The 57,317-nt window shown below is 62.3% G+C and carries 50 protein-coding genes and 1 tRNA gene (1 of these 51 running past the window's edge); 21 read left to right on the plus strand and 30 right to left on the minus strand.

The features are described 5' to 3' along the window. Positions 1-167: 167 nt before the first annotated feature. The 4 genes from BWR02_RS06410 to ppa form a co-directional block, all read right to left on the minus strand. On the minus strand, positions 168-584 hold the full coding sequence (locus BWR02_RS06410) for a glycine zipper family protein (RefSeq protein ID WP_139556930.1): 417 nt from the start codon (positions 582-584) through the stop codon (positions 168-170). Positions 585-626: 42 nt separating this feature from the next. Further along, positions 627-974: a hypothetical protein gene (locus tag BWR02_RS06415; protein WP_139556931.1), complete on the minus strand. Its 348-nt coding sequence runs from the start codon at positions 972-974 to the stop codon at positions 627-629. Positions 975-1,271: 297 nt separating this feature from the next. Further along, the gene (locus BWR02_RS06420; RefSeq protein ID WP_139556932.1) at positions 1,272-3,704 is read right to left on the minus strand and encodes a cytochrome c3 family protein; all 2,433 of its coding nucleotides are present in this window, start codon (positions 3,702-3,704) and stop codon (positions 1,272-1,274) included. A gap of 311 nt (positions 3,705-4,015) precedes the next feature. Next, on the minus strand, positions 4,016-4,588 hold the full coding sequence (gene ppa, locus BWR02_RS06425) for an inorganic diphosphatase (protein ID WP_139556933.1): 573 nt from the start codon (positions 4,586-4,588) through the stop codon (positions 4,016-4,018). A 149-nt stretch (positions 4,589-4,737) separates the two neighbouring features. On the opposite strand from ppa, the gene BWR02_RS06430 reads away from it, so the two are divergent. From BWR02_RS06430 to BWR02_RS06455, 6 genes are all read left to right on the plus strand, one after another. Then, positions 4,738-5,790, plus strand: a complete 1,053-nt coding sequence (locus BWR02_RS06430; RefSeq protein WP_139556934.1) for a class I fructose-bisphosphate aldolase — start codon at positions 4,738-4,740, stop codon at positions 5,788-5,790. A 74-nt stretch (positions 5,791-5,864) separates the two neighbouring features. Then, the gene (locus BWR02_RS06435; RefSeq protein WP_139556935.1) at positions 5,865-6,248 is read left to right on the plus strand and encodes a DUF4156 domain-containing protein; all 384 of its coding nucleotides are present in this window, start codon (positions 5,865-5,867) and stop codon (positions 6,246-6,248) included. 1 nt (position 6,249) lies between these two features. Further along, positions 6,250-6,513 carry a hypothetical protein gene (locus BWR02_RS06440; protein ID WP_139556936.1) on the plus strand — a complete coding sequence of 88 codons (264 nt, stop codon included), beginning with the start codon at positions 6,250-6,252 and terminating at the stop codon, positions 6,511-6,513. 17 nt (positions 6,514-6,530) lie between these two features. Further along, positions 6,531-7,001, plus strand: a complete 471-nt coding sequence (locus tag BWR02_RS06445; protein ID WP_162560048.1) for a hypothetical protein — start codon at positions 6,531-6,533, stop codon at positions 6,999-7,001. Between the two features lie 76 nt (positions 7,002-7,077). Further along, a complete protein-coding gene (locus BWR02_RS06450; protein ID WP_139556938.1) occupies positions 7,078-7,689 on the plus strand; it encodes a phosphoribosyltransferase in 612 nt (203 codons plus the stop codon). A 307-nt stretch (positions 7,690-7,996) separates the two neighbouring features. After that, positions 7,997-8,497, plus strand: coding sequence for a nuclear transport factor 2 family protein (locus BWR02_RS06455; protein WP_139556939.1), 501 nt, complete (start codon positions 7,997-7,999; stop codon positions 8,495-8,497). 497 nt (positions 8,498-8,994) lie between these two features. On the opposite strand, the gene BWR02_RS06460 is transcribed toward BWR02_RS06455, so the two are convergent. Beyond that, a complete protein-coding gene (locus BWR02_RS06460; protein ID WP_139556940.1) occupies positions 8,995-9,816 on the minus strand; it encodes a cytochrome C assembly family protein in 822 nt (273 codons plus the stop codon). Positions 9,817-9,915: 99 nt separating this feature from the next. Between BWR02_RS06460 and ffh the strand changes: the two genes are divergently transcribed. Continuing rightward, a complete protein-coding gene (gene ffh, locus BWR02_RS06465; protein WP_139556941.1) occupies positions 9,916-11,277 on the plus strand; it encodes a signal recognition particle protein in 1,362 nt (453 codons plus the stop codon). Positions 11,278-11,280: 3 nt separating this feature from the next. Here the strand turns inward: ffh and BWR02_RS06470 are convergent, their stop codons facing one another. Beyond that, the gene (locus BWR02_RS06470; RefSeq protein ID WP_162560049.1) at positions 11,281-12,435 is read right to left on the minus strand and encodes a fatty acid desaturase; all 1,155 of its coding nucleotides are present in this window, start codon (positions 12,433-12,435) and stop codon (positions 11,281-11,283) included. 102 nt (positions 12,436-12,537) lie between these two features. Here BWR02_RS06470 and BWR02_RS06475 point away from each other — a divergent pair, with 102 nt between their 5' ends. Then, entirely contained in the window at positions 12,538-14,301 is a 1,764-nt protein-coding gene (locus tag BWR02_RS06475) for a carbamoyltransferase family protein (protein WP_139556943.1), read from the plus strand. A gap of 254 nt (positions 14,302-14,555) precedes the next feature. Here BWR02_RS06475 and BWR02_RS06480 read toward each other — a convergent pair whose 3' ends face one another. The 4 genes from BWR02_RS06480 to BWR02_RS06495 form a co-directional block, all read right to left on the minus strand. Next, positions 14,556-14,930 (minus strand): hypothetical protein, encoded by a 375-nt coding sequence (locus BWR02_RS06480; RefSeq protein ID WP_139556944.1) that lies wholly within the window; start codon positions 14,928-14,930, stop codon positions 14,556-14,558. Positions 14,931-15,273: 343 nt separating this feature from the next. Continuing rightward, positions 15,274-16,521: a ribonucleotide-diphosphate reductase subunit beta gene (locus BWR02_RS06485; protein WP_139556945.1), complete on the minus strand. Its 1,248-nt coding sequence runs from the start codon at positions 16,519-16,521 to the stop codon at positions 15,274-15,276. 84 nt (positions 16,522-16,605) lie between these two features. After that, the gene (locus BWR02_RS06490; protein WP_139556946.1) at positions 16,606-16,851 is read right to left on the minus strand and encodes a type II toxin-antitoxin system HicB family antitoxin; all 246 of its coding nucleotides are present in this window, start codon (positions 16,849-16,851) and stop codon (positions 16,606-16,608) included. A 919-nt stretch (positions 16,852-17,770) separates the two neighbouring features. After that, positions 17,771-20,662, minus strand: coding sequence for a ribonucleoside-diphosphate reductase subunit alpha (locus BWR02_RS06495; RefSeq protein ID WP_139556947.1), 2,892 nt, complete (start codon positions 20,660-20,662; stop codon positions 17,771-17,773). A gap of 295 nt (positions 20,663-20,957) precedes the next feature. On the opposite strand from BWR02_RS06495, the gene BWR02_RS06500 reads away from it, so the two are divergent. After that, the gene (locus tag BWR02_RS06500) at positions 20,958-22,097 is read left to right on the plus strand and encodes an AI-2E family transporter (RefSeq protein ID WP_139556948.1); all 1,140 of its coding nucleotides are present in this window, start codon (positions 20,958-20,960) and stop codon (positions 22,095-22,097) included. 28 nt (positions 22,098-22,125) lie between these two features. Here the strand turns inward: BWR02_RS06500 and BWR02_RS06505 are convergent, their stop codons facing one another. From BWR02_RS06505 to BWR02_RS06525, 5 genes are all read right to left on the minus strand, one after another. Continuing rightward, entirely contained in the window at positions 22,126-23,148 is a 1,023-nt protein-coding gene (locus BWR02_RS06505) for an NAD(P)/FAD-dependent oxidoreductase (RefSeq protein ID WP_139556949.1), read from the minus strand. 95 nt (positions 23,149-23,243) lie between these two features. Next, on the minus strand, positions 23,244-24,824 hold the full coding sequence (locus BWR02_RS06510) for a peptide chain release factor 3 (RefSeq protein WP_139556950.1): 1,581 nt from the start codon (positions 24,822-24,824) through the stop codon (positions 23,244-23,246). Between the two features lie 236 nt (positions 24,825-25,060). Then, positions 25,061-25,315, minus strand: coding sequence for a GlsB/YeaQ/YmgE family stress response membrane protein (locus tag BWR02_RS06515; RefSeq protein ID WP_139556951.1), 255 nt, complete (start codon positions 25,313-25,315; stop codon positions 25,061-25,063). Positions 25,316-25,764: 449 nt separating this feature from the next. Further along, the gene (locus tag BWR02_RS21625; protein WP_201276182.1) at positions 25,765-26,184 is read right to left on the minus strand and encodes a L,D-transpeptidase family protein; all 420 of its coding nucleotides are present in this window, start codon (positions 26,182-26,184) and stop codon (positions 25,765-25,767) included. Positions 26,185-26,371: 187 nt separating this feature from the next. After that, a tRNA-Lys gene (locus tag BWR02_RS06525) sits at positions 26,372-26,447 on the minus strand. A 124-nt stretch (positions 26,448-26,571) separates the two neighbouring features. Between BWR02_RS06525 and BWR02_RS06530 the strand changes: the two genes are divergently transcribed. Then, the gene (locus BWR02_RS06530) at positions 26,572-27,396 is read left to right on the plus strand and encodes a hypothetical protein (protein WP_139556952.1); all 825 of its coding nucleotides are present in this window, start codon (positions 26,572-26,574) and stop codon (positions 27,394-27,396) included. 76 nt (positions 27,397-27,472) lie between these two features. Here BWR02_RS06530 and galU read toward each other — a convergent pair whose 3' ends face one another. From galU to BWR02_RS06570, 8 genes are all read right to left on the minus strand, one after another. After that, positions 27,473-28,351 carry a UTP--glucose-1-phosphate uridylyltransferase GalU gene (galU, locus tag BWR02_RS06535; protein WP_139556953.1) on the minus strand — a complete coding sequence of 293 codons (879 nt, stop codon included), beginning with the start codon at positions 28,349-28,351 and terminating at the stop codon, positions 27,473-27,475. Positions 28,352-28,374: 23 nt separating this feature from the next. After that, on the minus strand, positions 28,375-28,974 hold the full coding sequence (cysC, locus tag BWR02_RS06540; RefSeq protein WP_139556954.1) for an adenylyl-sulfate kinase: 600 nt from the start codon (positions 28,972-28,974) through the stop codon (positions 28,375-28,377). Between the two features lie 159 nt (positions 28,975-29,133). Then, a complete protein-coding gene (locus tag BWR02_RS06545) occupies positions 29,134-30,054 on the minus strand; it encodes a carotenoid biosynthesis protein (protein WP_139556955.1) in 921 nt (306 codons plus the stop codon). 64 nt (positions 30,055-30,118) lie between these two features. Beyond that, complete coding sequence (gene sufT, locus BWR02_RS06550; protein WP_139556956.1) at positions 30,119-30,667, minus strand: putative Fe-S cluster assembly protein SufT; 549 nt, start codon at positions 30,665-30,667, stop codon at positions 30,119-30,121. Further along, positions 30,657-31,412, minus strand: a complete 756-nt coding sequence (locus BWR02_RS06555) for an SDR family NAD(P)-dependent oxidoreductase (RefSeq protein WP_139556957.1) — start codon at positions 31,410-31,412, stop codon at positions 30,657-30,659. The genes sufT and BWR02_RS06555 overlap by 11 nt, the downstream gene beginning before the upstream one ends. Then, on the minus strand, positions 31,409-32,101 hold the full coding sequence (locus BWR02_RS06560) for an HAD family hydrolase (RefSeq protein WP_139556958.1): 693 nt from the start codon (positions 32,099-32,101) through the stop codon (positions 31,409-31,411). Before BWR02_RS06560 ends, BWR02_RS06555 begins: the two co-directional genes overlap by 4 nt. Beyond that, positions 32,102-32,812 (minus strand): bifunctional 2-polyprenyl-6-hydroxyphenol methylase/3-demethylubiquinol 3-O-methyltransferase UbiG, encoded by a 711-nt coding sequence (ubiG, locus tag BWR02_RS06565; protein WP_139557102.1) that lies wholly within the window; start codon positions 32,810-32,812, stop codon positions 32,102-32,104. Further along, positions 32,812-34,143: a TRZ/ATZ family hydrolase gene (locus BWR02_RS06570; protein WP_139556959.1), complete on the minus strand. Its 1,332-nt coding sequence runs from the start codon at positions 34,141-34,143 to the stop codon at positions 32,812-32,814. Before BWR02_RS06570 ends, ubiG begins: the two co-directional genes overlap by 1 nt. 107 nt (positions 34,144-34,250) lie before the next feature. Here BWR02_RS06570 and BWR02_RS06575 point away from each other — a divergent pair, with 107 nt between their 5' ends. From BWR02_RS06575 to BWR02_RS06585, 3 genes are all read left to right on the plus strand, one after another. Next, complete coding sequence (locus BWR02_RS06575; protein WP_236101990.1) at positions 34,251-35,462, plus strand: pyridoxal phosphate-dependent aminotransferase; 1,212 nt, start codon at positions 34,251-34,253, stop codon at positions 35,460-35,462. A 196-nt stretch (positions 35,463-35,658) separates the two neighbouring features. After that, on the plus strand, positions 35,659-36,453 hold the full coding sequence (locus BWR02_RS06580) for a ParB/RepB/Spo0J family partition protein (protein ID WP_139556960.1): 795 nt from the start codon (positions 35,659-35,661) through the stop codon (positions 36,451-36,453). 215 nt (positions 36,454-36,668) lie between these two features. Further along, positions 36,669-36,992: a hypothetical protein gene (locus BWR02_RS06585; RefSeq protein ID WP_162560050.1), complete on the plus strand. Its 324-nt coding sequence runs from the start codon at positions 36,669-36,671 to the stop codon at positions 36,990-36,992. A 451-nt stretch (positions 36,993-37,443) separates the two neighbouring features. Here the strand turns inward: BWR02_RS06585 and BWR02_RS06590 are convergent, their stop codons facing one another. Then, entirely contained in the window at positions 37,444-39,615 is a 2,172-nt protein-coding gene (locus BWR02_RS06590) for a zeta toxin family protein (protein WP_139556962.1), read from the minus strand. Between the two features lie 412 nt (positions 39,616-40,027). Between BWR02_RS06590 and BWR02_RS06595 the strand changes: the two genes are divergently transcribed. After that, positions 40,028-42,541, plus strand: a complete 2,514-nt coding sequence (locus tag BWR02_RS06595) for a glycosyltransferase (RefSeq protein ID WP_139556963.1) — start codon at positions 40,028-40,030, stop codon at positions 42,539-42,541. Between the two features lie 85 nt (positions 42,542-42,626). Here the strand turns inward: BWR02_RS06595 and BWR02_RS06600 are convergent, their stop codons facing one another. The 5 genes from BWR02_RS06600 to BWR02_RS06620 form a co-directional block, all read right to left on the minus strand. Further along, the gene (locus BWR02_RS06600; protein WP_201276183.1) at positions 42,627-43,235 is read right to left on the minus strand and encodes a D-glycero-alpha-D-manno-heptose-1,7-bisphosphate 7-phosphatase; all 609 of its coding nucleotides are present in this window, start codon (positions 43,233-43,235) and stop codon (positions 42,627-42,629) included. Between the two features lie 86 nt (positions 43,236-43,321). After that, positions 43,322-43,906, minus strand: coding sequence for a D-sedoheptulose 7-phosphate isomerase (locus tag BWR02_RS06605; protein ID WP_139556965.1), 585 nt, complete (start codon positions 43,904-43,906; stop codon positions 43,322-43,324). Positions 43,907-44,449: 543 nt separating this feature from the next. Continuing rightward, complete coding sequence (asd, locus tag BWR02_RS06610) at positions 44,450-45,301, minus strand: archaetidylserine decarboxylase (protein ID WP_139556966.1); 852 nt, start codon at positions 45,299-45,301, stop codon at positions 44,450-44,452. A gap of 63 nt (positions 45,302-45,364) precedes the next feature. Further along, complete coding sequence (locus BWR02_RS06615) at positions 45,365-46,558, minus strand: pyridoxal-phosphate-dependent aminotransferase family protein (RefSeq protein WP_139556967.1); 1,194 nt, start codon at positions 46,556-46,558, stop codon at positions 45,365-45,367. A gap of 3 nt (positions 46,559-46,561) precedes the next feature. After that, the gene (locus BWR02_RS06620; protein WP_236101992.1) at positions 46,562-47,524 is read right to left on the minus strand and encodes a hypothetical protein; all 963 of its coding nucleotides are present in this window, start codon (positions 47,522-47,524) and stop codon (positions 46,562-46,564) included. A 358-nt stretch (positions 47,525-47,882) separates the two neighbouring features. Between BWR02_RS06620 and BWR02_RS06625 the strand changes: the two genes are divergently transcribed. The 7 genes from BWR02_RS06625 (at position 47,883) to BWR02_RS06655 (ending at position 56,464) form a co-directional block, all read left to right on the plus strand. After that, entirely contained in the window at positions 47,883-48,278 is a 396-nt protein-coding gene (locus tag BWR02_RS06625) for a hypothetical protein (protein ID WP_139556968.1), read from the plus strand. Positions 48,279-48,414: 136 nt separating this feature from the next. After that, positions 48,415-49,707: a glutamate-5-semialdehyde dehydrogenase gene (locus BWR02_RS06630; RefSeq protein WP_139556969.1), complete on the plus strand. Its 1,293-nt coding sequence runs from the start codon at positions 48,415-48,417 to the stop codon at positions 49,705-49,707. Positions 49,708-49,719: 12 nt separating this feature from the next. Next, on the plus strand, positions 49,720-50,349 hold the full coding sequence (nadD, locus tag BWR02_RS06635; protein WP_139556970.1) for a nicotinate-nucleotide adenylyltransferase: 630 nt from the start codon (positions 49,720-49,722) through the stop codon (positions 50,347-50,349). 602 nt (positions 50,350-50,951) lie between these two features. Next, positions 50,952-52,607 (plus strand): chaperonin GroEL, encoded by a 1,656-nt coding sequence (groL, locus tag BWR02_RS06640; protein ID WP_139556971.1) that lies wholly within the window; start codon positions 50,952-50,954, stop codon positions 52,605-52,607. Between the two features lie 241 nt (positions 52,608-52,848). Then, positions 52,849-55,050 carry a bifunctional 23S rRNA (guanine(2069)-N(7))-methyltransferase RlmK/23S rRNA (guanine(2445)-N(2))-methyltransferase RlmL gene (rlmKL, locus tag BWR02_RS06645; protein WP_139557105.1) on the plus strand — a complete coding sequence of 734 codons (2,202 nt, stop codon included), beginning with the start codon at positions 52,849-52,851 and terminating at the stop codon, positions 55,048-55,050. After that, positions 55,047-55,331, plus strand: a complete 285-nt coding sequence (locus BWR02_RS06650) for an acylphosphatase (protein WP_139556972.1) — start codon at positions 55,047-55,049, stop codon at positions 55,329-55,331. The genes rlmKL and BWR02_RS06650 overlap by 4 nt, the downstream gene beginning before the upstream one ends. Before the next feature lie 62 nt (positions 55,332-55,393). Further along, positions 55,394-56,464 (plus strand): potassium channel family protein, encoded by a 1,071-nt coding sequence (locus BWR02_RS06655; RefSeq protein WP_139556973.1) that lies wholly within the window; start codon positions 55,394-55,396, stop codon positions 56,462-56,464. On the opposite strand, the gene sdhA is transcribed toward BWR02_RS06655, so the two are convergent. Next, positions 56,444-57,317 carry the 3' portion of a succinate dehydrogenase flavoprotein subunit gene (gene sdhA / locus BWR02_RS06660; RefSeq protein WP_139556974.1) on the minus strand. The gene runs 917 nt beyond the window's last position, so only the last 874 of its 1,791 coding nucleotides appear in the window; its start codon lies beyond the right edge, outside the window — the gene reads right to left on this strand; it ends in the stop codon at positions 56,444-56,446. The two genes, BWR02_RS06655 and sdhA, sit on opposite strands and share 21 nt — an antisense overlap.

Here is a 57,317-nt window from a genome sequence, read left to right on the forward strand (position 1 = left end):
TCGTTCACTTGAACCCGGACCAGACCAACACGCCTGACCACCCTGACAAGGAGCTGACCCAACCGTCCCAAAAAGCCGCATGAAGCTTAAGCACCGAGGCGACAACTACCTTGAAAACTTCCGACGTCGGCGCAATCGGTCGAAGGGGTCGGTTGCGGGATTCGAGATCAGTCGGTATTGGCTTCCGGGGCGGGCAGCGGCGCTTCCGGGAGTAACGGCGGAGCCGGCAGTTCCTCTGGCATGGATCCCGGAACCCGGTGTCCCTTGTCATCCATGCACTGCGCGTAGGCGATGTCGTAAAGCTGCTGTTGCGGTCGCACACCGGCAGCCAAGGGCGTTTCGGCGAGCGCCGGCGGGCTCGCTGGTGGCGCGGCCGCGGTAGCGGCGATGAAGGCCTGGTCGGGGGCTGTACCCCTGGCTTCGAGCGCAGCGAAACGGCGACATACCGTGTCATCCAGAGCAAACTGCTGAAAGGTTTTTGTTCCGCCCTTCAGCACCAGCACGGTCGGACCTTCCGGTATGGAGGCGCAGGCGGAAATTAACAGCGCGGCGAGCAGTGTCGGAACAATGGACGGTCTTTTCATGCTGCGGTCTGTTCCACGGTGTCGATCGGCGAGCGGGTATGGTCAACCGGGGCGCTGCCAGCGGTTCTCGCGTGGCGGGGCGGACACCGTATCGCATTGATCTCCGCGTGGGGCTGCGGACGCCTCGGTGATCGCACTGTCTGGCGTTGCCGGTTCGGTCTCGCCAGGTTCCGGGGAAATGGACGCATGCGACTCCGTGGTGCCGATTCTCCGATTCAGGGACTTAAGCTGCTCTTCGATCCGCGCCAGCAGTTCGATCTCCTGATCCAAGCGGGCCTTGATGCCGAAGACCGAGAAGGGGAGAAGAAACCACAATAGGGCCGTGATGCCGAAGAACGCGCCGGCGAGCAGCATCATCGGAGCCCCCAGTCCGCCGAAAAAGTTATCCATAAATCCTTGCCAGAAAACCTGAAAACGTCGGGTCGCCGCGTGCCGCGCAGTGTACGCTCAGGCCTGCACGCCGTTGCCAGGGGCCCGGGTCAACGCTCATTATGCACCCAGAAGGGTGCCAGCACCTCCGACGCCCCAATATGCCCCCCAGTGTACACGCTGATGCGCGGCCCCGGCCCCGCCCGACGACGGTTCCGCTGCAGGTCGCTACCCCGTAATCCGAGTCGTGACGATGCGGGTGTTGCGCAGTTGCCGCTCAGTAGCCCACCGGCGCTCGGGCGCTCCGCCTGCCAGACGCTAGTGGGGCAGTGCTTCGATCAGTTGGCGTGCTCGTGCGTCCTCTTCCGCGAACTGTTCAAGTCTCGACCGATAGGGCGCCAGCGTCGCCTGACGCCCGCTCTCGATCGCCATCTGTGCCAGCAGGTAGAGCGCCTCACGGTCGTTCGGATGAGCGCGCAGGTGGGCTGCCAGAAAGTCGAAGGCGGGCTTTTTGTTGCGTGAGGAGTAAAGTCCGACCGCGTAGCCATAGGTATACCGGTCATCATCGGGGGCCAACTCCGCTGCGCGCTTGATTTCGGCGAGCCCAGCGGGTGTGCGCCCGACACGGACCAGGTGCAGTCCATGGGCGTAGTGAAGACCGGCGTCATTAGGAGCTGCACTGAGGCCTTGCGACAGCATTTCTCTCACCTTGTCTTCCTGACCGAGTGCCCGGTAGAGATCGGCCAGATTGGCATAGGCCGGCGCAAAACCCGGCTGTATGGCCAGCGCCGCTTGATACTGCTCAACCGCCTGTGTGCTGTGACCCAAGGCCGCCTCGACACCGCCTGCGATCATGCGCCACTCCGGTCGGCTGGCATAGATCCCGGCTGCCGTTCGGAGTTCCTGCAGGGCCGGCTCGAGTTGGCGGCTCTGTTCCGAGGTCAAGCCCGTTCCAGCCAGAAGGCGTGCCGCTTCGATGCGCAGCGCCCTTTGGCTGTCGGCCAGCAGATGATCCGCCAGATTCCAACGCTGCGAGAGGGGCATCACTTGCGTCGCGCGCAAGGCACCGAGGCGCTCAGGAACGAACTCCGAGTGCAGGCTCCGGCGCAGGGCGTCCGGAATGGCTGACAGCACGGCGCCGGCGTCCTCCAAGAGACTGCCCTTGGCGATGGGCGGCGTGGTCGGGTCGTTCAGCGCCGCGCGGAGCAGTGCCTCGGCCCCGGGCGCGGTGGTGCGGACTGCCTGCAGGGCTGTCCCGAAGTGCTGAAAGCCTGCGGCATCCCGTCCCAGCCAGCGCTTGACCTGATCTGCGGCCCAGAGCGCCGGCTTGTCGCGATGGCACTGCTGGCAGGTATTGGGAACGCCCAAGTGCTCTGTCAGGTCCGGTCGCGGGACGCGAAAGCTGTGGTCCCGCCGCGGGTCCACCACCATGTAGGTGCGCTGCGGCATGTGACAATCGACGCAGCCAACGGCGGACGGAACTTTGCCATTATGGTGATGGTGCGTCGAGGCTTCGTAGCGGGCGGCCTGATGGCACTGCAGGCAGACCGTATTGCGATCACCGCGAAGGCTGGTGGAGTGCGGGTCGTGACAATCGCTGCATACCACACCCCGAGCAAACATCTTGCTCTGCCGGAAAGAGTTGTACTCGTACACCTCGTCCTTGATCTGGCCATCGACGAAGTACAAGTCATCCGACAGGAGCGCGGCGAGGTAGTGCTGATCGTAACCCTCCTCCGGCAGGAACTCGTTCGTCAGCGCGGTGCGGCGAGAGTGGCATACTGCGCAGGCCCTGATCTGCGCGTCCTCCGAGAAACGTAACGTGCGACCGTTGATGATCGAAGCACGGCGACCGGGGTCGGCTGTGTGTTCAAAGCGGACGACCAGACCGCGGCCGGGATCCTCCGAACGCCACCGTTTCCAGAAACGTTGCCGCTTCTCTGCCCAGGCCAGATGGGCCGATCCGGGTCCGTGACAGGCCTCACAGGCCACGTTGACTTCGGACCACCGGGTGTCGAAGCGGTCGTGTTGCGCATCATAGTTGTGCCGGACATTCGTCGAATGGCAGTCCGCACACATGAAATTCCAGTTCTGGTAAGGCCCCGTCCAGTGCAAAGGGTCACGGGAGTCGATGTTTTCGCCTGGATACAGGTGAAACCAGCGCTGGCCACCCTCGGGCGCGTCGCGGCTGTCCCAGGCGATCGAGAACGCCTGCAGTCGCTCACCCGGGAGTTGCAACAGATACTGCTGCAGCGGCGCACGACCAAACACGTACCTGACCGGGAATTCGGCTGTGCGGCCATCCGGGCCATCGGTCCGGATCAGATACTGGCCGTTGTGCCGGAGAAAGTTGGTGCGGCGCCCGTACTGCGCGTACTCAGCGTCGCGGAAGTCGCCCAACACGTTTTGCGGGTCGGGTGGCAGCATCGCAGCGGCGTGGTGCGATTGCTGCCAGCGATCGTACTCCGGGCGATGGCACGCGGCACAGGAATCCGCACCCACATAGCCTGCGACGCTCAGCGCAGCGGGTTCGGTCGCCGTCTGCGTGCCGCGCTCCAGCCCGAACCAGTGGAATGCCAGCGCGGCAATCAGCAACAAGAGGCCCAGCGCCAAAAGGCTGGCCCAGGGTCCAAACCCGGGCTTGCTGACGGGGGGCAGCGTGTCGGCGGTGCTGCCCGCCCGCCCATCGCCGAGCGGGCCGGGAGCGCGGGGGATGTGGATGGGGCGGCTGCGCCGCCTGATTCTGCTCATCGCGGGAGTATCATCGTCCTACCCGTGATCCGATAGGCAGTGGCCTGTGAGGGCGGCGCGCCGGTCAGGGACGTGAGCCGAGGCGGGCAAGGGCGCGGATCCTATTCATTTTCAGGGTCACGGACGTGCCGCACGATCGGCGCAGAGGGTAGGGTATCCGGAGGTGATCAGGAGCGTACCACTGCGCCCGCGCCGGCGGAAGTCCGCAGGCGCCAAATGAACAGGCGAGAACGGGTTCGGCTTGTCCGCCGACTGGGTGCGGGCCGGAATGACGCCGCGTCCGTCCGGCCGAGCCTCGCTATGGTAAGCGCTCAGTCGGAACCCCGGCGACGCAGGCTCCGCGGCTCCTGGAGTGCGGCCTCGCGATCCCGCTCCATCGAACGGGTGATGATGGCTTCAGCTTCGTCGGCATCGCCCCAGCCTACCACGCTGACCCACTTGCCCGGCTCGAGATCCTTGTAGTGCTCGAAGAAATGCTGGATCTGACGGACCAGGTTGTCGGGCAGATCCGTGTAATTGTGGACGTATTCATAGCGCCTTGTCAGCCGCGGCACAGGCACGGCAATGATCTTTTCGTCTCCGCCGGCCTCGTCCTGCATCTTCAGCACCCCAACCGGCTTCACGGCAATGATGGCGCCGGGCAAGATCTCGCGCTGATTGGCGACGAGTACATCGCAGGGATCGCCGTCGTCGGACAGCGTGTGGGGAATGAAGCCGTAATTGCCCGGATACCGCATGGATGTGTATAGAAAACGGTCGACAAACAGTGTTCCGGCGGCCTTGTCCAACTCGTATTTGATCGGTTGTCCTCCGATGGGCACCTCGATCACGACGTTCACTTCCTTGGGCGGGTTCCGGCCGATGGAGACGGCATCGATGCGCATGGGCACTCCTCTAGTAAATAGCGCTATGATGGCACATCCGCTGTCGGCATTGAGTGTCAGCTGCGTTGCCATGTCGGGTGGCTGACTGGAAGGTCGGCGGGAGTGATCCCACCGTATGACAGCGGCAGCGACCGACCGGAGGATCTCCCATGAACGACATCGACTCTCTGTTGGGCGAAGAAGGGCCCACGCTGCTTGACCATGTCTGTACCGGCATCCCCAAGGACCGCCTGCACCTGCCGGGGCCGGATTTCATCGACCGCGTCGTCGCAGCTTCCGACCGGAAGCCGGGAGTCCTGCGCAATCTCGCGGCCTTATACGGCCAGGGCCGCCTCGCCGGAACCGGCTACCTGTCCATCCTGCCCGTCGACCAGGGCGTGGAACACTCCGGTGGCGCCTCTTTTGCACCCAACCCCGACTATTTCGATCCCGGGAAAATCGTGGAGTTGGCGCTCGAGGGCGGTTGCAACGCCGTCGCTTCGACGCTCGGTGTGCTGGGCAGCATCGCGCGCCGTTATGCCCACAAGATCCCGATGATCCTCAAGCTCAATCACAACGAGTTCCTATCGTATCCGAACAGCTATGATCAGACCCTCTTCGCCAGTGTCGAACAGGCCTTCGATATGGGCGCCGTGGCCGTGGGCGCCACCGTGTACTTCGGTTCGCCGGAGTCCCGTCGGCAGATCTGGGAGGTATCCCAAGCCTTTCAGCGGGCTCATGCGCTCGGGATGGTGACCATCCTCTGGGCCTACCTGCGCAACAGTGCGTTCAAGCAAGACGGAGTCGACTATCACGTGGCCGCAGATCTGACGGGCCAGGGTAATCATCTGGGCGTCACGATCGAGGCCGACATCATCAAACAGAAAATGGCGGAAAATAATGGTGGCTTCACCGCCCTGAAGTTCTCCAAGACGCACCCCAAGGTTTACAGCGACCTGACAAGCGAGCATCCGATCGACCGCGTGCGCTACCAGATTGCGAACTGCTACATGGGGCGTATCGGTATGATCAACTCGGGTGGAGAGTCGAAAGGAGCGGGCGATCTCGCGGCGGCGGTGCGCACGGCGGTGATCAACAAACGTGCCGGTGGCATGGGCCTGATCTCCGGACGGAAGGCCTTCCAGAAACCCATGCGAGAGGGGGTGGAACTGCTGAATGCGATTCAGGACGTCTACCTGTCGCCGGCAGTCACGATCGCGTGATGTTCGGTGGAAGCGGAAGCGCGGTTTCGCGCGAGTGAATCTTGGTGTCTCATCAGCTTGTCTGGAGTGGAAGTATGAGGAACCGCCTTGTCCTTGGTCTGAATTTGCTGCTCGCGCTGGATCTGGTCGCCTGCGCAGCCGTTCCTCTGGACCCGCGCGCGCAGCGCATTCGAATCGTCACCGCCGATCCGGCCGGATGCGAGTACCTGGGAGAAGTGACCGGGAATCAGGGCAATTCCTTCACCGGGGGGTTCACAAGCAACGCGAATCTGGAAACAGGAGCGCGCAACGATATGAAAAACCAGGCGTTGCAGATGGGTGCGAACACGATTCAACTGTTGACAACCCGATCGGGACAGACGGGAACCCTGGCCGTTTCGCAAGGCTCTGGTGGCGGTAGCTCGGAGCAGACCAATGTCACTTACGTCGGTGCAGCCTATCGTTGCGGGGAGAAGTAAGGTGAAGCCGGGGCGGTGGGTGCGGTGCTGGCAGCACCTGCGGGTGGCGGCCCTGGTCGGTGCGGGCCTGTGCTTGCTGGAGGGCTGCGCAACGACGACCTATGGTCACCCGTACTATGGCATGGGGCCAGGTGTCTACGGTGCCTCGTATTACGGGGTCTACGGCTACCGGAAGTACTACTACGGCGGGGCGTACCGGCCCTGGCGAGGTGGCGGCTGGTATCGGGGCGGTGGCGGGTGGTACCACGGCGGTTGGCGCCGTTAGCGTTGGATGGCAGGGGAATGACGATGAACGATCGGCGGCTGTGGAGCTGCATGCTGGTGTGCTGTTTCCGGGTGGTTTCGGCAACGGACGCTGCCGACCCCCAGGCGGCGACTCTGTGGCGAGAGCTGGAACCGGCTTGGGACGTCGTGGCCCAGAAGGTCGTCAAGCTGGTCGGTGAAGAGCGGCAACATCGCATGATCGATCTGGCCTATGCCTCCGTGGGAGCGAATGTCTGTGGTATCGCCCTGAAACGCAGCGCCTTCGAGCAGGCATTCGAGGTGTTTGAGGACGACGCTTACCGCACGCTGCCGGAGCCGCAGCGCAAGCAATACGAACAGCACCTGCTGGTTCATTACGGTAATTTCGTCGGCTTGCTGACGGCCGAAGCACTGTTGAGCCGCGAGACCTTCTGTCGCACGGCTGCGGAACTCAGGACCTCGCATGGCGGTGCAGCCGCGTACTGGGGTGATGAGCACTCCGGCCGTTGAATCCGTTGCTCGGCCGCCTGCGGAAGCGGGATCTCATGGCAACCGGGCAAAACCTGCTTTCCAGCTACCCTCGGTCATGCGCTGTGAGTTGATTTCGTGGGCGCGGGTTGCCCGTTTGGCGGGAAGCCTGGCAAGCCGCATTCGGGCTTCCGGCTTTCAACCCGATCGGATCGTGGCCATCGCGCGCGGGGGCTATGTGCCGGCACGTCTATTGTGCGATCGGTTGAACCTTTATGAACTGGACAGCATCCGCATCGCACACTATCGGGCCGGAGCGAGTAGATTGCCCAAGGTCCGTCTGGTAACCCCCTTGGTCGCGGACATCAGCGACCTCGATGTGTTGCTGGTCGATGATGTCGCCGACACCGGCGACACGCTTCGTCTGGCCGTGGCCTACCTGCAGGACTTGGGCGTGCGGTCAGTCAGGGTCGCGGTTTTGCAGCACAAGCGCCAGTCGCCCTTTATTCCTGATTTCTGCGCCGAAGAAGTCAAAACCTGGCGTTGGCTGATTTACCCCTGGGCCGTCATGGAAGATCTGGGCGGTTTTCTTGCAGCGATGACCCCGGCACCCCGGACGGCTGACGAGGCGGTGGAGCGCTTCCGGGTCGACCACGGATTGAAGCTGCCGGCGCGACTGGTTGAAGAGGTTCTGGCAATCGCTTTGGCCGGCGCTCCGTCACGGGCTTGAACAGGCGATGCACCTGACCTGATTCGGCCTGACCCCTGCTTGGCAAAGTACGGGTCGCTCAGCAGGCCTTTGCCGAGGCCAGCGACCCGCTCCAGTACTCGCTCGCGCGCGGCGACGTGCCCCTCCATCCGCATTCGCCGCTCATTCTCGATGTGGGGCCAACGCGGATCGCGCGATTGCGCGAATCGCCGGTATTCCGTAGTCTCAGCGATGCACAGAAATGTCGAGGACATCTGTGCCCATTCTCCCAGCGCCTGCCGGCGCTGATATAAGTCAATAATAAATAAGAGAATAAGAGGAGGAGGTTATGTCGAACCTAGCAACCGTGGAGAAGTTCTTTCGCAGTTACTTGAAGCGTGACTTCGTAGGCATGCAGTCCTGTCTGGATGATGATGTACATTTCAGCGACTACGCCTTTGACGACATTCATGGGGCGCAGGTCCGTGCGATGTGGCAATGGTTCTGCACGCGTACGCCGCCGATCACGATGCTGGGCTATAAGGTGCTCCGCGAAGATGGGGACCAGGTTATTGCGCGGTACCGGATCCGTTATCTCTTTCAGCTTGAAGACAAGGCCGAACCGAGGACGATGGATTACCTGATCGGCAGTACCTTCACGTTGACCGGGGGCCGGATCGTCGAGCAGAAGGACTGGTTCTACGAATTGTCCGAGTTCGAGTTTGCCAAGCGCCTAGTCGGGTTGCCGAAGGCGCTACTGGCCTATACGCCGTTCTTGCGAAGGGTGATTCGCAGGAAAATGGCCGATAAGCTGGCGGACTTCATGGCGGCATCTCCGGCGATGGCGTGAGCTGGCGGTAACACCATGCATGGGGACGGCGGGAGTCCCAGCCGAACAGATTGACCGCGAGTCCTAGCAGCGAAAACGAGACGCGTAGAGCCAGGGAAGGCTCGCGGCCGCTGGGCCGGAGCGCCGGGCCAAATGCTCTGCGTATCGCGCAGTACCGCGGTGATGGTCTTGCGAAGACAGGCTGTAACCTGTCCAAACGTGAGCTGGATTGACCACCTTGCGCGGTGCGTTCCGAGGTGCGCCGAGCAGACCAGTTGCCAGTGGGCCGTCCGCGTGGGCGCACCTCCGAACCGTAGCGTGGCCCCGCCGCGTCGGCGGTACCCGTCGGAATGCGATGAGGCTTTGCAAAAGGTGTGTGCCGGAGGTGCTGGAATCTCTTCCCGCGACAGAGATCAATTCCCCCCAATCGATCTCTGTGCCTTCGGCACACCCCATGATTGTACCCGATCCCTCCGCCTCAACTAAACGGGAGGTCTTCCCGTTTTTTTCAGGCGCAATCAGACACGATGCAGGATCAGTTCCAGGACCATCTTGCTCCCAAAGTAACCCAACATCAGCGACGCAAAGCCGCCTAATGTCCAGCGAATCGCGGTGCGTCCGCGCCAGCCGTGGATCAGGCGTCCCCACATCAGTATTGCGAAGACGATCCACGCCGCGATCGAGAGCACGGTCTTGTGAGCCAGATGCTGGGCGAACAGGTCGTCGAGGTACAGAAACCCTGACAGCAGCGACAGCGTCAGCAGCAGCAATCCAGCGCCAATCAGTTGGAACAACATCGCCTCCATGGTCTGCAGAGGAGGGAGCGACCGATGCAAACGGCTCAAGTGGCGCCGACGCAGCCCCCAGTCCTGAAGGGACAGCAGGATGGCCTGTATCGCGGCGATATTCAGGAAGCTGTAGGCAAAGATCGATACGACGATGTGGATGCGCATTGGCCAGGCATAGTCCTTCGGCGGGGGGCCCTCCTCGGGAAAGCTCAGTTGCAGGACCAGCACGGCCGCTGCCAACGGAAACACCACGATGCCGAGTTTGTCCACCGGTTTGGCCAGGGACGCCATCAGCAGTATCAGCACGATCAGCAGCGTGACCAGCGACAGGGCATTCAGGAAGCCGAGATTCAAGGGGCCGCCCGCGCTGAGGTCGCGGGCTGCGGCAAGGCTGTGCAAGACGGCGGCAACCCAACCCAGTGCGAGCGTTATGAGGCGCCCTTGATCGCTGCCGCCCAGCGCCGAGTAATCCTGTCGCATGGACCGGAAGATCAGGGCGCAGGCCCCGACATATGCCAGTATCGCCGCGACGCTGAACGCGTTTGAAGTCATCGAGTTCATGCCCCTCCTTTCGGCTAGTCTGGCATAATGCCCGATCGAGTTGAAGCCTGCAGCGACAGGCCGCGGAACGGATCATCGAGGAATACACCCGTGTTTGACACTTTAACCGAACGGCTCAGCGAGTCACTCCGAAAAATCAAGGGTCAGGGGCGCCTGACCGAGGCCAACGTCGAGGCAACCTTGCGCGAGGTGCGGACTGCACTGCTCGAGGCCGACGTGGCGCTGCCGGTCGTGCGGGAGTTCATTGAGCAGGTCAAGACGCGGGCGCTCGGCCAGGAAGTGCAGAAGGCGCTTTCGCCCGGACAGGTGATGATCAAGATCGTCAACGACGAACTCGTGGCGGTGATGGGCAAGGCCAATCAGAAGCTGAGCCTGGCAACTCAGCCACCGGCAACTATCCTGATGGCCGGCCTGCAGGGCGCGGGCAAGACGACCACGGTCGCGAAACTGGCGCGCTGGATCAAGGAAAACGAGCGGAAATCGGTGCTGGTGACCAGCGCCGACATCTACCGGCCGGCTGCCATCGAGCAGTTGCAGACGCTGGCCGCAGAGGTCGGGGCCGAGTTCTTTCCCAGCGACCCGAGCCAGGATCCGGTCGATATCGTCAATGCGGCGCTGGCGCACGGCCGCAAGAAATACTTCGATGTCGTCATCGTCGATACGGCCGGCCGGCTGCATATCGACGAAGACATGATGGACGAGATCAAGCGGCTGCATGCGGCCATCAAGCCGATCGAAACCCTCTTCGTCGTCGACAGCATGACCGGCCAGGACGCGGCGAACACGGCCAAGGCCTTCAACGACGCACTGCCACTCACCGGTGTGATCCTGACCAAAACGGATGGCGATGCACGCGGCGGTGCGGCGTTGTCGATTCGCCACATCACCGGCAAGCCGATCAAGTTCCTCGGTATCGGGGAAAAGACCGCAGCTCTGGAAGTGTTTCACCCCGATCGGCTGGCCTCGCGCATCCTTGGCATGGGTGACGTGCTGACCCTGATCGAAGAGGTCGAGCGCAAAATGGATCGCGAGAAGGCCGAGAAGCTCGCCAAGAAGATCCATAAAGGCAAGGGTTTCGATCTGAACGACTATCGTGACCAGTTGTTGCAGATCAAAAGCATGGGCGGCGTCGCCGCGATGCTGGACAAGCTCCCGGGAGTGGCTGGCATGCCAAAGGAAGCCAAGGACAAGGTCAACGACAAGGAGATGGTGCAGCAACTCGCCATCATCAATTCGATGACGCCCCAGGAAAGGCAGTCCCCGGATATCATCAACCCATCGCGGAAGCGCCGCATCTCGATGGGCTCCGGTACCGACGTGGCCGACCTGAATCGGCTGCTGAAGCAGCACGACCAGATGCAGAAGGTCATGAAGAAGTTCAAAAAGGGCAATATCGCTAATCTGTTGCGCGGCCTCAAGGGACAGATGGGCGGCCACCGTCCGCCCTTCTGACCCTCATGTCACCGGCGACGACGAGACCGCTTCCCTCATCGCGGTGTCCAGGTTGGGCTGCGAATAGCGGAGCAGTTCGGCCCGGGCCATGCGCTGGAATCGGGCGTTGAACGACTTCGCCAACAGCGCCATGCCGAAGTAGCCATAGGGTAGGCGCGGTCCGCGGCCGCAGAAGTCCAGCCGGTGATAGGCTTTCGCGCCATGTCGATGATGGTCCGAATGGCGGGCCAGGCCAACGAAGACATGCCGGGAAAACCACGACTCGGTTACCCAGGCGTCGAAGGGTTCAGGCAGACCGGCGCGGCGTTCCAGGCCCCAATGCTGAAAATAGTTCACTGCCTCGAGCAGGCGCACGGCGGCCAGGGCCTGCAGCAGGAAAATGATGGCTGCGGCCGGTCCAGCATGAGCCAGGATCAGGACGGTCAGGGCGATTTCCGCGGTGGCGCCGAGGAAAACCTCGTGGCGCAACAGTTTTCCCGAGACACGCAGACCCGGCTGCAAACCAAGGCGGGCGTTTTCCAGGGCCCATGCGCTGCGGAACTGTTCAAGCTTGGTGCGGCGCCAATAGGCGGCATAGGTCTCTCCAAATCGCGCTGTCGCCGGGTCCGCGGCGGTACCCACATGTCGATGGTGGCGGCGTAGATGTTCCACGGCGAAGTGCTCGTAGCACACCGTCAGCAGCAGGCACCGGCCGAGCAGCCGCGGGAAGGTTCCGCGCCGGTGGATCAGTTCATGAGCGACAGCGATGCATGAGCAGCACGAATTCGTGCCGACCAGAATACGTATTGCGAGCAGGTTGGCCACGCCGAGGATGACGTTCTCGGTGCCCGTCCAAGTCAGCTGCGATGCCGCTACGACCATGAGGACGATATTGGCGATCTGCAGGATCGCCAGCAGATACAACAGACCGTCGAAGGGCCAGGCGGGCAGGTCACGCGCCGGAGCCCGCCGGTCCGGCGGGCTCAGGAAATCGACTGCGATGAACAGCCACACCGGCAGCGTCCACAATAGGGCGTTACCCACCGTATGGGGGCCGGTCAAGAGGAACCACAGGGTGCACACGGGTAGTACCACTGCCAGGCCATGCTCGGCGACCGATCCGAAAAGCCGGAGTGAGACAGCAGATGAAGGTCCGGCGGTCGATGCGATCTTGGTCATAGTGCAAAAGGCGGTGGTCGCCGCCATTGTAACGTCTTATCGAGGCCGCTTCATGGCCGAAATAATCGCCCCGCCCGTCTCGCGTCCCGGTGCCGCGCAGCGATGAGCGGCGGTACGCTGTATATAGGTCTTTCGGTCACGTACCACGACCCGGCGCTGGCCTTGTTGGGGCCTGATGGCGACGTACTGTACGCCGAGGCGACCGAGCGCTGCCTGCAGTACAAGCGAGCGCTGAATGCCGAGCCGGACAATCTTTCCTACTTGCCGGAAGTCCTGAGTGGTCTTGCGATCGAACCGGAGCGCATCTGCCTGGCACTGAATTGGCGCCGCCGCCGGCCGCTGTACGAGCAGGCCGTCGCTGCGCTGGGAATACTCCGCGCCGACGGCCTGCTGCGCACCGGCATCAAGCCCCTTCGGTCCCCGCTGCCGAATTACAAGCTGCATCACATGATGGCCTGCCAGCGCAATGCGATCGCGAAGGCCGGATTGAATGCGGTCCGCCTGTTGCGGGAGCGCTGGCCGAAGTTGCCCGTTCGGATCGTCGATTTCGACCATCACCACACGCACGCCGCCAGTGCCTGTTTCGCGAGCCCCTTCGAGGAGGCTGCTTGTGCGGTGGTCGATTCCTATGGCGAGCGCGGCGCACTGGCCTTCTTCCGTTATTGCGGCGGGCAGTTGGAGCGCATCCACGAAGCGCGCGGGCTGGGCAGTCTGGGTTTGTTCTACATGAAGCTGACCGAGTGGTGCGGCTTCGACTGGCTGCACGGAGAAGAGTGGAAGGTCATGGGTCTGGCAGCCTATGGGCAACTCGATCCGGAATTCCATCGGCTGCTGGGCGACAGCATCCGCATCGAAGGGCTGAATGTGCGGCATGACTCGGCGGCTTTGGGTGCAGCGCTGGCGCGGTTGAACGGACGGTCCATGTCGGAGCTGCGGAGCAAAGCCGCGGATTTGGCCCACACGGGGCAGCAGGTGTTCGCCGAGCGAATGTCGGAACTGCTGACGAACCTGCATCGGCGGTTCCCGAGCGACAGTCTGGCGCTGGCTGGCGGTTGTGCCCTGAACTCGTCCTTCAACGGCCAGATCCTCGAACGCACGCCATTTCGCCGGCTGTACGTCCCGCCCGCGCCCGCCGACGATGGTACGGCCTTAGGTGCGGCCTACCTGGCCCGCGCTACGGATGGGCTGGTCGGCACACAGCGTGGAATGGCGCTGTCACCGTATCTGGGCGCGCGCATTTCTCGTGAAGCCCTCGAGCGCCTGGCGCGACATGCGGCAGGGCTGCGAGTACAACGCTTTCCGGACACGATCGCGTTCGAGACAGCGCGGCGTATCGCGGATGGTCGTTTGGTCGGATGGGTGCAGGGCCGGGCAGAGTTCGGGCCGCGTGCGCTGGGCAACCGGTCGATTCTTGCCGACCCTCGCGAGGCCGGCATGAAAGACTGGATCAATGGTCGCGTGAAGTTCCGCGAGGAATACCGGCCCTTCGCCCCTTCGATTCTCGATGAACACGGGCCCGAGTATTTTCTCGACTACCAGTCGTCTCCCTATATGGAACGTACCTTGCGATTTCGGCCGGAGGCGCGGGAACGCGTCCCGGCTGTCGTTCACGTGGACGGAACGGGTCGGTTGCAGAGCGTCACTCAGGACTCGAATCCACGGTTTCGTGCCCTGATCGAGGCTTTTCGAGCTTTGACCGGCATCCCGTTGCTGCTCAACACCAGTTTCAACGTGATGGGTAAGCCGATCGTCCATTCGGTCGAGGACGCCGTGTCGGTGTTCATGACGACCGGCCTGGATGTACTCGTGATTGAGGACTTTATGTTCGAAAAGCCGTTACGCGATGACGCGTGCAACGAGGGGTAGTTGGGCGGGACGGGTAAACTCGCGGCGGTAGTACGCCAGAGTGGTCTCGGCGGGGTCGCCGGCGAGTCATCAAGCGGTCAGGAGTTTTGACCCGGTCGGTGCGGGTCTCGGAAGGCGTCGGGCTGAGCGAACGGTTGGGTTCCCGAAGCGGGTGAAGGAGGGGAAGTGGACGTCGTCTGCGGGTGGGTCGAAAGTGGGGCTGAGCATCCCCGCCCACGCCCTTGCGGCGTGGGCGGAGCGTATCCGGTGGCCGATTACTTCGCGGCAGCCTGGATCTTTTCGAGGTCGGCGACGGCATCCTTCAATACGGCGGCACCTTCCGCAGGATCGCCAGCAGCGCATGCATCCTTGGCGGCCTTAATCTTCTTGATGGTGTCTTGCAGCGGCTTGCCGGCTGCATCGCCTGTGATTTCTTTGTAATGCTGGATGGCCTGCTTGATGCTGGTCACGCAACCCTCGCCATTACCGGCGCTGGCAGCCGCGAGCGCTTCCTGGGTCGTCTTGACGGTCAGCGCCATGTGCTCCTTGACGCCTTCGGCGTTCTCGGCAGCCGACGCTACACCAACGGTGAGACCGAAAAAGCCGGTCACAAGGGCGATACCCAACTTCTTGGTGATTTCGTTCTTCATGGATCTAAGATCTCCTCAACTTACTGGTTGTTAGCACCACATTGCCTGTGGTTTTATCTTGAGGCACCAAAGCACCCCGCGCCGACCCTGGCGGTGTCCGTCATTCAATGATGCAATGATGACGAACGCCTAGCCCATGTGCCGTCGCGACCGACCGGGATCGGATGATCCTCTTCGCGGTCGTCAAGCTGCGGTAATACTATTCGAATGTCGCGGCGCTTACCACGCTTTTGTTCAGGCCCGCAAGAAAGGGCCGCAGCCCTGAACGCGGGGCCCCGCTTCACCTTCCGTCAGGTACCCGGGTGCCCCGGAAGCGGCCCGCGGTCGTGGCCGCAGCGAGGCATTACTCCCAGGACAGCGCACCTCCGGTCTGGTACTCCGTGACCCGAGTTTCAAAGAAGTTCTTCTCCTTCTTCAGATCGAGCATCTCGCTCATCCAGGGGAACGGGTTGGAGGCACCCGGATATTGCTCCGGCAAACCGATCTGGCTGCAGCGCCGGTTGGCGATGAATTCCAGGTAATCCTTGAACATCGGGGCATTCAGCCCGAGCACGCCGCGCGGCATCGTGTCATGGGCATATTGCACCTCGATGTCGACCGCCTCGCGGATCATGTCGATGATCTGCTGCTTGAACGAGTCGGTCCACAGGTGCGGATTCTCGATCTTGATCTGGTTGATCACGTCGATGCCGAAGTTCATGTGCATGGACTCGTCGCGCAGAATGTACTGAAACTGTTCGGCCGTGCCGGTCATCTTGTTCCGCCGGCCCATCGACAGCACCTGCACGAAGCCCACGTAAAAGAAAATGCCCTCGAAGATCACGTAGAACGCGATCAAATCCCGCAGCAGACGTTGGTCGGCTTCCGGGGCGCCCGTCGAGAACGTAGGGTCGCCCAGGGATTGGGTGAAGGGCAGGGCCCACTCGGCCTTGCGCGCGACCGCCGGCAACTCGCGGTACATGTTGAAGACTTCGCCCTCGTCCATGCCCAGCGATTCGACGACGTACTGGTAGGCGTGGGTGTGCAGCGCTTCCTCGAAAGCCTGCCGCAGCAAGTACTGCCGGCATTCCGGATTCGTGATATGGCGATACAGGGCAAGTACGAGATTGTTCGCGACCAGCGAGTCGGCCGTCGAGAAAAAGCCCATATTGCGCTTGATGATCGTACGTTCGTCCTCGGTCAGGCCGTCCGCGCTCTTCCATAGCGCGATGTCCGCATTCATGTTGATCTCCTGCGGCATCCAATGGTTGGCGCAAGCATCGAGATACTTCTGCCAGGCCCACTTGTATTTGAACGGGACGAGTTGGTTCAGATCGGCGCGACAGTTGATGATTTGCTTGTCGTCGACCTGTATCCGCTTGGCCCCCATCTCGATCGCTTCGAGCCCGGTAGCGCCGGTTGCCCGTGAGACCATTGGCGGGCGGATCTCAGCAGCGGGATGAGGAACGGGCGCGACAGCGGCTGGCGCCGGGATCTCCTTGATCTGCGCCGGCGGTTCGACCGCCGTCTCGAAGTCCAGGCTCAGTGGCTTCTCGGGTCTTGTCTGGAGTCCCGGCAGGTTGGCCAGCGGATTGTCCCAGTTGAGTTCCATCGTCTTGCTACCTTGAAACAGCGGTGAAAAAAGGGTGTGGTGATTGTGGTCTATAGTCGGCGCCGAGCATGAGTAGGGGGCTCGTCAGGCTGCCTCGGCGCGCTTGGGATTACGTATGGTGATTATCGGGTCGTGATTGGCTGGCGGTGCGGTCAGGCCCTGTTGGAGGACTTGTTCGATATGTTCCCGCATACCCCAGCGCGCGCGGTAGATGCAGTCGTCGATCGAGAAGCCGACACCGGCGAAGCCGTCGAGGTCGGGGGAATGGAATCCATAGCGTTCGGGGTTTTCGGTGGTTTCGATGATCAGGGAGTAGGGTAGGTCGATCATGGCATGTCCTCCTTCGTGCTCTTTTTTCTTGTGGTGCTTCGCGCTTCCAGCGACATGACCGTCCCTAATGGGCGAATTGGCTGTCGGCGGCCGTCATTTTGCTGGAGAAATACCTTTTTTGGTGCGGGGTCTCGCCCCCGCGGGCGAGTGACTTTTCTTTGCGCGGCCAAAGAAAAGTCACCAAAAGAAAGGCCGCCCGGCGACTTGCCGCTACGCGGTTCCCTGCGCGTCTCGTCGCGGCCGGGCGCGGCAGACGGGCTGTCCTAGCCCGGCTGCCGCATGACCGCATCCCTGCGGTCACCCTTCGGGCTGTTTCCGTCCGTGCCTGCGATGCTCGGCTGCGTCGAACGGGAGAAGTCATCTGGGCTATTCGGCATCGCTTTGGGTCAGCGCTTCGAGAACAAAGCAATCAGAGATACAAGAAAACTAAGGAATGCCCAGATCCCTTGTTTGTCATTTAACCGTTCGAATTGCCGTTTGAGCCAAGTAGTATTTCCTTCTAGTAGGCCCTTCTCGGTAAGGTTGAAGAATGGACTGTCAGCACCATCCGTTCTGATAAGCCCTTCCTCCTTAAGCTGATCGAATACAATATTTGCCTTCGGACGGATTTCGCCATCAACGGAGGGAAATCGAGCGCTATTTCTAGGACACAAAATCGGTACCGCAGAATTGACGACTGCCCTATATACCCATTTTTGAGACACCGACCTACCAACCTTTTCAAGTATTTTCGACGGCTAGTTTCGAGCAACATTCAGTTGCTTCCCTCTGAACAGGCTAGGATGGAGGGGTCAAGACGCACAGGATTTCCGACAGCGACCGGAGAAGCGCTGGCGGCTGTGCGTCCCACCCGTTCTGATGACCGTCTGGCCTGTTTGTCGGGCTGAAGCCCGGCCTTGCGGCCCGACCGACATTCGGCTTACTGGCATGCCTCGCAGGTCGGGTCGTCGATCAGACAGGCCTTGCCCTCGGTCGCCGCCTGGCGGGGCAGGGCATCGTCGATCGGGTCAGTCTTGACGGCGTTGAGCTTCCCGTCGAAGGCGGTGCTCTTTTCGACGTGCGTGGCGCCCAGGGAGCGCAGGTAATAGGTCGTCTTGAGACCGCGGACCCACGCGAGCTTGTACAGCGTGTCGAGTTTCTTGCCGGAAGGCTCCGACATGTAGAGGTTCAGCGACTGCGCCTGATCGATCCATTTCTGGCGGCGGGCGCCGGCCTCGACCAGCCACCGGGCATCGATCTCGAAGGCGGTGGCGTACAACTGCTTCAGGTCCTCCGGGATGCGTTCGACATTCTGGACGCTGCCGTCGAAGTACTTGAGGTCATTGATCATGACCGAATCCCACAGATCGAGTCGCTTGAGATCCTGGACGAGGTAGGGATTGACGACGGTGAACTCGCCTGACAGGTTCGATTTGACGAACAGGTTCTGGTAGGTGGGTTCGATCGACTGGGATACGCCGCAGATGTTCGAGATCGTCGCGGTCGGTGCGATGGCCATGACGTTCGAGTTGCGCATGCCGACGGTCATTACGCGTTCGCGCAGGTCGTCCCAATCCAGCGTGAACGAGCGGTCGAGTTGGAGATAGCCGCCGCGCGCCTGCTCCAGCAGGGCGATCGCGTCATGCGGGAGAATTCCGCGGCTCCACAGCGAGCCCTGGAACGTGGAGTAGCGACCGCGTTCCTCGGCCAGATCGGTGGAAGCCTTGATCGCGTAGTAGCTGACCAGTTCCATGCTGCGATCGGCGAAGGCGATGGCTGCCTCGGACATGTACGGTATCCGCAACTGGTACAGCGCGTCCTGGAAGCCCATCACGCCCAGTCCTACCGGACGGTGCCGCAGGTTGGAGCGGCGCGCCTGCGGTACGCTGTAGTAGTTGATGTCGATGACGTTGTCGAGCATCCGCAATGCTGTGCCGACGGTGCGCTTGAGCTTGGGCACGTCGAGTTGCCCATCGGCGCCGATGTGTGCCGACAGGTTCAGCGAACCCAGGTTGCAGACGGCGATCTCGGAGTCGTTCGTATGCAGCGTGATCTCGGTGCACAGGTTCGAAGAGTGCACTGCACCCACATGCTGGTTCGTGTAACGGATATTGCAGGGATCCTTGAAGGCGATCCACGGGTGGCCGGTCTCGAACAGCATCGAGAGCATCTTGCGCCATAGCTGTAGCGCAGGCAGGCGCTTGAAGACCTGCAATTCGCCGCGATCGGCCTTTTCTTCATAGGCGCGATAGCGCTCTTCGAAGGCGGTGCCGGTCAGGTCATGCAGATCGGGCGTGTCATTCGGCGAAAACAGGGTCCAGTCGCCTTCCTCGGCGACCCGCTTCATGAACAGGTCGGGAACCCAGTTCGCGGTGTTCATATCGTGGGTCCGGCGGCGGTCGTCGCCGGTGTTTTTGCGCAGTTCCAGGAACTCCTCGATGTCGAGGTGCCAGGTTTCGAGATAGGCGCAGACTGCGCCCTTGCGTTTGCCGCCCTGGTTCACGGCCACGGCCGTGTCATTGGCGACCTTCAGAAAGGGCACCACGCCCTGGGATTTGCCGTTCGTACCCTTGATGTGGGCGCCCATCGCGCGGACCTGCGTCCAGTCGTTGCCGAGGCCGCCGGCGAACTTGGACAGCATCGCGTTGTCCTTGATGGCACCGTAGATGCCATCCAAGTCGTCGGGGACGGTCGTCAGATAACACGAGGACAACTGCGGGCGCAGGGTGCCCGAATTGAACAGGGTTGGGGTGCTCGACATGAAGTCGAACGAGGAGAGGAGGTCGTAGAACTCGATCGCGCGGGTTTCGCGGTCAACCTCGTTGATCGCCAGCCCCATCGCGACCCGCATGAAGAAGGCTTGCGGGAGCTCAATTCGCACGCCATTGCTGTGGATGAAGTAGCGGTCGTAAAGGGTCTGCAGACCCAGATAGCTGAACTGCAAATCCCGTTCCGGCTTCAGGGCCTGTGCCAGACGCGGCAGGTCGTACCGGGTCAGTTCGGACGACAGCAGTTCGAGTTCGGCGCCGTGCTTGATGTAGCGGGCGAAATAGTCGGGATAAAGTTCGGTGATTTCCTGCTGGGTGGCTTCGAGATGTCGACCTTCGATGAAGCTGAGCGCCTCACGACGAGCGATATCGAGCAGGAGGCGCGCCGCGACATAGGAGTAATCGGGTTCCTGTTCGATGCGGGCGCGGGCGCTCATGACCAGCGTGGGAACGACGTCGCTTTCCGGCACGCCATCGAACAGGTTACGGTGCGCGTCGGTGAGGATCCAGTCGGCGTCGACCCCGCTCAGGCCGCGGCAGGCTTCGCGCACCAGTCGCTCCATCCGCGCGCGGTCGAGCGGGCGGGTCGTGCCGTCCGGGAAGGTGACGCTCAGCGCGGTGTCCTCGTCCGGGCGGGTCTCCTCCTTCGCCGCTTCGGCCCGCAGCCGCGCGCGCTCTTCGCGGTAGAGGACATAGGCGCGCGCGACCTTGTGGTGGCCGCTGCGCATCAAGCCGAGTTCCACCTGATCCTGCACATCCTCGATGTGCAGCGTCCCGCCGGATGGCAGACGGCGCAGCAGCGCCTTGACGACCTGATCGGTCAATTCGTCCACTGCGTCGTGAATGCGCCGACTGGCCGCTGCGCTGCCGCCTTCGACCGCCAGGAAAGCCTTCGTGATCGCCACCGTGATCTTGCTGGCGTCGAAGGACGTGACCTTGCCGTTGCGCCGGATGACCTTCAATTCCCCCGGCGCGACGCTGCGCAGTTCCACCGGAACGGTTGTCGGCGGGGTGGGCGGAAGGGGGCGGGCGTTTTGGGTGGCGAGAGCGGATTCGGATTCCATGCAGCGCTCCTGTGCGGTATCGGGATGGTGATCGGATCGAACGGCTGACACTATACGATGTGGTTTTCGCTAGCGTCAAGCACAAGATACTGTGTTTTTTCTGTGCAGATGCTGTGGATAAGCTGTGTTCTGAAGCAGTACCTGCGCGCGCGTCGGCGCTATCGCAGGCCGGGCGGGACAGGGTTCTTCGGGGCTTGGGGCGCGGTGCTGCAGATCCGCGTCGTCGCGTTCGCCTTATCCTGGGCAGGGCTTTGTTGTAGACTCAGCCGCCTGATTAAGGAGGGCCCGGGAGAACATGCAATCCGTCCGCGAATGGCTGAGTGACTGGGTGCGGCGCGTACTGCCCAATTCGCAGGCGGTTTCGTTCGCGCTGTTGCTCACCCTGGGCTTCGTCGTGGTCGTCGGTCTGGCCGACATGTTGATGCCGGTCTTTGCGGCCGGTGTGATTGCCTATCTGCTGGAAGGGATCGTCGCGATCGGCGTGCGCGAACGGCTGCCGCGGCTGATTGCCGTCATCGTCGTCTATATCTTCTTTCTTGCTTTTGTCTTCTTCACCTTCTTCGCGCTGTTGCCGCTCCTATACCAGCAGACGGCACAGTTGATCGAACAGCTGCCGGCGTGGGTCGGTCGTGGACAGGTGCTCGTGTTGCAGCTGCCGGAACTGTATCCGGAGTTCATCACGACCGAGCAAACCTACGAGTTCATGAATACGATCCGGCGCGAGTTGCTCGCCTACGGCCAGTCGATGCTGACCTACTCGTACTCGTCCCTCGTCAGCGCACTGACCGTGCTGGTGTACGCGATTCTCGTGCCGATGCTGGTGTTCTTCTTCATGAAGGACAAAGACCGGATCATCGGCTGGTTCAATCAGTATCTGCCGCGCGAACGCAATCTGTCGATGCGGGTATGGCGCGAAGTCGATATGCAGATCGGCAATTACGTCCGGGGCAAGTTCATCGAGATCCTGATCCTGCTCTCGGCCAGTTACGTCACGTTCACGCTGATGGATCTGAATTACGCGCTGCTGTTGGCCGTGCTGATGGGGATCTCGGTGATCATCCCCTATGTGGGCGCGACGCTGGTGACGATTCCGGTGGTCATGGTGGCCTTCTTCGAGTGGGGGGTCACCGATGAGTTCTGGTATCTGCTGCTCGCCTACGCAATCATCCAGGCCGTCGACGGGGTCGTGCTGGTGCCGCTGCTGTTTTCCGAGGTCGTGAACCTGCATCCGGTGGCGATCATCGTCGCTATCTTGTTCTTTGGCGGGCTGTGGGGCTTCTGGGGCGTGTTCTTTGCGATTCCGCTGGCGACGCTGGTCAAGGCCGTGCTGACCGCGTGGCCGCGCTTGGGAGAAACCGGACAAGACCTCGTCGCGTTACCGCCCGATCCTCCCGAAGTCCCCGTGTTGTCGGCGCTGTCGCGGAACGACTCGTGAATTCGGGGCCGCCGCAGGACGGCGGGGTTTACCATCGGTAAGGGTGTATGGAGGTGAAGCCGTGCACCTTGGCTTTTGGATGGAAGGTGGGTGGTGTCCAGTGGCCATCGCCCAGTTCCGCCAGATGCTTCGCCAGCCACAGCGCCTGGCTGCGGATCGGCATGACATACGCGTAGATCCGGCCGTCGTCGAACTCGGCCACGTCGCCCAACGCGTAGATCGCCGGGTCTTCGGTGGCCAGATCGCTGCCGACGCAAATTCCCCGGTTCACCCGCAGTCCCGCGTCGCGCGCCAGATTTGTCCTGGGACTGAAGCCGCAGGCGACGATGATGCCGTCGTAGTCGGCAGGATCCGGCCCGGTTGCCCCCAGCACGCGTGCGCGGCCACGGTCGACCACGAAGCCCTGGACTGCGGTGTGGAGACGCAGCTCGACACCGGATGCCTGCAACACGGCCGCCAACCGGACCGAGTCCTCGTCCTCCAACTGGCGCTCCATCAGACGGGGCAGGGCATGGAACAAGGTCACCCGGTCGCCTGCCTTGGCGAGATCTGAAGATAACTCGCAGCCGATCAGGCCACCGCCGATGATGGCCCAGTTCGGGGTTCGTGCGTCATCGAGTACGGTCGTGCGGAGTCGCCGTAGGGCCAACAAGTCATCCAGGCTGTTCAGGACCCGAAACAGCGGGCGATGCGGGCGGAATGGACCCGGAACCAGCGGATCAGAGCCCACGGCCAGTACCAGCCGGTCGTAAGCCTGCGCCGATTCGGTGCCGTCCAGCTGATATCGGACCTGCCGCAGTGTGCGCTCGATCGCGACGGCCTCGGCGCCCGCGATAACCGCGATTCCGGAGTCGACGAGCGCGTCGAAGCTGCGCAGCACGATCTTCTCCTCGATGTCTGCCCGGGAAAATCCGTGCGACAGCAACGGGCGGGAATAGTAGCCATGGGTTTCGTGGGTTAGAACCGTGACGGTCGCGCTCGGGCAGGTCTTGCGCACCTCCTCCGCCAGTGTGACGCCAGCGATGCCCGAGCCGATGATGACGATGTTCACGTGTCCGCTCCTGTCGAGTGTCGCCGCCCTGAGGCCTCGGGCCGGGTTTTGGTGGTCATGGGCACGTTGCGACGCGGGAGTCCCCGCATCCGGCTTCAGAGCTCACGGGTGGCGCGGAACTCGACCTCCGGCCAGCGTTCCTTCGTCAGTTCGAGGTTGACCCGGCTGGTCGCCAGATAGACGAGGTGGCCGCTGCCGTCTTCAGCGAGATTATCGTGTGCCTTGCGTTTGAAGTCCTCGAGCTTTTTCGCATCGGCGCATTCGATCCACCGTGCGGTCGTGACCTGCACGTTGTCGTAGATGCAGTCGACGCCGTATTCGCTCTTGAGCCGGTAGGCGGTCACATCGAACTGCAGCACGCCGACGGCGCCCAGGATCAGGTCGTTGTTGCGCAGCGGCTTGAAGAGCTGCGTCGCGCCTTCTTCCGACAATTGCTGCAGGCCTTTCTGCAGCGCTTTGGACTTCAACGGATCCTTGAGTACGACGCGCCGGAACAGCTCTGGCGCGAAGTAGGGGACGCCTTCGAACTTCAACTCCTCGCCCTGGGTGAAGGTGTCGCCCACCTGCACTGTCCCGTGGTTGTGCAGGCCGATGATGTCGCCGGCGTAGGCTTCCTCGACGTTCTTTCTCGAATCGGCCTGGAAGGTGATGGCATTGGCCACCTGGATCGAGCGCTTCAACCGGACATGATGCATCTTCATGCCTTTCTGGTAACGACCCGAGCAGATGCGCAGAAAGGCGATCCTATCCCGGTGCGCCGGGTCCATGTTCGCCTGAATCTTGAACACGAAGCCCGAGAAGGGCTCTTCCGAGGCCTCCACCTTACGCTCGCGCGCCTGACGGCCCTGCGGTTCCGGCGCATAGTCGGCAAAGGTATCGAGCAATTCGAGGATGCCGAAGTTGTTGATCGCCGAGCCGAAAAAGACGGGTGTCTGCCGACCGGCCAGATAGGCGTCGAGGTCGAACCGGTGGCTAGCTCCCTGCAGGAGTTCGATTTCCTCGCGGACCTCGTCGATCTGGTCGCCCAGCACTTCGTCCAGGCGCGGGTTGTCGAGTCCCTGGATGACCTCGCCCTCGACGATGCGGTCGCCATGCGACGGGCTGAAAAGGTGAATCGTGTCGCGGTACAGATGGAACACCCCCTTGAACCGCTTGCCCATGCCGATGGGCCAGGTCATCGGCGCGCACTGGATTTTCAACACCTGCTCAACTTCGTCCAGCAACTCGATCGGTTCGCGCCCTTCGCGGTCGAGCTTGTTGATGAAGGTCAGAATCGGCGTATCGCGGAGCCGGCAAACCTCCATCAGCTTGATCGTGCGGTCCTCGACGCCCTTCGCGCTGTCGATGACCATCAGCGCCGAGTCGACGGCGGTCAGCGTGCGGTACGTGTCCTCGGAGAAATCCTCGTGTCCCGGTGTGTCGAGCAGGTTGAAAATTTTGTCGCGGTGCTCGAACTGCATGACCGAGGTGGTCACCGAGATGCCGCGCTGCTTTTCCATCTCCATCCAGTCGGACGTAGCATGGCGCGACGCCTTGCGGCCCTTTACGGTGCCGGCCAACTGGATCGCACCGCCGAACAGCAGCAGTTTTTCGGTCAGCGTGGTTTTACCGGCGTCGGGATGCGAGATGATCGCGAAGGTGCGGCGTCGGGCGGTTTCTGAGGGTAGTTGGGACATCGGGTTTTCGCGGCAGGTTCTGCGCGTATCGCCATCGCGACGATCGTTCGGGCCGCGCACGGCCAGAAAATTGGGCGTCGGAAATAAAGAAGCCCGGCGGTGCCGGGCGGTCTGGCCCCGTCTGGGGTCGACTCGGATACGCTGCAATCGAGTGCGGAAAGATACGACACCGACTGTTCGCCTGTCCAGCCGCTGCGGCCGCCGAGTCAGGCAGCTGGCTGCACCCGGCCGTATGCTCAAACGCGCTTGATCAACCCGATCAAGAACAGCAGCGCGATCGCTCCGAGCGTGGCCGTCGTGATCGATCCGGCCAGCCCGCTCCCCGCCGCGATGCCGAAAAAGCCCAAGAGCTGGCCGCCGATGACGGATCCGGCGATCCCGATCACAATGTTGCTCAACAGGCCGTAGCCGTGTCCCTTGACGATCTGGCCGGCGAGCCAGCCGGCCACGGCGCCGATGGCGAGGAAGATGAACAGGTGGGTGTAGTTCATGGCGGGTTCTCGACTGGGAATGGGCAAGGAATGGCCAAATCAGCGAAGCTCCAGGTAGGCAAGGCTTCCCGCGCTGCACGGTTGGATAGCGGTGAACGAAGCCAGGACGGTTTTTTTCAGCGTTTCATTCAGGGGCAACCCCCCTCGGCGAGATAGCGCCCGGCAACCCGCCCGTTTATACCGCGGTATTCGATACGGCACCAGCGCGGGGTCTGTTTCAGGCGCCGAGCTTGCTGTTCGGGACTCAAGGACTGGGATTCCTGAAAACCCGGTCCGCCCCGATGACCGAGGTTACGGCTGCAACGGCCGCCGGCTGGAATCGCTCCGAGCTTGCTTGCTCCCGTTCCGGGCGCTGAGCGGATATTGAGCACAGCCCCGTTTGGTATGCCGGTCGCCCCTAAGCAATCCGGCCCGTCTGCAGCGATCGGCGAAACCCGGCACCGAGACGGTCAACAGCAGTGTCCGCACGAGGCGGATTGGGCGGGTTTTGCGGGTGCTGACAGTCGCCGGCACGGCCGTGATGAGATCAGGTCGCGTCGCGGGCATCTGCGAGGATCCGAAAGCCCGGTTGGGTTCGGGTCTCGAGCGCTGCCGGCCGATCCGTGATGACGATCCGTGATGACCAGTGATGCGCCGGGTTCGAGCAGATCGTAGACGCGTTGCGCGAACTGGGCCGGTACTCGGATGCGGCCTGCGAGGTAAGGCATAGGCGCGGCCGCAGCAGTGCTCGACACAGGGTGCGTGTCCTTTCCAAGCACGCTGAAGACGCCCGTCGGCGTCTCATGGACCGGTTTGCCGGTGCTGACCGTGGAGGCGCCGATACACACGCCGTTGCGATACACGTAGGCTCGCGGCTCCGGTATGCTCACGATAATTACGAGAGCGGTCCGCTAGGCGAGCGCTCGGGATGCCAGGTTGGCATCGTCGAGGTTACCGGTGTGGTGCGGAGTGTGGACTGCCGCGCGTTGGGAGCAAAGGGACCCGGCCAGGGTGTGATCGGGCTTTGCACCGTCGCCATTCGCCGGCGGCGAGCGAACGCGAGTGTTACGTTGATGATGGTGGGCCGTGCTGGATTCGAACCAGCGACCACTGCATTAAAAGTGCAATGCTCTACCGACTGAGCTAACGGCCCCAAAGCACGCTATGGTAGCGTTGCAGCGTTGTCGAATCAAGTTTCGGGCCAGCGGGACCGGCCATTCCGATGCGCGTTCCCAATCCCGAACTCAGCAGCAATAGGGTCTTTATTCGGCTTTTTCATGACGCGATTCACCAAGCCCGGGATACTCGCAAAGGGCGATCTTCGGGGAGCATTGTTCCGGCTGCCTCGGACCCTTTACGCGAGGGCACTACCGTTGGGCGTCCTGTTGCTCTGTCTGAGCGGGTGCGTGTGGCTGCGTCTGCTCGAGGTGAAAGGGCAGGTCAGCGATTTCGACCAGAATTTCCGGGTCGAGATCACTGACCGGCTCGCGCTCCGGTTCCGTCACCCGGTGATGTATGCGGAGGATTTCCGCTATCTGACGGAACTGGAGCCGACCCGCATCGAGCCGAACCCGCCGGGGATGCGCTGGACCGTCGATTTCCACAAGCTGGATACGCACGGGAAGGTCGAACTGCCCAGGAAGACCTTGAGCTTCTGGATGGACTTCAACGCCGAACAGAAGCTTTCCGGTTTTGCGTTTTCGCCGCTCTTTCTGGCCATGGCTCCGCCGGAGTTTCTCGAAGCGTCGATCCGTTCGTTGGGGAAGGGCAGCGTGGATACCGGCCATCGGCAACTCCGCGTGGACCCGCGCGATCTGCCGACGATTCATGCCCGTCTCCCAACGCGGAGCGTCATCCAGGGCATCTTCGGGAAACCTTACTCGAAGACAAAGGATGGGGAGGGTACGCGGGTCGTCTACCGCTTCCTGGCCGATGTGCGGCCGCTGACCCCCAAGGCGGAAGCAAGGCGACTGGCCGAGGTCCACCTGTTGTTTCAGGGTGCGGACGAGAGCCTGGCCCAGATGCAGGGTCGATTCGTCGGGCTCAAGCTGCGTATCGACTACCGTAAATTGCAGGGTAGTCAGAGGGTCGCTGCGGATTAGGGCCGCCGCGCCGCGGTGGAACCGTCGTCGGTCCCGCTCGCGGCGCAGCGTCGCCCGATTCTCTGTCGAGGATGACTCAGTCCAGCGACAGACCTTTCAGGTAGTCGCGAAACTGTTCAGATACTTCGTGGTGCTTCAGACCCTGCTCGACGGAAGCGATCAGGTAGCCGAGCTTCGAGCCGCAATCATAGCGTCGACCATGAAATTCGTGGGCCAGCACCGGCTCGTCGTGCAGCAGCATCGCGATGGCATCGGTCAGCTGGATCTCGCCGCCGGCGCCCCGTGGCACATAGGCCAGCTTGTCGAAGATGGCCGGGGTCAGGATGTAACGCCCGACGACCGCCAGATTCGACGGCGCTTCGGCCGGCTTGGGCTTTTCGACGATCTGATCGACTTTGCCGAGATTCGTCTCGACGGAGTGGGCCTTGACGATGCCGTAGCTTCCGGTCTCGGACGGATCGACCTGTTCGACGCCCAGGATCGAGCACTGCCACTCGTCGAAGACATGAACCATCTGGGACAGGCAGCCATTGTGGTTGTCGTCGATCATGTCGTCGGCCAGGATGACCGCAAACGGTTCGTCACCGACCACCGCCTTGGCGCAGTTGACCGCATGACCCAGGCCCAGGGCCTCTGCCTGCCGAATGTACACGCAGGTCACGTGCGGCGGCACGATCTCCTGCACGATCTTCAGCGTTTCGGTCTTGCCGCGCGCCGCCAGTTCCGTCTCGAGTTCGTAGGCTTTGTCGAAATGATCCGTGATCGAGCCCTTGCTGCGGCCGGTCACGAAGATCATGACGTCGATACCGGCCGCCACGGCCTCCTCGACCGCATACTGGATCAGCGGCTTGTCGACGATCGGAAGCATCTCCTTGGGGCTGGCCTTGGTTGCCGGCAGGAAGCGTGTGCCCATGCCCGCAACCGGAAAGACCGCTTTTCTAATCGCCTTTTTCATTGTTCAGCTCCGGAACGGTTGATTTAGGATGGCAGCTTGCCCTGGTCGCGCAGGTACTGGATGACCGCCGCCGCGCAGTTTTCGAGGCTATCGGTTCCGGTATTGACGCTGATCTCAGGATTCTCGGGGGCTTCGTAAGGTGAGGTGATCCCGGTGAAATCGGCGATCTGTCCGTCGCGAGCCTTCTTGTACAAGCCCTTGACGTCGCGATCTTCGCAGACCGTGATCGGCGCGTTGCAGTAGATCTCGATGAAATCACCGGGCGCGACCAGCGAGCGCACCAGCGCGCGGTCGCTGCGGAACGGCGAAATGAAGGCGGTCAAGGCGATCATGCCGGCTTCGACGAACAATTTGCTCAGCTCGCCGACGCGGCGGATATTCTCCTGCCGGTGTTCGGAACCGAAGCCGAGGTCGGAGCAAAGTCCGTGGCGGATATTGTCGCCGTCGAACACGAAGGTGCGGCAGCCGAGTTCGAAGAGCATTTCCTCGACGCGGTGCGCCAGGGTCGACTTTCCCGCGCCCGAGAGACCGGTAAACCAAAGAATGAAGCTCTTGTGCCCGTTGAGTTTCTCGCGATCCTCCCGTTTGACGACCGCGTTATGCCAGACGATGTTCTTGTCCATTTGCCTCCCGTTGAATGATGGATGGTCGGCCGGAAGCGGCCACGCCACTGGCTACCGGACCACATCTTATCCGAAATTGGTATCTAACGGACGCGCCGCCGTGTGCCTTGCACCACGCGACGGCAGGGCGCCCCAGGTCACGGTGCCGGGATGCAGTCGCTATGTCTCCGCTTCAGGGACGGCGTCGGCGAGTGCTGCGGCGTCGCGCCGTGCCTCTTGCTGCCACTGCGCAATCTCTGCCGCGGAGGCGCGACGCGAGGGCGAGAAAATCTGCGTGCAAGCGAGCGTCAGGATTGGCAACACGATGAAGCTGCCGGTGAATGCCTGCAATAGCAACCGGTCGCGGTCTACCTCGGGATTGCCGCTGAGCGCCACGTCCACGGTCACCTTGAGCTGAAACACAACGATTCCGGTCCAGAACAGCGGCGCGAAGAGTCCCTGGCCGGGCAGATTTCGTGTCTTGCGTTCCGAACGATGCGGCGGCGTGCCCTGGCGAAACAGATAGGCATCGACACGCTGGTTGACCCAGAGTGTCACGAGGGCAACGGCAAACCAGCCCGCATAGTTGACCAGAGGCACGCCGAAATGAATACCTGGTTCAGGATAATGGTAGATCTCGCCGAGAGCCCAGAAGCGTCCCTGCAAGGCGATCGGATCGATGACCAAATCCGTGACGACCATCAGCACCGCGCCCAGCACCAGGGTTGCCGGCCCGTTCCGAGTCTCCCGCGAAGTGATGCGCTGCACGTCCCAGCCCTGCTTCCAGAGCGGCGACAGCAAGAACTGGGCGAACGAGAAGCTCACGTAACTCAGAAAGGAAAAGGACAAACTGTCGAAGAACGGTACGCCGCAGATGAGGAGATCCCGCGTGAGTGCGGGGGCGTGATAGCTGTACCAGCCGAAGGGTATCCCATGGTTGATACTGCTCCATTCGGCGAGGAAAGCCACGAGATAACCCGAGACCATCCAGAGGAACGTGCGCTTCCAGCCCTGTTCGAGGTAGGAAAGCGCCAGGAAAGCCAGCATGAAGACGGTCACATAGGGCCGAAAGCTCAGCGACCACAGCAGGTTTTCGAACATCCTACAGATCCGTTTCCCTGGCGGCGGCCGGCGGGTAACGCGGCGTTTTGAGGCTGGCGCGGTCTCAGAACATGCCAAGCTGGAGTTTGGCGACTTCGGACATCATCTCACGCGACCAGGGTGGGTCGAACACCACTTCGACGCCCACCTCGGCCACGCCCGGGAGGCTCTTGACGCCGGCCTCGATGTCCTGTTGCAGGATGGGACCCATCCCGCAGCCCGGTGCGGTCAATGTCATGATGATCTCGACGCGGTGTTGCCCCTCAGCAATCGGGATTACCCGGCAGCTGTAGATCAGTCCCAGGTCGGCCACATTGACCGGGATCTCGGGGTCGTAGATCGTCTTGAGCACTTCCCAGACATTCTGCTCGACCGTCTCGGCATCGAGCCCGTGTGCGATCTGACCGGCGATGGCGGGTTCCTTGCCCAGCGCATCGGCATCGACCGCAGCGATACGCACCATATAACCGCGCTCGGTCGTCACCGTGAAATTGCCCCCGAGCTGCTGATACAGCGTCACGATATGCCCTTTCGGCAGGACGCCGGGCGTCCCGTCGGGTATCTGAACCATATTGACGTCCCGCTGCAGAACGATGCTTTCGTTACCGTACATGCACTTGACCTGTGGTATCAACGTTTGGAATCGGTCGGCCGGACGCGAGACTGGTTCCCGCAGCCGCCAACAATTCGATCAGTTTTGGGCAGAGCTGGCCGGCCTCCGGCAGGTCCGTACGGCCGCTACCGGGGAAAGCCCGCAGGTACACCGGCGACCGGTACGGGCCAGGCAGAAAGGTGTGGATGCGAACCTTTCCCGCGGCGGCGGTTTCCTCCGCAAGAATGGTCGCGAGACCTTCCATCGCCATCTTGCTGATGCCGTAGGCACCCCAGTAGGCCTTGCCGGCCCGCGCTGCGGTGTCCGACACGAAGACGATCGAGGCATCGCCGGTACGGTTCAACAGCGGCAGCACGGCGCGGGTCAGTTGCAGCGGAGCGGAACAGTTCACCTTGAGGGCACGCTCGACTTCGCGCGCACCGAGATCGACGATGGGGCCCAGCACCCCGGCATCGTTCGCCGCGTGCAGAATCCCGTGCAGTCCCCCGAGTTCAGCTTCGACGCGCTCGGCGAGTTCGGCAAAGTCGGCTTCGCTCGCGCCCTCCAGATCCAGCGGGTAGAGTAGGACGGTGGCACTGGCATCGGCGGCCATGATCTCGTCGTACAAACGTTCCAGACCCCGGAGATTCTTGTCGACCAGAACGACGGTGGCCCCCGCGGCGACACAGGCAGATGCGGCCGCGCGCCCCAGGGTGCCGGCGGCACCGGAAATCAGGAGAGTGCGTTCTTCCAGCAAGCGGTTCATGAAAGTTGGGCGATGAGCCGCGGCCGCAGCCAGCCGAGAAGCTCAGTTGGGGTGGATAGGGTTCCATCGGCACCCCATGCGTCGGGGCGGTCATCCGCGGTCAAATAGCCGTAGGTAGCGGCGAGGGTCATCATCTCGGCGCGTTGTCCGGCCTCGATGTCGGAGCGGGCGTCACCGACGTAGACACAGGCCGCAGCCGGCTGACCGATACGCCGGCAGGCTTCGTTCAACGGCAGCGGGTCGGGTTTGCGCCGTGCCGTGGTGTCGCCGCTGATCACGGCGCGAGCCCGTTCGTTGAGTCCGAAGGCAGCGACCAGGGGATCTGTAAACCTCGTGAGTTTGTTCGTCACGATACCCCAGGGGATGCCGCGACGATCGAGTTCATCGAGCACTGCAGGAATACCCTCGAACGGATGCGTCTGCCGGGCGAGATTGTTTCCATAGAAGGCGAGGGCCGAGGCGAGCGCCGCATCAAGGATTGCTGATTCTTCGATGGGAATCACCGTCCGCAGCATCGCTGCGACGCCATGCGAAATCAGGGGTTGCAGGCGCTTGCTTGGCTGTTCCGGCAGTCCGACTCCGGCCAGTGCCTGGTTGACTGCAACGATCAGGTCGGGCGCGGTGTCGAGCAACGTGCCGTCGAGGTCGAACAACACGCCTTGCACCGGCGAGGTCGGGCGGCTCGCCATTCAGTCCAGAGGCCTCTCGAACGCTGCGAGATAGTTCACATCCAGGTCGTCGCTCAATTCGAACCTGTCCCACAGCGGGTGATAACTGATGCCGCGCAGGTCGAGCAGCGACAGGCCGGCCGCACGGGCGTAGCCGCAGAGTTCCGACGGACGTATAAAGGTGTCGAACTGATGCGTACCGCGAGGAATCATCCGCAGTAAGTACTCGGCCGCGACGATTGCCAGCAGATAGGACTTGAGCTTCTTGTTCAGCGTCGAAAAAAAGACCTTGCCGCCGGGCCGCACGAGTTGCGTACAGCTGCGCACGATCGAGTCAGGGTCGGGCACATGCTCCAGCATCTCCATGCAGGTGACGACATCGAAGGCTCCGGGTTGCTCGCGTGCCAGTGCTTCGACGCTGATGCAGCGGTAATTCACGGCAAGCGCTCTGGCCTGCGCGTGCTGACGAGCGGCGTCCAGCACTTGTTCGCTGAGGTCGATACCGAGCGCTGCGGCGCCGGCATCGGCGAGTCCCTCGGTCAGGATGCCGCCGCCGCAACCGACGTCCACCGCAACGCTGCCCGCCAGCTTGGCGTGCTCCCGTATGAAGTTCACACGGAGCGGATTGACCGCATGCAGTGTTTTCAGTTCACCGCGCGGATTCCACCAGTCATGCGCCTTGCCGCCGAACTTGGCGATCTCGGCTTCGTGCACATTGATTCCTGCCGTCATCATGTTTCGATCTCCTTGTCTGCGGCCCGAAGCTTGTGGCGCCAACCTTCGCTTCTGTCACAAATCTCCGCGGTGTCGAGTGTCGTCAACTCCCGGTCGTTCAATAAGTGCCGGCCGGCAACCCAGACGTCGCTGATGTGGTGCCGGCTGGCCGCGTAGATCAGATCCGACACCGGGTCGAACAGGGGCAGCGTTTCGATTTCACCGAGTTTGACCGCAGCGCAGTCAGCATATTTGCCGACGCTCAGCGAGCCGATCTGATCACCCAGGCCCAGTGCTTGGGCGCCATTCAGTGTGGCCATGCGCAGTGCGGTGTGGGCCGGTAACGCGGCAGCGTCGCCCGCGACGGCCTTGGCCAGCAAGGCAGCGGTACGGGTCTCGCCGAGCACGTCCAGGTCGTTGTTGCTGGCGGCCCCATCCGTGCCGATGGCGACATTGACCCCCGCCTGTAGCAAGCGATGAACGGGGCAGAAGCCGCTGGCCAGTTTGAGGTTCGATTCGGGACAATGCACGACGCTGGCGCCGCTTTCGGCCAGTGCGGCGATCTCCTCGTCGGTCAGTTGGGTCATATGCACCGCCACAAGCTGGGGACCCAGGACATCCAGTTGCTGCAGTCGCTTGAACGGCCGCATGCCGTAGGCGCGTCGCCCCTCGCTGACTTCGTCGGCCGTTTCGTGCAGATGGACGGTCACGGGACAGTCCAGTTCGGCGGCCAGGGTCTGCATGCGCCGGAACACCGGATCCGAAACCGAGTAGGGCGCATGCGGTGCGAAGCCGGTCGTCACCAGAGGCTGGTGACGCATCTCGTCATGTAGCGCAAGACCCTTGGCGAAATACTCGTCCGCTGTCTGTGCCCAGTTGCTCGGAAAATCGACCAGGATCATGCCGATCGCGGCACGCATGCCGATACGGATACATTGCCGGGCAGCCACCTCGGGATAGAAATACATGTCGTTGAAGCACGTGACGCCGCCTCGGAGCATCTCGGCGATGGCCAGATCCACGCCGTCGCGCACGAAGCTCTCGCTCACCCAACGTTGTTCCAGGGGCCAGATGTGGTCCTGCAGCCACTCCCGCAATGGCCGGTCGTCGGCGATGCCGCGCATCAGTGTCATCGCGGCATGGGTATGGGCATTGACGAGGCCGGGTATCAGCGCGTGCTGAGCCAGCGTCTTGCGTTGTGAAGCGTCATAGCGGCGGTGGGCTTCCTCGGCCGGCAGCAGATCCAGGATCCGCCCGCCGTCCACTATCAGGGCATGATCCTCGTAGACCGCGCCCTCGGGCTCCACGGGGATGATCCAACGTGCTTCGATTAACCAGTCGACCTGCATGATCTATAAACCGAGCTTTACGCTAGACAATACCATGTCTGGCGGGCCCTTGCACGGGCGCCAGCCGCAGCGGAATCCGTCCCGGCTAACCGCGTTACACTGTGGCCTTGATTTTGTTTCCAACCCTGCCGCGACTCGTCATGGACTCTTTCCGCAAACTCAGCAATCGCATCGCGGCCGTTCAGACCCCTGTGATTCCGCAGATCGCGGCACTTATCCGCGAGCACCCTCATTGCATCTCGCTGGGGCAGGGGGTGGCCTGGTATGGCCCGCCTCCCGAGGCGCAGGCCGCGTTGCATGGGTTCTTTGCCGAGCCCGCTCATCATCGTTACGGCCCGGTCGATGGCATTCCAGACCTCAAAGCGGTGATTGCACAAAAACTGTCGACGGAGAACGGCTGCCATGGTGAGTCTGCCGGCCGCATCATCGTGACCGCCGGCGCCAACATGGGTTTCCTGAATGCCGTGCTGGCGATCGCCGATCCGGGCGACGAGATCATCCTGCCATCACCGTATTACTTCAACCAGGAGATGGCAGTCCGCATCGCCGGCTGCCGGCCGGTGTTGGTCCCGACCGATGACGACTATGGACTGCGTCTCGACCTGCTGAGAGCGGCGATCGGCGAGCGGACCCGGGCGATCGTGACGGTCTCGCCGAACAATCCCACCGGCGCCATCTATCCGGAAGCGGTGCTGCGTGCGGTGAACGCCTTGTGCGCGGAGTACGGTCTCTACCACATCAGCGACGAGGCCTATGAATACTTTCTGTTCGACGATGCTCGGCACTTCTCGCCCCTCGCCATCCCGGACGCGGAGGAACACACGATTGCACTCTATTCGTTATCCAAGGCCTATGGCTTTGCGAGTTGGCGTATCGGGTACATGGTCATTCCCGCCCATCTGCACCAGGCAATCGCGAAAATCCAGGACACCAACCTGATCTGCCCCCCGCTGGTTTCTCAGCATGCGGCGGTCGGTGCCTTGGCGGCCGGTGCACGCTATTGCCAGAATAAGCTGGCGGTCACTCGGCGCGTGCGTGAAGGGGTCTTCGCAGCGTTGGGGCAGATCGGCGACCTCTGTGTATTCCCGCGCACCCGGGGCGCCTTTTATGTCCTCTTGCGGGTCACGACACGGCTGGATTCCCTGACGGTCGCCGAGCGCCTGATCCGGGAGTATGGCGTTGCTGTGATCCCGGGCCTCGCATTCGGCTGCACGGATGCTTGCGCGTTGCGCGTCGCCTATGGGGCGCTGGATGAGACGACCGCCACGGAAGGCATGCGCCGGTTGACGCGCGGTTTGCGCGCCATCTGTCGAAACTGACCATTTCGTAGTATCGGGGGGGGGTACCGGCCAAAGCCGCTGGGATCCTCGCAACGGCAGGGATTTCCTGGCGATGGGGTTGAAGCGGGCGCTTTGACCGATTTCCCGCCCTTCGGGTAAGGTGAGCCGACACAGAAGCGCGCGACGACGCGCTCCGATTCTTCCAGACATCCCCATCTTCCTCAGAGAGCGAGCAATGCTGGCAACAAAGCGGTACGAATACCTTCCGATCGGAAGCATCGAGTTTCACCATACCCTGACGAATCACCGCGAGCTCGATCGTGCCAAGGTGGCGCACCTCGAAAAGGATATCGTCGCCAATGGACTCTTGGAGCCGCTCGTGGTCTGGGAACGAAACAGCGGCGAATACTATCTGGTGGGCGGATTTCACCGGATGGAGGCGATCCAGGGGATCCGGCGAGAACATCCCGGGTACTTTGACCGCATCGACGTCCGTGTGGTCAGCGGTGATCCGGACGAGATCAAGGCGCTGAATCTGAAGCTGAACTCGGACCGGGTCGACACGCGTATCACGGACTATTTCCAGACGGTGATCTACTTGAACAATGCCAATTGGTCCAAGGCGAGGATGGCGGAGTTCTTCGACAAGAGCGTGAGCTGGATCGAGGACATCATCCGCTATGCGCCGCTGGTGACTCCGCCGATGCGGGAGAAGCTCGCGAGCGGTGACCTGTCGTGGAACCGGGCCCGCGAAATTCTGCAGAAGGCGCTCAAGGCGCCTGCCGGAAACGAGAAAGCCATCATCGACTCCGAACTGGCGAGTCCCTTGCGAGCGGTTGCCAAGCCCTTGCCGCTGGGCAGTACCTTGAAGCGGGTGTCGGGTTTGCTCGAGACGGAGCCCAAAAAGACCTTCAGAGTGACCACTCAGGACATCCATGCGTTGCTGGTGACATTGCAAGGGCGGCGTGTCGACGCGGAGCACATCGAGCGTGCGCGCAAGGCATTTCCGATACTCTGGGCGGATGATTGATGGTTTAGCGCGCGGTGCGCGGTCCGGTTCACCCGCTGCCCGCCAACGAAAATCCCAGAAATACGGTCAGGAATTCGTGCTATGCTGCATTCAGCGACTCAGGCGGATTCAGCGTTTTCGCACCCGCCGAGACATTTCAATCACACTCGACGTCGCAAGAGTGGGCCTGACGCGGAATATCGATGAAATTTCAAAAAGTAGTTTGGATGGCAGTGTTGTCGGCACTGCTGAACGGTGTGGGCCACGCGGCCGGCGGTCCGATGAACGAGGACCTGACCCCCTTGGCGGCGCCCGCGCAGAAGGTCGTTGAGGCCGGGAAGCGCGGTGAAGCGGAAGCCTTTCTGACCGAAGCCAAGGATCTCCTGGCCAAGGCCAAGGAAATGCCTGCTTCTGCCGCCCAGCAGAGAATTGTCGGCAAACTCAAGATCGCCGTCGCGGAAGGCAAGGACGGAAAATTGACCGAAGGCGTCCAGGCCGTAGAAGAAGCCATGACCGACATGAAGAAATCCGGTCCGCCCAAGTTCGGTGGCGGCACCTGATCGCCACGCCGCACTGAGCCCGGTCCCTTGCGAACCGGGCAGCGGGTTAACCTCGTGCAACCCTGCGTCGGGGGTTAACGTCGCGACAAAGTCCGTTTAAATCTGGGCGAGGTCTAGGCCGCGTTCCAGGAAACGGGTTCTGCGGGAATCGTCACGCGGGGCTGACGGGCATCACTCTACTAGACTTCATTCCGTCCCCCCGATGTTGGTTTTCCGGGGAGGCGCAAGTGATCTCGGCGACCATATGGGTACCGAGTCGGGGCGCGAAGGAACGAAGGAACGCCTATCTCCGTCTTTCGCGTTCAGCCCTAGGCCTTGCTAACTATGCGCAGCCCCCGGTGGCAGCTCCCGCTCACCGGGGACGGCGTGTCAGCCGGTCTCATCCCAGGGCGCCCATCCGCTGACAGCTTCTGTCGTCGCTCTCTGTTCTCGGCTCGCATCGGCGTGACAGTCAGGATGCCAAGGAGCCCTGCAAGCGAATGGTGCAAGGTTCCGGTGCCAGCGGGTCCACGTCGAAAGCGAGTGTCTCCGGCTTGTGCAGCAGGCCCTCGCCACCGGATGCATTCGGATTCAACTGTCGCTTTTCCACGAAATCGATCATGCGCGCGACGTTGTAGATCGCCAGCACGCGGTCCTGGTGCTGCATGGGGTAAACGAGATAACCCACGTTGTTTTCGCGTAGTCCGGGATTCCGGGCGATCAGGTCATCGATCGTGGTGGCGTCACCATCGGCGTAGGCGCGCCAGATCGAGTCGGCATGCGTTGCGCTCAGCATCCGCAACAGCGGTGCCAAGCTGTCGTGCAGTTGGGAGTCTTGAAGCTTCGTCACCTGCTCCTCCGAACAGGCAAAACTCTCGGCCACCAGATAGTGCCGATTCCGTTCGCCGTCGTTGGCGAACAGCGAGATTTTCGACAAGGCTTCGTCCTCCACCGCGCTGAGGAATGACTCCGGCGCTCGGATGTGCTTGTAGACCGTGACGACCCAGGGCAGGGCGCGGCCGGTTCGCTCATAGCGCTCCTTGACGCTGTCGATCACCGTCGATCGCACCAGTTCCCCCTCGCGCCCTTCCGGCTTCACGATGAAGGCGTCCACGGCAATCATGTGGGTATGAAATCCCGCGTCGTGGAACTTCTCGATGATCCGCGCGTAGCGGGGGCGATAAGGGATGCCGGTGCCGTCATACAACAGGTTGATGCCATCGATGCGCGCCTGATTGGCGACCAGGTCGCGCAGCCGGTTGGCGAACGGCTCGATGTAGACATAGTCGTCACTGTGGTGATTGGCGGCCGTCAACACCTGATAGAGGTCGCTCTTCTTCCGAAACTCGTCGAGTGAAGCGATCACGAAATTCTCGCCGCACTGGGCCTGCGCGATCTGCTCGACGGCGGTTTTTCCTGACCCTGCTCCGCCCATGCACATGAACAGCGTCGGGTTTGCCGTTGGCGTCTTGCCGGCGAAGATCGCTTCCTTTTCCTTGTGGAGGATGCGCATCGTCCGCAACAGCCGCTCATGGGCGATTTCGACGCCCCGCTGCAGCCGGGGGTCGTCGGCGGCCGAACTGAGCAGCTTGCGCTTCAAGGCGGAATTGGTTGCGATGTCGAAGATGGTGGCCTGTTCGCCACCGCACTGTTTGAGCAACTCCAGGACCTCGGTATGACTCTGGGCGCGCAGCCCGGTCATCATGTTGACGTCGAGGCAGAAGAGGGGGGCTGAGCCATTGCCGGGCAGGGTAATGCCGTCGATTTCCGTCTTGCCTGCAGCACGCAGGTTTTCGGTGCCGGGCAGATAGCCGACGATACGCGCCGGGTCGCAGCACGGATAGTCGGCGAAGTGGGTTTCGGACGAGAACAGCTCGTCATTCACACAGTCCACCGGAACCAGGCCACCATTGACCAGTACCAGGCAGTCCAGGCCTTCCGCCGTGCGGTGGAACAGGAACGGAATACCGGTGACAAAGCGCTTGTGCTCGGGCCATTTGCCGTAACCATTGGGCTGATTCGGCAGGCGGCGGTTCCGGCTGGGATCAAGCGCGTGCTCGAAGGCGGCGATCAAATCCTCGCGGCGGCTCCTGTGATCGTGGAGCGCCACGGCATCGCGGGCCTCGATTCGACGGAAGTCGATCCCCTGTTCGTACACGGCGCGAAAGGCCGGCAGGCGGCCGAGGGCGGTGATAAAAAAGTCCAGCGTAATCCGGTTGCCGTAGGTGAAGGGGCGCACCTGTCGCATGTTCTCGTAGAAGTCGGCCAGCCGCTCGGCGATATTGCGGGTCTCGATCACGAAGCCGTTGTTGTCGAACAGGGCGGTCTCGGCATGCTGTTCGTCATCGTAAACCAGGCGTGCAATGGTTTTGCGAAACAGCTTCCGCTTGGCCGATTCGGTCATGGTCCCTGGACGATGGCTTGCGGTGGCCTGTTCCTTCCAGTGATGGAATAGTTCACGGTGTATGCGCGAAAAGAGCGCGGTCAGGTAAGTCACCCGTTTGGTCTGGTCATGAGAGACCGTGGCCTCAGCCTCCTGCTGCAAGGCAGGCAGCAGATGGGTGCCCTGAGCGATGGCCAGGGCAGTTCGGAGTTTCCGCAACTGCTCGTCGCCGGCGATCGCGGGATGCTTGGAATAGGTCATGCTCGGAGTGATGCGCGTTGGTATGGGGTGATGTGGTTAACCGTGCGTCCGCGTCCGAGTTGCGGCTATTCGGCTGGCAAGAACCTTCCTGATCCGACCTTGAGAGGCGTACGGCACTCGCGGCCAGTCACGCGAGAGACATACTCGATTGTACGCGAACGGAGCCGAAAATTTGCTTCAAAAACATGAAGCGGTGGAGGCTCCGAGGTCGCACTCGGTCCAGGTACATACGTGAGTGCCGTCCCTGATCGATCGGCTATCGCCGGCTGATTCCATCCCCCGCGCATGGCGGTTAACATGACGCCGCGCCAGCCCGAACCCGACGACGGAAGCGCCCAATTTTTTGCGAAAGGACCGTCGGAAAGTCGCTGTCAGGCGAGTTAGCTCGCAACCAACTTGTTCGTCAAACTGGATGAAAATTGCTGTTCTGAACCGGCAGGGGACTGGGAGCGGCGGTGCGACTCGCGCCGCTCGCCGATTGATCGATGGATTGCGCGCCCGCGGGCACACGGTCGTGATGGTGTCCCTGGCACCCGGACACGATCCTGCCGGTATCGGCGTCGAAGCACTTCACCCCGGCGATGGTGCAGACCGGCGGGTCGTTCGCGCCAACGAGCATCTGCACACCGGCTACATACACCCGCGCCGCAGTAGCGTTTCAAACACGTTGTTCTCGAGCGAAGTCGCCGGCTATGACCTCGCGGGTACCGGTCTCTTCGACGACGTCGATGTCATCAACATCCACTGGGTGCCTGGCTTCCTTGTGCCCCACAACTTGGGTGAGATCATCGCCATGGGCAAGCCCGTGGTGTTCACTCTGCATGACATGGCGGCCTTCACGGGTGGGTGCCATTACTCCGCCGGCTGCGGAGGCTACCGGGAGACTTGTGCGCCGTGTCCTCAGATCGATCCTGACGTACTGCGGATCGCCGCCTGGACCTTGGCCGAAAAGCGCGGTGTGCTGCGGGTTCCGAATGTCGCCGCGGTGTCGCCCAGTCGCTGGCTCGCCGAATGTGCGGAGGCGAGCCGGGTCTTTTCGCCGGGTGTCGTTCGGGTGATACCCAATGGTCTCGAGACTGACCTTTTTCGTCCTACACCCAAAGCCGTCGCCAAACGGGGTCTGGGTATTGCGCCGGAGGTCCGAACGCTGCTGTTCGGCGCGGAAAACGGACAGGAGCGGCGCAAAGGTTTCGACCTGCTGCTCGACGCCGTACGCCGGATGCGCGCGGACCCTGGTATTGCAGCCCTGCTGCAAGCGGGGCAGTTGCGCATCCTCGCCTTCGGGCAGGCGAGCGCGCAACTTCAGGAGATCGGCCTTCCGGTGCAGGATCTCGGCATGGTGCGCCACGACGCGCATCTGGCGCTGATATACAGCGCGGCCGATCTCGTAGCGCTGCCGTCGCGAGAGGACAATCTCCCCAACATCCTGCTCGAAGCCATGGCCTGCGGGACGCCCGCGGTGGCCTTCGCCGTGGGTGGTATCGCCGACGTGATTGAAAATGGCCGGAATGGCCTTTCGGTGCCTCCTCTGGACACGGGAGGCATGGCTTCAGCCATCGCGAACTTGCTTGAAGACTCTGCCACAGCCGCGGCCCTGGGGGAGGCTGCCCGTCGCTCTGTTACGGAGCGATACACCCTGGATGCTCAGGCCGGACAGTATGAAGCCTTGTTTGGGTGCTGTCTCGCCGCGCTGGCCGCGCCCGCGTGCCCGGGGGTGTTCAGGCCGTCTGCGGGCGTGCTCGCCGTGCCGGTCACCCTGCATCCGGATGCGGCAGCCGGTCCAATCGGCCTGTTCATCGAGCAACAGGCGCGTATCGATGTGCTGAGTGAGGCGCTTTCCGGGAAGACTTACGAACTGGATCGGGCGGGCGAGGTTCTGCGCGAGGCCGTGTCCGAGGCGCGCGCCTCGAGTTCGTGGCGCTACACCCGCTGGTTGCGCAGAGGATGGGAGCCCGAGCTGGTCGCTGAGGCCTCGTGTGAAGCCATGGCAGTTACGCTGTTGACTGTGATGCGCTCGAAGTCATGGGAACTCACCGGCCTTCTGCGGACGGCCGTGCGTCTCTTGCGGTCAGGTCTGCGCTGGTTGCGGGCGAAGCTGACCGCAGCGTCGCTCGGTTCGGAACGCTCTCTTGGCGGGAGTGCGTCGACCACCGGAGATTTTGCGATCCGGCTCGATTTTTCGCAGAACGAACCGGTAGCGGTCGGTGCAGGCGAGCCAGGCGAGTTGAACCCGATCTGTCTGCATCTCTTCCATGTCGATCTTTGGGATGAGTTTCGCAGTGCACTGCTCCGGATCGTCGGACCCGAAACGCCCCTTTACGTTTCACTGCCCGCGTGGAATGCGGAGTTCGGAGAATACCTCGTCCGGGAGTTCGGCCCGCAGGCGTGCCGGTGTTTCATCGTGGAAAACCGCGGGCTCGATGTGCTCCCTTTTCTGCAGCAGTTCCGATTCCTGCAGGAGAACGGCTTGCGCCCGCGGACCTTGACCAAGCTCCATACGAAAAGGAGCGCGCATGTTCCCGAGACGACTGCCCGGCGGTGGCGCCTCGACCTCTCTGAGCGCTTGCTGGCGGAGCATCGGGGTGTGGTTGATGCCTTTCGCAAGAATCCGCGGCTCGGGATGGTCTGTTGCGAGCAGTGGTGGCTCGCGGAAGGCATGCAGGATGCGAACTGGCAAGCGGAGAGCCGTGTGATCGCGGAGGCCTGCGACCTCTTCGGTGTCCCCGCTGCGTCGCACTATCTCAGCGGAAGCATGTACACGGTGTCCTACGACTATCTGGAACAACTCCTGGCGCCGCTCGACCTTGACACCTACTTCGCCAGCTTCCCCGAGGGCTACCATCCCTGCGATACGCCAGCGCATGCGTTCGAAAGGGTCGTTTGCTACGGCCTTAGGAAGTACGATCGGTGGGTTGGCTTGCTGTAACCAGCAGTGCCCAGAGGAGCAGGAAGCGAAGCTCGGCGCAGATAAACGCTGCAGCCCGAGTCGAGGTTGCCGCATTACTGCTGCGTCACGATACCGGGTCGTGTTCGAATAGCAGCCGGCTCAGCGCGGTCAAGGAGTTGACGGTGTGGGTTGCAAGGACGGAGGCGACGAGGGGCTCTTGTTCGTGCAACAGGTAGCGGTGCGGCACGCCGGCACGATACCCCGCCTCCATGTCGGATTCCTTGTCGCCAACGATCGCCGAGCACGCCAGAGCGACGTTGTGGTCTCGAGCAGCCTTGAGGAGCATGCCCGGGTTGGGTTTGCGATCGAACGAGTCTTTGCGGTAGATGCCCAACCCCTGCTGTCCATGGAATGGGCAGTGGTAGACGTCCGTGAGCGGCGCGCCTTCCTGCTCGAACTTGCGCCGCATCCAGGCGGTCAGCCGATGGAAATCGCTCTCGCTGTAGAGACCGCGCCCGATCCCCGCCTGATTGGTGACGACGATCAGGCGATAACGGCGAGCGACGGCAAGTCGACACAAGTCGAAAATTCCGTCCTTGAATACGAAATCCGCGATGCGCCACAGGTAGCCGGTATCGTGATTGATCACGCCGTCGCGGTCCAGAAACAGAGCCCGCCGGAGCTCCCGGCAATCGCTGTCGGGCATTGCATGCCCGGCTTTACCGACGGCCATTCATCCCGACCGGGGTTACCTGCTTCCCTCGGCCGATGCTTCGGCTCGAGTGTCGTCCGAGTGTGGCGGGCAGAGGCCGGCCCCCATCAGGATCCATCACGGAACATCTGCTGCTCAATGAGTCCGCAGATGATGTGGCCGAGGGTAATGTGCCCTTCCTGTATCTTCGGTGTGCTCGGCGAGGGTACCGAGAGGAGGTGGTCACACAACTCGTGCATGGGTCCATTTCCCGAACCGGTCAGGCCGACGCAGATCAAGGCCTGGGAGCGGGCTTGTCGCAAGGCCTGCAGCACATTGGGCGACTTGCCGGAAGTCGAGATGCCCCAGAACACGTCGCCGGGGTTGCCCAGTGCCTCGATTTGTCGCGCGAATAAACGTTCGAAGCCGTAGTCGTTGCCGACCGCGGTGAGCACCGAGGTATCGGTGCTCAGTGCGATGGCCGCCAAGCCACGCCGATCGAGGGCGAAGCGGCTGACAAACTCGCAGGCGAGATGTTGCGCGTCGGCTGCGCTCCCACCATTGCCGGCCATCAGGATCTTGCCACCGGAGCGTAACGCGTTCAGACAGATGTCGACGACGTGCTCGATACGGTCGAGCAAGTCGTTGTCACCGGCCATCAGCGCCATAATGGTTGCCGTTTCACGCAGGTTTTCAATAATTGCTGGTCGCATACCACCACACCAGGAGATTTTCGTTTTCGCGTTCCAATGCGAGCCTGTCATCCGAAACGTTCGCGGCCAGGGTGATCGGAACGCATCTCTGCGTGTGCCGCGATCGTCCGGGTAGCCTACCGTGTCACGCCGCGGGTTCGCCCGGCGCCCGCTATTCTAACCGCTTCGTGATGCGATACCTGCTTGAAACGGGGGTTTTACCTGGCTGTCGTGAGCCAGCCAAAGCGGGCCGTAGGGCAGGGCCGCAGAGGTGCCGGCGCATGTTGCGGTGCACGAAGTGTTCGCTGTCGCGCCGCATCGATGCCTGGCCAACAGGCAAAAAAAAGCGACCGTTTTGCGGTCGCCAAGGAGGAGGAGAACCGAGCTGTAATACGGAGGCTCTAACCCGAGTTCCGTACTGCGGCTCAACAGTTCTGCCGAGGTTGTATAAATGATATAGGCAACCTGCCTCCCTGATGATCAGACTTTCTTATGCACGCGATTAGCACACCATAATGTCTACGGCTGGCTCCGGGAACGTACGTCGACCCGCGGGAGCCGATTTCAGCGCCACAGGCCGAGGCGGCCCCCGCAACGTACGGATTTACCAGACCGGGTGTCCGAATCCCACGCCACGTTTTTTCCGCCGAACAGCGCCACGATCGTCGAGCCCATGTTGAAGCGCCCCATTTCCGCGCCCTTCTCGAGTGTCATGGCCTCCGCGTAACGCCATCGTTGGATCTCGCGCGGGCTCCGGCGGGGGGTGATCTCACCCTGCCACACGGTTTCGATGCTGCCGACGAAAATTGCGCCCACCAGCACCAGCGCCATCGGCCCGTTGTCGGTATCGAACACGGCCACGACACGCTCATTGCGAGCGAACAGGCCGGGGACGAGTTCCGTCGTCGCTGCGTTGACGCTGAACAACTGCCCGGGCACATAGATCATCTGGCGGAGGCGGCCGGTCGCTGGCATGTGCAGCCGGTGGTAGTCCCGAGGCGACAAATAAATGGTGACGAAGGAGCCGTCGCGAAACAACTCCGCCAAGCCATCCTCGTCTCCGCCCAGCAGCGTCGCCACATCGTAACGGTGTCCCTTCGCCTGCAGTATCAGGCCGTCCTCGATGCGTCCGCTCTGGCTGATCATCCCATCGGCGGGGGAGGTAAGGCCGTCGGGAGTGGCGTCCAGGGGACGCGCTCCGTATTTCAACGCGCGCGTGAAGAAGGCATTGAAGCTCCGAAAGTCGCCGGGGGAGGCGACTTCCGCTTCATTCAAGTTCACGCGAAAGGCCTGGCTGAAAACTCGGATCAATGTCCGAGTCCAAAGTGGATTTTCCCAGCGTGCCAAGCGGTACATGGCAGCAGACAGCGCATGTTGCGGCAACAGGTATTGCAGTAAGACAAACAGTCGCTTCATCACGCGATATCAGACCGGAGAATGATCAGGGGTGCGAAGGGTGGCGCTCGTGGGGGCGTGGATTCACGCGTAGCCCTGGTCCCGGAGAACGGACTGTGCAGCGGGAATGGCGCCGCCGTGCGCAGCCTTGACGCCCATCTCCGCCAGCACGCCTTCGATGGCGCTGAGGCAGAACAGTACGTTGCGCGGCGAGGCGCCATACCCCATCAGGCCGATGCGCCAGACCTTACCGGCCAGTGCGCCGAGGCCGGCTCCGATTTCCAGCGAGTAGCGGCGCAGCAGGGTTTCGCGCACCGCTGCCTCATCGATGCCCTCGGGCACGAACACCGAGTTCAACTGTGGCAAGCGCGAGGCTTCCGGTACCAGGAAGCGCAGTCCCATGCTCTCAAGACCGGCGCGCAGCGCCAGATGCATCGCGTTGTGCCGAGCCCAGGCCCCCTCCAGTCCCTCCTCGTGCAGCAGCACCAATGCTTCGTGCAGGCCGTAGAGCGCATTGATCGGCGCCGTGTGGTGGTAGGCGCGCTTCGTGCCCCCACCCCAGTAGCTCATGACGAGGTTGAGGTCCAGGAACCAGCTCCGGACCTTGGTCTTCCGGTTGCGGATGGTCTCGACCGCGCGGGCACTGAAACTGACCGGGGAAAGACCCGGGGTACATGACAGACATTTCTGGGAGCCGGAATAGATGGCGTCCACGGACCAGTCATCAACCCGCAGCGGAATACCACCGAGCGAGGTGACCGCGTCGACGATGACCAGACAACCGTGCTCGTGTCCCAGCCGGGTCAGTGTCGCTACGTCGGAGGCGGCGCCGGTCGAGGTCTCGGCGTGAACGAAGGCGAGAATTTTGGCTTCCGGGTTGGCCTTCAGCGCTTGCTCCACCTTCTCCGGATCCACGGGCTGCCCCCAGGCATCCTCCACCATGACCGCCTTGGCGCCGCATCGTTCCACGTTTTCCTTCATCCGCCCACCGAACACGCCGTTTTGGCAGACGATGGCAGTATCGCCGGGTTCGAGCAGGTTCACGAAGCACGTTTCCATTCCGGCCGAGCCGGGCGCCGAGACCGAGAGCGTCAGTTCGTTCGCGGTCTGGAACGCGTACTGCAGCAAGCCCTTCATCTCATCCATCATCCCGACGAAAGCCGGGTCCAGATGGCCGATGGTGGGCCGGGACATGGCTTCGAGTATGCGTGGATTGACGTCGGAAGGGCCCGGGCCCATCAGTGTGCGAGCGGGGGGGTGAAACGATTTGAAGTCCATCTGTCAGTGCAGCCCTTGTATGTGGGTGAAATGATGTCGAGTATCGAGAACAAGCGTCAGGTCGGCGCGGCCCGGCAAGTCGGCGAGCATCGCACGGGTCAGGCGCTCATAGTGCATCACGAAACGGCGCAGGGCCCGCCGGCCCATGACCAGGCGCGCGGCGTCAGCGCCCAGGTTCGCCGCCAGCTTCCGTTCTTGCATGCCCCGCCAACGCAGCACACAGGCCATGCCGGGAACCTTGAGCATGATGAGCCGGTCAGGCAGTTGAAACAGCGGGGCGTATGCTCCGATCAATTGGGCATTCACATATCGCCGCCAGCTTCCATCGGGATCTTCCTCGGATTCAAGAACATTTATCGGTGATCCAAGCGCGGCTTCGTCCTGCGGCCGGGCGCCGATGCACCAACCTTCGAGAATCACGACATCGGCCGGTCCCTGGAAACGTGTCCATCCAGAACGTGGCCGACGGTCGTCCGATGCCTTGTCGAATGACGGAATCAATGTGGTCTGCCCCGGATCCGCACCCAGTAGACCATGGATGGTCGACAGCGCGAGCCCAACATCGTGGGTTCCCGGCACGCCTCGCGTGACCAGCAGCGGATGCACCGACCGCGCCAACTCCGAGCGCTCGTCCCGCGTCATGTAAAAATCGTCGATCGACAATCGGGCAGGTCGTAAACCATACCCGTGCGACAGGGTCATCGTCAGCAACTCGGCCAGGGTCGATTTGCCCGAACCCTGAGCCCCGTTCACGCCGATGACCAGCGCCCCGTGGCCCATTTGTACCTTGATCCAGGCAGCCAGGCGCAGAGTCAGTGCACGCAGGTCGTTACCGCAGTCCGGCGGAATCCCTAGGTCGCGCAACCGACTGTCCAGCGTCGAGCCAACGGCGTATTCAAGATCAGGCCGGGCTTCGTCGTGCTCAGCGGATTCGAGCCATACCGGGACCGGGATCAGGCCGGACATGTTACGCGCCGCCCGGCCGGAGTCATGGTCGAGAACATGGGACCGCTGCGGCCCAGGTCGCGCGACGGTGACTTCCGCGATGCGTCACAGCACACCCGAGACCGAAAAATTGCCGGAAAGGATGCCATAGCGCGGGATCCGTCTCAAGCTGGCCGCTCATGCCATCGCGCGGCGACTTGCGCGTGCGCCGGTCCGCCCGCTTGGCTTACGCGGTGCGGGCTCAACCGCCGAAGCCCGGCAGTGCGAAGCGGCCGCGGGACCTGCATGGCTGGTCAGAATCCCTTGCGTCCGGCGATAATGCGCGCTCGCGAGCACCGAGGAACGGTGTTCCTTCTTAGCATTTGAGAGTCGCCAACCCATGTCGAAAATTTTGCCACTGATCGCGCTGGCGTTCCTGCTGAATGGCTGTGAAGCCAAGCAACAGGCGCTGGGACTGCGTGCCGCCGTGCTTGCGAAGCTGCAGGCCGACCCCGATTTGAAGGACTACAAGCTGGATCCGGAGCCCATCGCCGACTGCGTCGTGCAAGCCGTTTCCGATGGCGCCCCAAGCATCCCGGGCGATCCGCGTCGGGACACTTATTTCGCCGCCTATACGAAATTCTTCAACGCCAACACGCCGGGCGAGGCGGATGCGATCATCAAGGAATACAAGGATTTCTTCGGCTCGGAGAAGGCGGCGAATGAAGCCGCGCTCGCCATCACCGACCACATCATGTCGTGCATGGGACAGGCCATCGACGAGCGAGGCGAGTAGCGGCCCGGCCTCATGACCGCGCCGCCTGAAGTCCGGAATCCATGCGATATAATCGGTCGACATGTGAGCGCGGTAACGCTCGAAGGCACCGCGCTGCGCCCTGGAGCACGCTCCCCCTTACGAAGACTCACCCGGCATGCCTATTTCTCCTGTCGTTGAAACTCCAGAAAGCTCGGGCATTCAGGCGGCGATCCACGCCGTAGGGCGTCGGGCTCGCCTCGCGTCGCCGTTGATCGGGCGAGCCGAAACGGCGGCGAAAAACGCTGCGTTGTTGGCTATTGCCGCGGAGCTGGAATGTCGTTCGGCGCAGTTGATGGTCCAGAACCGCAAGGACCTGGAGGCGGGGGCTCAGAGCGGCCTCGAGCCGGCCATGCTCGAGCGTCTCGACATTACGCTGCCGCGTATTCAGGTGATGGCAGAGAGCCTCCGTCAGGTGGCGGCGTTGCCGGATCCTGTCGGTGGCATTCGCGATTTGACGTATCGCCCGTCCGGCATTCAGGTGGGGCGCATGCGGGTACCGCTTGGCGTGATCGGAATCATCTACGAATCGCGTCCGAACGTGACGGCGGACGCGGCCGCTCTGTGCATAAAATCGGGCAACGCCTGTATCCTGCGCGGGGGTAGCGAGGCCCTGAATTCGAACCGGGCCATTGCCGAGTGCATCCGCTTCGGGTTGGAGCAGGCCGGCCTTCCCGCGGATACGGTACAGTTGATCGACACCGCAGATCGCGCCGCGGTGGGTGCGATGTTACAGCTCAGCGACTGCATCGACGTCATCGTACCCAGGGGCGGCCGGAGTTTGATCGAGCGCATCGCGACCGAGTCCCGGATCCCCGTGATCAAGCATCTGGACGGTATCTGCCACGTCTATGTCGACGCAGACGCCGATCTGGAGCAAGCGCTCCGCATCGCCGTCAATGCGAAAACCCATCGGTACGGCGTCTGCAACGCGATGGAGACGCTATTGGTCGACGAAGCGGTCGCGTCCGAACTGTTGCCGCGGCTCGCTGCGCTCTACCGCGAACACGGCGTCGAGTTGCGGGGATGTCCGAAGACGCGCGACTGGATTGCCGATTGCGGTATCGCGACGGAGGCTGACTGGGATACCGAATATCTCGCGCCCATTCTGGCCATCCGGGTCGTCGGTGGACTGGACGAGGCGATGCAGCACATCGCGCAGCACGGTTCCGGTCACACGGATGCCATTGTCACTCGCAACCTCGGAAGGGCCCGGCGATTCCTCCGGGAGGTGGATTCCAGTTCTGTCATGGTGAATGCGTCGACCCGCTTTGCGGACGGCTTCGAGTATGGCCTGGGCGCAGAGATCGGAATCAGTACGGACAAACTCCATGCGCGCGGTCCGGTGGGCCTGGAGGGCCTGACCACGGAAAAGTTCATCGTCCTGGGCGACGGCCATATTCGTGGCTGATCGCTGCGGTTCATGATCGGCATTTTCGGGGGAACGTTCGACCCCATCCACTACGGGCACCTCCGCACCGCGCTGGAGGTCTGCGAGGCACTCGAACTGGATGAGGTGCGCTTCGTACCCTGCGGGTCCCCGGCGCACAGGTCTCAGCCGGGAGCGTCCGCCGCGCAGCGCCTGACAATGCTGCAGCTCGCTCTTGACGGCGCAGACTCCCGCTTTCGGATTGACGATCGAGAGTTGCAACGGGTCGGCCCCTCGTACATGGTGGACACGCTGGCCTCGATTCGAAGCGAATTCTCCGAGTGCGCTCTCTGTTTAGTCGTCGGTATCGACGCTTTTCAGGGCATGCCCGCCTGGCACCGATGGCGCGACATTTTCAAGCTGGCGCATGTGGTCGTCATGGAGCGGCCTTTCGAACCGTCCTATGCCGATGCCTTGGAAAGAATCCTGTCCCAACGCCAGGTCGCTGACCGAGCAGCTCTCGCCAAACAGCCCGCCGGCTGCATTTACTTCCAGGACGTGTCTCAACTTGCCATCTCGGCCTCGCGCATTCGGGATCTGGTGAGACACCGGAAGAGCACTCAATACCTGATGCCCGAAGCCGTGCGCGCATTCATTGCCGATAGCGGGTTGTACGGGTCATAAACACGGCCCCACGTTATCAGGCACCCGTATCTGCTTAAACGTGCTGGTCTGCTGCGCGCGACAGGCCGGTGTCGGAAGCAAGCCCTCCGTAGCCCATTAATTCTTGACACCGTTTGATCCGCAGTTATGATTAGCACTCCTCTAGGGTGAGTGCTAACAGCGAGCGAATAGGCGCTTGGTAGCCGCGGAGGCCACACGGTATCCGTTTCGAGCGAAAGTTTGGTCCCCTGGTGTTCGTTCGTTCGCCTGACGGCGTGCGCCGACTCCGGCGACCCAATTGGGTCGCGCGATGTGCGACTCCTGAACGGTCGGCTGATGGGAGAGCGAGTGGATTAACATGGCCGCCCATTCCCGACAGCGTGTCCGGGAAGCCGGGCAGGGGGCGACCGCGGTGAACGAGGGCGGGTTCCAACTGGCGGCAGCGCTCGTGCCGTGGCGGTCAGCCGCGGCGAGCGCCTCTTGCTTGGCAGACATGCGAGTACAGCAGCACACTGAACGGCGAGGAAGCGATCGTTCTGCACGAAGAAGGTATAGCGGCCGATTTAGGTCATTGATTCGATATCAGTAATCCCAGTTTTGGCAACAATTTCGAGGTAGCGATAATGGCAGCGAAAGAAGTGAAGTTCAGTGACGATGCCCGCGTGCGCATGATGCGTGGTGTCAATGTGCTGGCTCAGGCGGTGAAGGTAACGCTGGGTCCCAAGGGACGCAATGTCGTGCTCGAGAAGTCGTACGGCGCTCCCACCGTCACGAAGGACGGCGTATCGGTTGCCAAGGAAATCGAACTCGCCGACAAGTTCGAGAACATGGGCGCCCAGATGGTGCGCGAAGTGGCGTCCAAGACCTCCGATGTGGCCGGCGACGGTACCACGACCGCCACGGTGCTGGCGCAGTCGATCCTGACGGAAGGACTGAAGGCCGTTGCGGCCGGCATGAATCCGATGGATTTGAAGCGCGGCATCGACCGCGCCGTGGCGACCGTGGTCGAAGCGGTCCACCAGATCTCCGTGCCGTGCACGGACACCAACGCGATTGCGCAGGTCGGGACGATCTCGGCGAACTCCGACGACTCCATCGGCAAGATCATTGCGGAAGCGATGGACAAGGTGGGCAAGGAGGGCGTGATCACCGTCGAAGATGGCTCGGGCCTGGAGAACCAGCTCGATATCGTCGAGGGCATGCAGTTCGATCGTGGCTACCTGTCGCCGTACTTCGTCAACAACCAGCAGAGCATGAACACGGAACTGGAAAACCCGTTCATCCTCATCCACGAGAAAAAGATTGCCAATATCCGCGAGTTGCTGCCTGTTCTCGAGGCGGTCGCACGGGCCAGCCGCCCCTTGCTGATCATCGCCGAGGATGTGGAAGGCGAAGCGCTGGCTACCCTGGTCGTCAACAACATGCGCGGTATCCTGAAAGTCGCAGCGGTAAAGGCGCCGGGCTTCGGCGACCGTCGCAAGGCGATGCTCGAGGATATCGCGGTCCTCTCGGGCGGCACCGTGATCTCGGAAGACGTCGGCCTCAGCCTGGAGAAGGCGACGATCAATGATCTCGGCACGGCGAAGCGTGTTCAGATCACGAAGGACGACACGACGCTGATCGACGGCGCCGGCACGAAGGAACAGATTCAGGGCAGAGTCACGCAGATCCGCAAGCAGATCGACGAAACCACGTCGGATTATGACCGCGAGAAGCTGCAGGAACGACTGGCGAAACTGGCAGGCGGCGTCGCGGTGATCAAGGTAGGCGCTGCGACCGAAGTCGAGATGAAGGAAAAGAAGGCCCGTGTCGAAGACGCGTTGCACGCGACTCGTGCTGCAGTCGAGGAAGGTGTCGTTCCCGGCGGTGGTGTCGCGCTCGTCCGTGCACTCTCCCAGGTCAAGGACTTGAAGGGCGCTAACCACGATCAGGATGTGGGTATCGCCATCCTGCGTCGGGCGCTCGAGGAGCCATTGCGGCAGATCGTCGCCAACAGCGGGGATGAGCCTTCGGTCGTGTTGAACAAGGTCCGTGAAGGGAGCGGCAACTTCGGTTACGACGCTTCCACCGGACAGTTCGGTGACATGGTCGCGCTCGGAATTCTCGATCCGGCCAAGGTGACCCGCACTGCTCTGCAGAATGCTGCCTCGATCGCCGGTCTGATGCTGACCACGGAGGCGATGATCGCCGAGGAGCCGAAGGATGAGTCGCCGATGCCGGGTGGTATGGGCGGCATGGGCGGTATGGGTGGCATGGGCGGTATGGGTGACATGATGTAAGGCCGTCGCCCGAATACCCCTGTCTCCGAAAAGCCCCGGCGTCTGGCGTCGGGGCTTTTTCATTTGGCGCGGGCGTTCCGCCTCGGGCTCCGCAGTCTCGAAGCCGGTGTGCCACGGCCGCACATCCGACCAGGTTGCTTGATCCGCATTGTTGCCGTCCTGACGGATAGGCATACTAGCTACCCATGACTTCGTACCTAGCCTCTGCTTGGACGAAAGCCAAATCCCTGATTCAAACATGATGGAAGACGACAGGCAGTTCTTCGCCACGGCCCCGCTGGGGCTGGAAGGATTGCTCGCAGACGAACTGGCCGCCCTCGGGGCCGAGCACGTCAGAGAGACACGCGCGGGCGTGCATTTCGAGGGCGACCTGGCCTGTGCTTACCGGGGCTGTTTGTGGTCGCGCCTCGCCAACCGCATTCTATTGCCTTTGGCGCAATTCCCCGCCGCTTCGCCGGATGGGCTCTACGACGGCGTACGCACGGTCAACTGGAGCGAACACCTTCGGCTCAGTGGCACGCTGGCCGTTGACTTCGTGTCGTCACGGTCGCGGATAACGCACGAGCTCTTCGGTGCTCAGAAGGTCAAGGATGCGATCGTTGATCAGTTCTTGGACCGCCAAGGCCGGCGTCCGGATGTCAGCCTGTCCCAGCCGGACATTCGCGTGAACCTCCATCTCGACCGTGACATCGCCACGTTGAGCCTGGATCTTTCCGGCGAAAGCCTGCACCGCCGTGGCTACCGCTTGTCCGGGGGCTCCGCACCGCTGAAGGAGAATCTGGCGGCCGCCGTGTTGATTCGCGGCGGCTGGCCGATGCTGGCCGAAGCAGGGAGCGCACTGCTGGATCCCATGTGCGGGTCCGGCACCTTGCCGATTGAAGCGGCACTGATCGCCGCCGATATCGCGCCGGGTTTGCTGCGCCGGTATTTCGGCTTTCTGGGCTGGGAGCAGCATCAGCCGGAGGTTTGGGCCGAACTGGTGGCCGAGGCTGTCGCCCGGCGATCGAAGGGGCTCGAGCGGATGCCCCGCATCGTCGGGCACGACATCGGTCGCGATGCGGTAGCCGCCGCCTGGGAAAACGTCGAGCGCGCTCAGTTGCAGGGCCGGGTGCACATCGAGCGCCAGGCGCTAGGGCACGCTCGTCCGCACGGGGAGCGCGCTGGTCTTGTCGTCGTGAATCCGCCGTATGGGGAAAGATTGGGGGAAGTCGCCGAGTTGACGGGCTTGTATCGGCAAGCCGGCGAGGTATTCCGCGATCACTTTCAGGGGTGGCGGCTGACGATGCTGACCGGCAACCCGGAGCTTGCCTTTCAACTCGGTATTCGTGCTCAGCGTCATTACGCGCTGTACAACGGCCGAATTCCGTGTCGTTTGTTCAATTTCGAGATCGTTCCCGAGCGCTTCTTCACGCCACGGCCGGTTCAGACTCCAGGACATTCGGCGCCAGTCCACCAGCCGGAGCCAGCCGCTGAACTGAGTGAGTCGGGACAGATGTTCGCCAACCGGTTGCGCAAGAATCTTCGGCATCTGGGGCGCTGGGCGCGGCAGAATGGTATCCACTGCTATCGCCTGTACGACGCCGATCTGCCCGAGTATGCGGTCGCCGTGGATCTGTACCAGAACGAGCGGGTCTGGGCTCATGTACAGGAGTATCAGGCACCTTCCAGTATTGATCCTGCGAAGGCCGAGTTGCGCCTCGCGGAGGCCTGTACCGCCGTGATGCAGGTACTGGATATTCCACGCGAACAGTTCTCCCTGAAGGTGCGCAAACGGCAGAAAGGCCTGGCCCAATACGATCGGCAGGCTGATTCACGCCGTTACTTCGAGGTCGGAGAGGGGGGGCTGCGCTTCCTGGTCAATCTTGATGACTATCTCGACACCGGCCTGTTTCTTGATCACCGACCCACCCGTTCGTTGCTGAGGGAACTGGCACGGGGACGCACGATGCTCAACCTGTTCTGTTATACCGCTACTGCTTCGGTCTACGCGGCAGCCGGTGGTGCCTTGAGCACGACCAGTGTCGATCTGTCCAACACCTACCTGGATTGGGCAGGGCGCAATTTCCAGATGAACGGGATGGATGAGCGCAGGCACGAACTGATCCGTGCCGACGTGCTTGAGTGGCTGGGTGAAGCGCGTTCGAAGCACCGTCGGTATGACCTGATATTCCTCGATCCCCCGACGTTCTCTCACTCGAAAGCGATGAGCGCGACCCTGGATGTGCAACGCGATCACGTGGCGTTGCTGCAGGCCGCCGCTGCGTTGCTGACGCCGGCAGGCATCCTGATCTTCTCTACGAATGCGACCCGCTTCAAACTCGATGCGGACGCAATTGGCAACCTGTCGGCTGAGGACATCAGCCACGCCACCCTGCCCAAGGATTTCGAGCGTAACCCGAGAATCCACCGCTGCTGGAAGATCACGCGACGGGTTCAGGCGTGACGCGGCGAGTCAGGCTCATCGTCTCGGGGCGGGTTCAGGGCGTCGGTTTTCGTGCTGCGACGGCCCGGGCGGCAGCGGACCGCGCGATTGCCGGTTGGGTCGCCAACCGCAGTGACGGCAGCGTGGAAATCGAGGCACAGGGCGAACCGCAACAGCTGGCTCAGTTCATCACCTGGTGTCACCGAGGACCGCGCTGGGCCCGGGTGGAGTCGGTCGCGATCGAGGAACTCCCCTCCGGTGTGGCAACGGAGGGCTTCACGATACGTCAGGGGTACCGGTGAGCGCTGCCTGTTGCAGAAGGCCCAGTCGGACGGCCATGGAGCGCAGCTGAGGCACTCGGAAAATGGCTTTGGAGAAGTCGCTCCCGCGCCGCATCGTGATTCCCTTCACGCTGGTGTTCCTGATCACAGTGATTGGGACAGTGGGCTATGAATGGCTAGGGCGCGATCAGGGGGCAACCTGGCTGGACGCCCTGTTCATGACCGTGATCACGATCACGACCATTGGCTACGCCGAAGTCATCAAGCTGGACGACTGGGGCCGGTTGTTCACGATGATGATCGCGCTGACCGGTATCGGGAGCCTGTTCTATGGCCTGACGGTCCTGATGGATCATCTTGTCATGAGTCGTTTGATGGACCCTTCGGGAAATCGAAAGATGCAGCGCACGATTGAGAAGCTGGAGAACCACGTGATCATCGCCGGACTCGGCCGAGTCGGGCGGCAGGCGGCCCTGGAACTGTTCGAGTCCGGTGTGCCATTCGTGATTATCGACCCGCGTCCCGAATCACTGGCCTACACGCTGCAGCACGGTTATCTGTTGGTGGCGGGCGATGCCACCGATGACGAGGTCTTGCTGGCGGCGGGACTGATGAGCGCTTCCGGGCTCATCGTGACGACCGGGGATGACGCGAGCAATCTTTATATCGTGCTTTCCGCGCGCGTGATGCGGTCGGACCTGTTCATCGTGTCGCGCGCGGTCGACGACGCCAGCATACCGAAGTTGGTGCGCGCCGGCGCCAACCGGGCGATCAGTCCTTACGCGATCGGCGGCCGGCGGCTGGCCCACCTGATCCTCAGTCCGACCGTGGTGGACTTCTTTGATACCGTCATCAAGCGCGGAGAGGAAAGCCTCAACCTGGAAGGGATCAATATCGAGGAGGGTGCGGCGATCGCGGGCCGGACGCTGGGCGAACTACGGCTGCGTGAATCGACCGGAGCTAGCATTCTAGTCGTGCTGCGTGACAGCCGCGTGCTGCCGAACCCGGATCCGGAGATCGTGCTGCGCGTCGGCGATCAACTCTTGGCCTTGGGTACGGTCGAGCAGTTGGACCTGCTCGAAGCGATGATCTCCGCCCGGGCCGATGACCCGGATGGATTTGAGGTGAGGCCCTCAGTAGACCCGCTTCTTTAGCGGTACGACTTCGACCTCGTCGGTCAGCGTTCGGAGATGTACCGGACGGTGATCGATCGTGACGCGGGTTCGATCGGCGATCCAGACCAGCGAGTGCTTCAACCAGTTCACATCGTCCCGTTCCGGAAAATCGTCACGCGCATGGGCCCCGCGGCTCTCCTCGCGGGCTTCCGCTGCGGCCAGGGTCGCCAGGGCCTGCGGCAGCAGGTTTTCCAACTCGAGCGTTTCCACCAGATCGGTGTTCCAGATCAGCGAGCGATCGCTGACGCGGACATCGCTCATCGAGTCGATAACGGACCGCAGCTTTTCGACCCCGCTGGCCAGCGTGTCGGCACGCCGGAAGACGCTGGCGTGGCTCTGCATCGTTTTCTGCATGGCGAGGCGGATCGCCGCGGTGGGTGTAGATCCGTCGGCATGACGCAAGCGGTCGAAGCGCGCCAGGATGGGCTCGTAGCTAGCGCGACTCGGAGCAGCCCGGCGTCCGCCCGGCGTGATGAGCTCGGCGCAGCGAATGGCTGCGGCGCGGCCGAATACCACCAGGTCAAGCAGCGAGTTGGACCCCAGCCGATTCGCCCCGTGCACCGAGACACAGGCCGCCTCGCCCACGGCCATCAAGCCAGGCACCGGCGTCTCGGGATTGCCGTCCCTCAGCGTCACCACCTCGCCATGCAGATTGGTCGGGATACCGCCCATGTTGTAGTGCACGGTGGGCTGCACCGGGATCGGCTCTTTCGTGACGTCGACACCGGAGAATATTCGGGCTGTTTCGGAAATCCCCGGCAGGCGTTCCTCGATGATGGAGGGATCGAGATGTTCGAGGTGGAGCAGCACATGATCGCGTTCGGGACCGACA

This window comes from Methylotetracoccus oryzae (assembly GCF_006175985.1).
Classification (GTDB): Bacteria; Pseudomonadota; Gammaproteobacteria; order Methylococcales; family Methylococcaceae; genus Methylotetracoccus; species Methylotetracoccus oryzae.

Excerpts from the sequence above, each read along its gene's own strand:
- BWR02_RS06570 (WP_139556959.1), bottom strand. The coding sequence starts at position 34,143 with ATGCAGGTCGACTGGTTAATCGAAGCACGTTGGATCATCCCCGTGGAG.
- galU (WP_139556953.1), bottom strand. The coding sequence starts at position 28,351 with ATGAAAAAGGCGATTAGAAAAGCGGTCTTTCCGGTTGCGGGCATGGGC.
- rlmKL (WP_139557105.1), top strand. The coding sequence starts at position 52,849 with ATGGAAGACGACAGGCAGTTCTTCGCCACGGCCCCGCTGGGGCTGGAA.
- cysC (WP_139556954.1), bottom strand. The coding sequence starts at position 28,974 with ATGGACAAGAACATCGTCTGGCATAACGCGGTCGTCAAACGGGAGGAT.
- BWR02_RS06600 (WP_201276183.1), bottom strand. The coding sequence starts at position 43,235 with ATGGCCGTCGGTAAAGCCGGGCATGCAATGCCCGACAGCGATTGCCGG.
- BWR02_RS06625 (WP_139556968.1), top strand. The coding sequence starts at position 47,883 with ATGTCGAAAATTTTGCCACTGATCGCGCTGGCGTTCCTGCTGAATGGC.
- ubiG (WP_139557102.1), bottom strand. The coding sequence starts at position 32,812 with ATGACGGCAGGAATCAATGTGCACGAAGCCGAGATCGCCAAGTTCGGC.
- BWR02_RS06435 (WP_139556935.1), top strand. The coding sequence starts at position 5,865 with ATGAGGAACCGCCTTGTCCTTGGTCTGAATTTGCTGCTCGCGCTGGAT.
- BWR02_RS06555 (WP_139556957.1), bottom strand. The coding sequence starts at position 31,412 with ATGAACCGCTTGCTGGAAGAACGCACTCTCCTGATTTCCGGTGCCGCC.
- BWR02_RS06430 (WP_139556934.1), top strand. The coding sequence starts at position 4,738 with ATGAACGACATCGACTCTCTGTTGGGCGAAGAAGGGCCCACGCTGCTT.
- BWR02_RS06590 (WP_139556962.1), bottom strand. The coding sequence starts at position 39,615 with ATGACCTATTCCAAGCATCCCGCGATCGCCGGCGACGAGCAGTTGCGG.
- BWR02_RS06560 (WP_139556958.1), bottom strand. The coding sequence starts at position 32,101 with ATGGCGAGCCGCCCGACCTCGCCGGTGCAAGGCGTGTTGTTCGACCTC.
- BWR02_RS06470 (WP_162560049.1), bottom strand. The coding sequence starts at position 12,435 with ATGACCAAGATCGCATCGACCGCCGGACCTTCATCTGCTGTCTCACTC.
- BWR02_RS06620 (WP_236101992.1), bottom strand. The coding sequence starts at position 47,524 with ATGTCCGGCCTGATCCCGGTCCCGGTATGGCTCGAATCCGCTGAGCAC.
- groL (WP_139556971.1), top strand. The coding sequence starts at position 50,952 with ATGGCAGCGAAAGAAGTGAAGTTCAGTGACGATGCCCGCGTGCGCATG.
- BWR02_RS06545 (WP_139556955.1), bottom strand. The coding sequence starts at position 30,054 with ATGTTCGAAAACCTGCTGTGGTCGCTGAGCTTTCGGCCCTATGTGACC.
- BWR02_RS06655 (WP_139556973.1), top strand. The coding sequence starts at position 55,394 with ATGGCTTTGGAGAAGTCGCTCCCGCGCCGCATCGTGATTCCCTTCACG.
- BWR02_RS06490 (WP_139556946.1), bottom strand. The coding sequence starts at position 16,851 with ATGATCGACCTACCCTACTCCCTGATCATCGAAACCACCGAAAACCCC.
- BWR02_RS06455 (WP_139556939.1), top strand. The coding sequence starts at position 7,997 with ATGTCGAACCTAGCAACCGTGGAGAAGTTCTTTCGCAGTTACTTGAAG.
- BWR02_RS06605 (WP_139556965.1), bottom strand. The coding sequence starts at position 43,906 with ATGCGACCAGCAATTATTGAAAACCTGCGTGAAACGGCAACCATTATG.
- BWR02_RS06475 (WP_139556943.1), top strand. The coding sequence starts at position 12,538 with ATGAGCGGCGGTACGCTGTATATAGGTCTTTCGGTCACGTACCACGAC.
- BWR02_RS06495 (WP_139556947.1), bottom strand. The coding sequence starts at position 20,662 with ATGGAATCCGAATCCGCTCTCGCCACCCAAAACGCCCGCCCCCTTCCG.
- sufT (WP_139556956.1), bottom strand. The coding sequence starts at position 30,667 with ATGTACGGTAACGAAAGCATCGTTCTGCAGCGGGACGTCAATATGGTT.
- BWR02_RS06515 (WP_139556951.1), bottom strand. The coding sequence starts at position 25,315 with ATGAACTACACCCACCTGTTCATCTTCCTCGCCATCGGCGCCGTGGCC.
- BWR02_RS06580 (WP_139556960.1), top strand. The coding sequence starts at position 35,659 with ATGCTGGCAACAAAGCGGTACGAATACCTTCCGATCGGAAGCATCGAG.
- BWR02_RS06510 (WP_139556950.1), bottom strand. The coding sequence starts at position 24,824 with ATGTCCCAACTACCCTCAGAAACCGCCCGACGCCGCACCTTCGCGATC.
- BWR02_RS06445 (WP_162560048.1), top strand. The coding sequence starts at position 6,531 with ATGACGATGAACGATCGGCGGCTGTGGAGCTGCATGCTGGTGTGCTGT.
- BWR02_RS06450 (WP_139556938.1), top strand. The coding sequence starts at position 7,078 with ATGCGCTGTGAGTTGATTTCGTGGGCGCGGGTTGCCCGTTTGGCGGGA.
- BWR02_RS06415 (WP_139556931.1), bottom strand. The coding sequence starts at position 974 with ATGGATAACTTTTTCGGCGGACTGGGGGCTCCGATGATGCTGCTCGCC.
- BWR02_RS06630 (WP_139556969.1), top strand. The coding sequence starts at position 48,415 with ATGCCTATTTCTCCTGTCGTTGAAACTCCAGAAAGCTCGGGCATTCAG.
- BWR02_RS06500 (WP_139556948.1), top strand. The coding sequence starts at position 20,958 with ATGCAATCCGTCCGCGAATGGCTGAGTGACTGGGTGCGGCGCGTACTG.
- BWR02_RS06480 (WP_139556944.1), bottom strand. The coding sequence starts at position 14,930 with ATGAAGAACGAAATCACCAAGAAGTTGGGTATCGCCCTTGTGACCGGC.
- BWR02_RS06460 (WP_139556940.1), bottom strand. The coding sequence starts at position 9,816 with ATGACTTCAAACGCGTTCAGCGTCGCGGCGATACTGGCATATGTCGGG.
- BWR02_RS06530 (WP_139556952.1), top strand. The coding sequence starts at position 26,572 with ATGACGCGATTCACCAAGCCCGGGATACTCGCAAAGGGCGATCTTCGG.
- BWR02_RS06615 (WP_139556967.1), bottom strand. The coding sequence starts at position 46,558 with ATGGACTTCAAATCGTTTCACCCCCCCGCTCGCACACTGATGGGCCCG.
- ppa (WP_139556933.1), bottom strand. The coding sequence starts at position 4,588 with ATGCGCATCGATGCCGTCTCCATCGGCCGGAACCCGCCCAAGGAAGTG.
- nadD (WP_139556970.1), top strand. The coding sequence starts at position 49,720 with ATGATCGGCATTTTCGGGGGAACGTTCGACCCCATCCACTACGGGCAC.
- BWR02_RS06485 (WP_139556945.1), bottom strand. The coding sequence starts at position 16,521 with ATGGAACTCAACTGGGACAATCCGCTGGCCAACCTGCCGGGACTCCAG.
- BWR02_RS06420 (WP_139556932.1), bottom strand. The coding sequence starts at position 3,704 with ATGAGCAGAATCAGGCGGCGCAGCCGCCCCATCCACATCCCCCGCGCT.
- asd (WP_139556966.1), bottom strand. The coding sequence starts at position 45,301 with ATGAAGCGACTGTTTGTCTTACTGCAATACCTGTTGCCGCAACATGCG.
- BWR02_RS06410 (WP_139556930.1), bottom strand. The coding sequence starts at position 584 with ATGAAAAGACCGTCCATTGTTCCGACACTGCTCGCCGCGCTGTTAATT.
- BWR02_RS06595 (WP_139556963.1), top strand. The coding sequence starts at position 40,028 with ATGAAAATTGCTGTTCTGAACCGGCAGGGGACTGGGAGCGGCGGTGCG.